The sequence below is a fragment of the Rhodococcus sp. 06-462-5 genome, from assembly GCF_002258315.1.
Classification (GTDB): domain Bacteria; phylum Actinomycetota; class Actinomycetes; order Mycobacteriales; family Mycobacteriaceae; genus Rhodococcoides.
Genome location: NZ_NOYD01000001.1, coordinates 338,724 through 395,457, shown reverse-complemented (window position 1 = coordinate 395,457; position 56,734 = coordinate 338,724). Strand labels below are relative to the sequence as shown.

At 64.8% G+C, this 56,734-nt stretch carries 57 protein-coding genes (2 of these 57 only partly in view); 29 read left to right on the top strand and 28 right to left on the bottom strand.

What is annotated here, in order from left to right:
- The 3 genes in view from CH251_RS01960 to CH251_RS01950 are tightly spaced (at most 9 nt apart) and all read right to left on the bottom strand, a layout consistent with a single transcriptional unit that may run on beyond the window.
- A protein-coding gene (locus tag CH251_RS01960; RefSeq protein WP_094611556.1) for an alpha-amylase family glycosyl hydrolase crosses the window boundary here: on the bottom strand, positions 1-815 show its 5' portion. 481 nt of this gene lie to the left of the window's left edge; 815 of the gene's 1,296 nt are visible here — the first part of the coding sequence; its start codon is at positions 813-815; its stop codon lies off the left edge, out of view.
- Positions 815-1,993, bottom strand: a complete 1,179-nt coding sequence (locus tag CH251_RS01955) for an alpha-hydroxy-acid oxidizing protein (RefSeq protein ID WP_094611555.1) — start codon at positions 1,991-1,993, stop codon at positions 815-817. The genes CH251_RS01960 and CH251_RS01955 overlap by 1 nt, the downstream gene beginning before the upstream one ends.
- Positions 1,994-2,002: 9 nt before the next feature.
- Positions 2,003-2,716 carry a type 1 glutamine amidotransferase gene (locus CH251_RS01950; protein WP_094611674.1) on the bottom strand — a complete coding sequence of 238 codons (714 nt, stop codon included), beginning with the start codon at positions 2,714-2,716 and terminating at the stop codon, positions 2,003-2,005.
- Between the two features lie 48 nt (positions 2,717-2,764).
- On the opposite strand from CH251_RS01950, the gene CH251_RS01945 reads away from it, so the two are divergent.
- Together CH251_RS01945 and CH251_RS27340 are read left to right on the top strand one after the other, a co-directional pair.
- On the top strand, positions 2,765-4,714 hold the full coding sequence (locus CH251_RS01945) for a helicase-related protein (RefSeq protein ID WP_256978755.1): 1,950 nt from the start codon (positions 2,765-2,767) through the stop codon (positions 4,712-4,714).
- Positions 4,715-4,807: 93 nt separating this feature from the next.
- Entirely contained in the window at positions 4,808-4,963 is a 156-nt protein-coding gene (locus tag CH251_RS27340; protein ID WP_094611554.1) for a DUF6131 family protein, read from the top strand.
- Between the two features lie 253 nt (positions 4,964-5,216).
- On the opposite strand, the gene CH251_RS27335 is transcribed toward CH251_RS27340, so the two are convergent.
- Positions 5,217-5,390, bottom strand: a complete 174-nt coding sequence (locus CH251_RS27335; RefSeq protein ID WP_179273688.1) for a hypothetical protein — start codon at positions 5,388-5,390, stop codon at positions 5,217-5,219.
- On the opposite strand from CH251_RS27335, the gene CH251_RS01935 reads away from it, so the two are divergent.
- Positions 5,377-6,135, top strand: coding sequence for a GTP pyrophosphokinase family protein (locus tag CH251_RS01935; protein WP_094611553.1), 759 nt, complete (start codon positions 5,377-5,379; stop codon positions 6,133-6,135). The two genes, CH251_RS27335 and CH251_RS01935, sit on opposite strands and share 14 nt — an antisense overlap.
- A 65-nt stretch (positions 6,136-6,200) precedes the next feature.
- Here CH251_RS01935 and CH251_RS01930 read toward each other — a convergent pair whose 3' ends face one another.
- Positions 6,201-7,784: an MFS transporter gene (locus CH251_RS01930; protein ID WP_094611552.1), complete on the bottom strand. Its 1,584-nt coding sequence runs from the start codon at positions 7,782-7,784 to the stop codon at positions 6,201-6,203.
- A gap of 118 nt (positions 7,785-7,902) precedes the next feature.
- Here CH251_RS01930 and CH251_RS01925 point away from each other — a divergent pair, with 118 nt between their 5' ends.
- The gene (locus tag CH251_RS01925; RefSeq protein ID WP_143537939.1) at positions 7,903-8,469 is read left to right on the top strand and encodes a TetR family transcriptional regulator; all 567 of its coding nucleotides are present in this window, start codon (positions 7,903-7,905) and stop codon (positions 8,467-8,469) included.
- Positions 8,470-8,633: 164 nt separating this feature from the next.
- Here CH251_RS01925 and CH251_RS01920 read toward each other — a convergent pair whose 3' ends face one another.
- The 5 genes from CH251_RS01920 to CH251_RS01900 all read right to left on the bottom strand — a co-directional run bounded on the left by CH251_RS01920 (position 8,634) and on the right by CH251_RS01900 (position 13,727).
- A complete protein-coding gene (locus tag CH251_RS01920) occupies positions 8,634-9,638 on the bottom strand; it encodes an NAD-dependent epimerase/dehydratase family protein (RefSeq protein WP_094611550.1) in 1,005 nt (334 codons plus the stop codon).
- Between the two features lie 81 nt (positions 9,639-9,719).
- Positions 9,720-11,039, bottom strand: a complete 1,320-nt coding sequence (locus tag CH251_RS01915) for an MFS transporter (RefSeq protein ID WP_094611549.1) — start codon at positions 11,037-11,039, stop codon at positions 9,720-9,722.
- Positions 11,036-11,584: a 3-isopropylmalate dehydratase gene (locus CH251_RS01910; RefSeq protein ID WP_094611548.1), complete on the bottom strand. Its 549-nt coding sequence runs from the start codon at positions 11,582-11,584 to the stop codon at positions 11,036-11,038. The genes CH251_RS01915 and CH251_RS01910 overlap by 4 nt, the downstream gene beginning before the upstream one ends.
- Positions 11,581-12,846, bottom strand: a complete 1,266-nt coding sequence (locus CH251_RS01905; protein WP_373454898.1) for an aconitase family protein — start codon at positions 12,844-12,846, stop codon at positions 11,581-11,583. Before CH251_RS01905 ends, CH251_RS01910 begins: the two co-directional genes overlap by 4 nt.
- A 5-nt stretch (positions 12,847-12,851) precedes the next feature.
- The gene (locus CH251_RS01900) at positions 12,852-13,727 is read right to left on the bottom strand and encodes an oxaloacetate decarboxylase (protein WP_094611547.1); all 876 of its coding nucleotides are present in this window, start codon (positions 13,725-13,727) and stop codon (positions 12,852-12,854) included.
- Between the two features lie 134 nt (positions 13,728-13,861).
- Here CH251_RS01900 and CH251_RS01895 point away from each other — a divergent pair, with 134 nt between their 5' ends.
- Positions 13,862-14,668, top strand: a complete 807-nt coding sequence (locus CH251_RS01895) for an IclR family transcriptional regulator (RefSeq protein ID WP_094611546.1) — start codon at positions 13,862-13,864, stop codon at positions 14,666-14,668.
- 41 nt (positions 14,669-14,709) lie between these two features.
- Here CH251_RS01895 and CH251_RS01890 read toward each other — a convergent pair whose 3' ends face one another.
- Positions 14,710-15,543, bottom strand: a complete 834-nt coding sequence (locus CH251_RS01890; protein ID WP_094611545.1) for a DUF72 domain-containing protein — start codon at positions 15,541-15,543, stop codon at positions 14,710-14,712.
- A gap of 34 nt (positions 15,544-15,577) precedes the next feature.
- On the opposite strand from CH251_RS01890, the gene CH251_RS01885 reads away from it, so the two are divergent.
- Complete coding sequence (locus CH251_RS01885; protein ID WP_143537938.1) at positions 15,578-15,964, top strand: hypothetical protein; 387 nt, start codon at positions 15,578-15,580, stop codon at positions 15,962-15,964.
- A 54-nt stretch (positions 15,965-16,018) separates the two neighbouring features.
- Positions 16,019-17,128: a S1C family serine protease gene (locus tag CH251_RS01880; RefSeq protein WP_094611543.1), complete on the top strand. Its 1,110-nt coding sequence runs from the start codon at positions 16,019-16,021 to the stop codon at positions 17,126-17,128.
- Between the two features lie 3 nt (positions 17,129-17,131).
- Here the strand turns inward: CH251_RS01880 and CH251_RS01875 are convergent, their stop codons facing one another.
- Positions 17,132-17,512, bottom strand: a complete 381-nt coding sequence (locus CH251_RS01875; RefSeq protein ID WP_094611542.1) for a VOC family protein — start codon at positions 17,510-17,512, stop codon at positions 17,132-17,134.
- A 59-nt stretch (positions 17,513-17,571) separates the two neighbouring features.
- Between CH251_RS01875 and CH251_RS01870 the strand changes: the two genes are divergently transcribed.
- The 4 genes from CH251_RS01870 (at position 17,572) to CH251_RS01855 (ending at position 20,667) form a co-directional block, all read left to right on the top strand.
- On the top strand, positions 17,572-18,549 hold the full coding sequence (locus CH251_RS01870) for an LLM class F420-dependent oxidoreductase (RefSeq protein ID WP_179273686.1): 978 nt from the start codon (positions 17,572-17,574) through the stop codon (positions 18,547-18,549).
- A 66-nt stretch (positions 18,550-18,615) separates the two neighbouring features.
- Positions 18,616-19,224, top strand: a complete 609-nt coding sequence (locus CH251_RS01865) for an AIM24 family protein (RefSeq protein ID WP_094611541.1) — start codon at positions 18,616-18,618, stop codon at positions 19,222-19,224.
- A gap of 1 nt (position 19,225) precedes the next feature.
- Positions 19,226-19,903 (top strand): AIM24 family protein, encoded by a 678-nt coding sequence (locus CH251_RS01860; RefSeq protein WP_094611540.1) that lies wholly within the window; start codon positions 19,226-19,228, stop codon positions 19,901-19,903.
- Positions 19,904-19,914: 11 nt separating this feature from the next.
- Positions 19,915-20,667, top strand: a complete 753-nt coding sequence (locus CH251_RS01855) for an AIM24 family protein (protein WP_094611539.1) — start codon at positions 19,915-19,917, stop codon at positions 20,665-20,667.
- Here CH251_RS01855 and CH251_RS01850 read toward each other — a convergent pair.
- Positions 20,647-21,396, bottom strand: coding sequence for an alpha/beta fold hydrolase (locus CH251_RS01850; RefSeq protein ID WP_094611538.1), 750 nt, complete (start codon positions 21,394-21,396; stop codon positions 20,647-20,649). The two genes, CH251_RS01855 and CH251_RS01850, sit on opposite strands and share 21 nt — an antisense overlap.
- A 30-nt stretch (positions 21,397-21,426) precedes the next feature.
- Between CH251_RS01850 and CH251_RS01845 the strand changes: the two genes are divergently transcribed.
- Complete coding sequence (locus tag CH251_RS01845; protein WP_094611537.1) at positions 21,427-21,753, top strand: hypothetical protein; 327 nt, start codon at positions 21,427-21,429, stop codon at positions 21,751-21,753.
- Here CH251_RS01845 and CH251_RS01840 read toward each other — a convergent pair.
- The gene (locus CH251_RS01840; RefSeq protein ID WP_256978753.1) at positions 21,734-22,630 is read right to left on the bottom strand and encodes an EamA family transporter; all 897 of its coding nucleotides are present in this window, start codon (positions 22,628-22,630) and stop codon (positions 21,734-21,736) included. The two genes, CH251_RS01845 and CH251_RS01840, sit on opposite strands and share 20 nt — an antisense overlap.
- Positions 22,631-22,840: 210 nt before the next feature.
- Here CH251_RS01840 and CH251_RS01835 point away from each other — a divergent pair, with 210 nt between their 5' ends.
- Positions 22,841-23,341, top strand: coding sequence for a MarR family winged helix-turn-helix transcriptional regulator (locus CH251_RS01835; RefSeq protein ID WP_094611670.1), 501 nt, complete (start codon positions 22,841-22,843; stop codon positions 23,339-23,341).
- A 151-nt stretch (positions 23,342-23,492) separates the two neighbouring features.
- Here CH251_RS01835 and CH251_RS01830 read toward each other — a convergent pair whose 3' ends face one another.
- The 3 genes from CH251_RS01830 to CH251_RS01820 form a co-directional block, all read right to left on the bottom strand.
- On the bottom strand, positions 23,493-23,990 hold the full coding sequence (locus CH251_RS01830; RefSeq protein WP_094611535.1) for an ATPase: 498 nt from the start codon (positions 23,988-23,990) through the stop codon (positions 23,493-23,495).
- A gap of 192 nt (positions 23,991-24,182) precedes the next feature.
- Positions 24,183-25,331 (bottom strand): macrolide family glycosyltransferase, encoded by a 1,149-nt coding sequence (locus CH251_RS01825; RefSeq protein WP_094611669.1) that lies wholly within the window; start codon positions 25,329-25,331, stop codon positions 24,183-24,185.
- A gap of 34 nt (positions 25,332-25,365) precedes the next feature.
- Entirely contained in the window at positions 25,366-25,677 is a 312-nt protein-coding gene (locus tag CH251_RS01820) for a helix-turn-helix transcriptional regulator (RefSeq protein ID WP_094611534.1), read from the bottom strand.
- 92 nt (positions 25,678-25,769) lie between these two features.
- Between CH251_RS01820 and CH251_RS01815 the strand changes: the two genes are divergently transcribed.
- The 4 genes from CH251_RS01815 to CH251_RS01800 all read left to right on the top strand — a co-directional run bounded on the left by CH251_RS01815 (position 25,770) and on the right by CH251_RS01800 (position 31,836).
- Entirely contained in the window at positions 25,770-27,053 is a 1,284-nt protein-coding gene (locus CH251_RS01815; RefSeq protein WP_094611533.1) for an MFS transporter, read from the top strand.
- Complete coding sequence (locus CH251_RS01810) at positions 27,022-27,609, top strand: GNAT family N-acetyltransferase (RefSeq protein WP_032397303.1); 588 nt, start codon at positions 27,022-27,024, stop codon at positions 27,607-27,609. The genes CH251_RS01815 and CH251_RS01810 overlap by 32 nt, the downstream gene beginning before the upstream one ends.
- Before the next feature lie 9 nt (positions 27,610-27,618).
- Complete coding sequence (locus CH251_RS01805; protein ID WP_094611532.1) at positions 27,619-29,988, top strand: lysylphosphatidylglycerol synthase transmembrane domain-containing protein; 2,370 nt, start codon at positions 27,619-27,621, stop codon at positions 29,986-29,988.
- 147 nt (positions 29,989-30,135) lie between these two features.
- On the top strand, positions 30,136-31,836 hold the full coding sequence (locus CH251_RS01800; protein ID WP_094611531.1) for an EAL domain-containing protein: 1,701 nt from the start codon (positions 30,136-30,138) through the stop codon (positions 31,834-31,836).
- Positions 31,837-31,851: 15 nt separating this feature from the next.
- On the opposite strand, the gene CH251_RS01795 is transcribed toward CH251_RS01800, so the two are convergent.
- Both CH251_RS01795 and CH251_RS01790 read right to left on the bottom strand, forming a co-directional pair.
- The gene (locus CH251_RS01795; protein WP_094611530.1) at positions 31,852-32,148 is read right to left on the bottom strand and encodes a putative quinol monooxygenase; all 297 of its coding nucleotides are present in this window, start codon (positions 32,146-32,148) and stop codon (positions 31,852-31,854) included.
- A gap of 49 nt (positions 32,149-32,197) precedes the next feature.
- A complete protein-coding gene (locus CH251_RS01790; protein WP_256978752.1) occupies positions 32,198-33,703 on the bottom strand; it encodes a PucR family transcriptional regulator in 1,506 nt (501 codons plus the stop codon).
- A gap of 147 nt (positions 33,704-33,850) precedes the next feature.
- On the opposite strand from CH251_RS01790, the gene CH251_RS01785 reads away from it, so the two are divergent.
- From CH251_RS01785 to CH251_RS01755, 7 genes are all read left to right on the top strand, one after another.
- A complete protein-coding gene (locus tag CH251_RS01785) occupies positions 33,851-34,717 on the top strand; it encodes a xanthine dehydrogenase family protein subunit M (RefSeq protein ID WP_094611529.1) in 867 nt (288 codons plus the stop codon).
- A gap of 3 nt (positions 34,718-34,720) precedes the next feature.
- Positions 34,721-35,194: a (2Fe-2S)-binding protein gene (locus tag CH251_RS01780; RefSeq protein WP_094611528.1), complete on the top strand. Its 474-nt coding sequence runs from the start codon at positions 34,721-34,723 to the stop codon at positions 35,192-35,194.
- On the top strand, positions 35,191-36,543 hold the full coding sequence (locus CH251_RS01775; protein WP_179273684.1) for an 8-oxoguanine deaminase: 1,353 nt from the start codon (positions 35,191-35,193) through the stop codon (positions 36,541-36,543). Before CH251_RS01780 ends, CH251_RS01775 begins: the two co-directional genes overlap by 4 nt.
- The gene (locus CH251_RS01770; protein ID WP_256978750.1) at positions 36,540-38,864 is read left to right on the top strand and encodes a xanthine dehydrogenase family protein molybdopterin-binding subunit; all 2,325 of its coding nucleotides are present in this window, start codon (positions 36,540-36,542) and stop codon (positions 38,862-38,864) included. Before CH251_RS01775 ends, CH251_RS01770 begins: the two co-directional genes overlap by 4 nt.
- Before the next feature lie 122 nt (positions 38,865-38,986).
- Positions 38,987-40,429 (top strand): NCS2 family permease, encoded by a 1,443-nt coding sequence (locus tag CH251_RS01765; RefSeq protein WP_094611527.1) that lies wholly within the window; start codon positions 38,987-38,989, stop codon positions 40,427-40,429.
- Between the two features lies 1 nt (position 40,430).
- On the top strand, positions 40,431-41,507 hold the full coding sequence (locus tag CH251_RS01760) for an XdhC family protein (RefSeq protein WP_218828257.1): 1,077 nt from the start codon (positions 40,431-40,433) through the stop codon (positions 41,505-41,507).
- 178 nt (positions 41,508-41,685) lie between these two features.
- Positions 41,686-44,022, top strand: a complete 2,337-nt coding sequence (locus tag CH251_RS01755; RefSeq protein ID WP_094611526.1) for an HNH endonuclease — start codon at positions 41,686-41,688, stop codon at positions 44,020-44,022.
- Here CH251_RS01755 and allB read toward each other — a convergent pair.
- Genes allB through CH251_RS01720 form a run of 7 tightly spaced genes read right to left on the bottom strand, consistent with a single transcriptional unit; the run spans position 44,019 to position 51,436 of the window.
- The gene (allB, locus tag CH251_RS01750) at positions 44,019-45,383 is read right to left on the bottom strand and encodes an allantoinase AllB (RefSeq protein WP_094611525.1); all 1,365 of its coding nucleotides are present in this window, start codon (positions 45,381-45,383) and stop codon (positions 44,019-44,021) included. The genes CH251_RS01755 and allB overlap by 4 nt on opposite strands.
- Complete coding sequence (gene alc / locus CH251_RS01745; RefSeq protein ID WP_094611524.1) at positions 45,325-46,368, bottom strand: allantoicase; 1,044 nt, start codon at positions 46,366-46,368, stop codon at positions 45,325-45,327. Before alc ends, allB begins: the two co-directional genes overlap by 59 nt.
- On the bottom strand, positions 46,365-47,498 hold the full coding sequence (locus tag CH251_RS01740) for a glycerate kinase (protein WP_094611523.1): 1,134 nt from the start codon (positions 47,496-47,498) through the stop codon (positions 46,365-46,367). Before CH251_RS01740 ends, alc begins: the two co-directional genes overlap by 4 nt.
- Before the next feature lie 2 nt (positions 47,499-47,500).
- A complete protein-coding gene (gcl, locus tag CH251_RS01735) occupies positions 47,501-49,300 on the bottom strand; it encodes a glyoxylate carboligase (protein ID WP_094611522.1) in 1,800 nt (599 codons plus the stop codon).
- Position 49,301: 1 nt separating this feature from the next.
- Positions 49,302-50,183, bottom strand: a complete 882-nt coding sequence (locus tag CH251_RS01730) for a 2-hydroxy-3-oxopropionate reductase (RefSeq protein ID WP_094611521.1) — start codon at positions 50,181-50,183, stop codon at positions 49,302-49,304.
- Positions 50,184-50,191: 8 nt separating this feature from the next.
- The gene (locus tag CH251_RS01725; RefSeq protein WP_094611520.1) at positions 50,192-51,028 is read right to left on the bottom strand and encodes a hydroxypyruvate isomerase family protein; all 837 of its coding nucleotides are present in this window, start codon (positions 51,026-51,028) and stop codon (positions 50,192-50,194) included.
- Between the two features lie 12 nt (positions 51,029-51,040).
- Positions 51,041-51,436 (bottom strand): gamma-glutamylcyclotransferase, encoded by a 396-nt coding sequence (locus CH251_RS01720; protein WP_032385160.1) that lies wholly within the window; start codon positions 51,434-51,436, stop codon positions 51,041-51,043.
- Positions 51,437-51,669: 233 nt separating this feature from the next.
- On the opposite strand from CH251_RS01720, the gene uraD reads away from it, so the two are divergent.
- From uraD to CH251_RS01695, 5 genes are read left to right on the top strand one after another with little or no spacing between them, the layout of a single operon-like run.
- Positions 51,670-52,209 carry a 2-oxo-4-hydroxy-4-carboxy-5-ureidoimidazoline decarboxylase gene (uraD, locus tag CH251_RS01715; protein ID WP_094611519.1) on the top strand — a complete coding sequence of 180 codons (540 nt, stop codon included), beginning with the start codon at positions 51,670-51,672 and terminating at the stop codon, positions 52,207-52,209.
- Complete coding sequence (gene uraH / locus CH251_RS01710; RefSeq protein ID WP_094611518.1) at positions 52,202-52,540, top strand: hydroxyisourate hydrolase; 339 nt, start codon at positions 52,202-52,204, stop codon at positions 52,538-52,540. Before uraD ends, uraH begins: the two co-directional genes overlap by 8 nt.
- A 5-nt stretch (positions 52,541-52,545) precedes the next feature.
- The gene (gene pucL, locus CH251_RS01705; protein WP_094611517.1) at positions 52,546-53,436 is read left to right on the top strand and encodes a factor-independent urate hydroxylase; all 891 of its coding nucleotides are present in this window, start codon (positions 52,546-52,548) and stop codon (positions 53,434-53,436) included.
- A 12-nt stretch (positions 53,437-53,448) separates the two neighbouring features.
- Positions 53,449-54,849, top strand: a complete 1,401-nt coding sequence (locus tag CH251_RS01700) for a nucleobase:cation symporter-2 family protein (protein WP_094611516.1) — start codon at positions 53,449-53,451, stop codon at positions 54,847-54,849.
- Between the two features lie 31 nt (positions 54,850-54,880).
- Positions 54,881-55,657: an IclR family transcriptional regulator gene (locus CH251_RS01695; RefSeq protein ID WP_045197588.1), complete on the top strand. Its 777-nt coding sequence runs from the start codon at positions 54,881-54,883 to the stop codon at positions 55,655-55,657.
- Here CH251_RS01695 and CH251_RS01690 read toward each other — a convergent pair.
- Both CH251_RS01690 and CH251_RS01685 read right to left on the bottom strand, forming a co-directional pair.
- Positions 55,654-56,478 (bottom strand): spermidine synthase, encoded by an 825-nt coding sequence (locus CH251_RS01690; RefSeq protein WP_094611515.1) that lies wholly within the window; start codon positions 56,476-56,478, stop codon positions 55,654-55,656. The two genes, CH251_RS01695 and CH251_RS01690, sit on opposite strands and share 4 nt — an antisense overlap.
- Positions 56,471-56,734 carry the 3' portion of a cupin domain-containing protein gene (locus CH251_RS01685; RefSeq protein ID WP_094611514.1) on the bottom strand. 180 nt of this gene lie beyond the right edge of the window, so the window shows 264 of its 444 coding nt (coding positions 181-444); the start codon falls outside the window, past its right edge; its stop codon occupies positions 56,471-56,473. Before CH251_RS01685 ends, CH251_RS01690 begins: the two co-directional genes overlap by 8 nt.

Here is a 56,734-nt window from a genome sequence, read left to right as displayed (position 1 = left end):
CCGACGAACGTGGCGGGGACGAAGGCGTCGAGCCACCCGTTGTGCCGCTCCAGCGCATGGGAGAGCTCGAAGAAATTCTTCTCGCTCAGACCGCTCCAGATTGCCTTCCACAGCTCGTACTGGGTGACCGAATCCAGCGTGGAGGCCGAGACGATTCGGTCGTAGTCGCCGTGAATGACTTCGCCGAGAAAGTATGTGTCCGGGTGCTTTTCCCGGACCTTCGGCAGTACCGCGGCCCAGAAGCGTGGCGACACCGCATATGCCGCGTCGAGCCGCCAGCCGTCGACGCCGCGCCCCAGCCAGTGCGAGAGCACGTCCACGACGTACTGCTGCACGTGCGGGCTCTCGTGGTTGAGCGCAACCAGTTCGTCGTGGCCCTCGAAGTTGCGATGCGTCGGCTCGTCGCCGGACCAGTCGAGGTGGAACCACTGCGCGGCCTCGGAGTCCGGGCCCTCGTCGAGTGCCTCTCGGAACTTCGGAAAGCTCTGCGCCACATGGTTGAAGACGCCGTCGAACATGATCTTCAGGCCGCGGGAGTGCGCTGCGGCAATCAGCGAGTCGATGTCCTCGTCGGTGCCCAGTCTGCCGTCGACGTGGTAGTAATCGACCGTGTCGTAGCCGTGCTTCTCGGACTCGAAGATCGGACCGAGGGCGATGCCCGACGCGCCGAGCTCGAGTGCGTAGTCGAGCCACTTCTCGATTCTGTTCAGCCGGTGCAGATCCGCTTGGGATTCACCGTCCCAGCCGTGCACCGGTGCGCCGGTGAATCCGAGCGGGTACAGGTGCCACCAGATGGCGTGCTTCGTCCACTCCATCAGGACTCCATGATCGAGTCGCGGCCGAGCTCGCCCGCACCGGTATGGCCGGACAGGCTGGTCACCAGATCGAATTCGGCCAGAAGACAACGCAATACGTGCGCCACGCCCTCCTGCCCACCGAGTGCGAGTCCGTAGAGGAACGGGCGGCCGAGCAGTACCGCATCGGCACCGAGCGCCAGGGCCTTGGCCATGTCGGCCCCGGTGCGCACTCCCGAGTCGAACAGGACCGTCAGCTGGTCGCCCACGGCGTCGACGATGGACGGCAACGCGTCGAGTGATGCTCTGGCCCCGTCGATCTGACGACCGCCGTGGTTGGAGACGACGATGCCGTCGACTCCGTGCGCAGCGGCCTCTCGCGCGTCGTCGACCGTGCAGATTCCCTTCAGCACGATCGGGCCGTCCCAGTGCTCCCGCAGGAACGCGAGGTTCTTCCACGACAAACCCGGGTTGGGGAACATCTGCGCCCAATGCATCGCGGCAGCAACGGGATTCTCCTCGACGGGCTGTGCCAGCCCGGCCTGGAACGCCGGATCGCTGAGGTAGTTCTCGATACCCAGGTTGGCCAAGAACGGGAGGTAACCACGGTCCAGATCGGCGGGCCGCCAGCCCAGCAAGGTGGTGTCGAGCGTCAGCACCAGCGCGCTGAAACCGGAATCCTTCGCGCGCTGCAGGAAGCTCAGCAGCACCGACTCGTCCGTCGGCCAGTAGAGCTGATACCAGCGGGGAGCGTCGCCGCCCGCCTCGGCAATCTGCTCGAACGAATGCGAGGCCTGCGTCGAATGTATGTACGGCACACCGAGTTCCGCAGCTGCGCGGACGGTGGCGAGCTCACCGTCGGGGTGGGCGAGGGTCTGAATGCCCACGGGAGCGATCAGCAGCGGTGCAGGCATGTCGGTGCCGAGCACGGTGCACGCGTGGTTGCGGGCAGCCGAGCTGCGCAGCATCCGCGGTGCGATGGCCCACCTGTCGAAAGCAGCCCGGTTCGCACGAGCCGTCGAGCCACTGCCCGCGCTGGCGACGATGTAGCCGAGAGCCTCGGGCGAGAGCTTCTCGGCAGCCTGGTCCTCGAGCCGCGCCAGGTTGGTGGTGATCGACGGTGTCTGCTGGGCGAACATCCCGGCGGCGTAGATGCCGAGTTGGTGATCGCTGAAGTTGCTGGGCCTGGCCTCGGTCATCGTTCGACCCTACCGGGGCACCGCCGAGGATCGGGCGAGAAATGCGTCCACCAGAGCCGAGCAACGCGCCCGAGCTGCAGGTTCGGCGTCCGCGATGGCGCGGCGAATGCCGTGCACGTCCACCGCATGTTCGACGCCGTCGCGGTCCCACGCAGCGGCCCACGCGTCGTAGGTGTCGAGGTCGATTTCGGGGTGGAATTGCAGTCCGAGGTGCGGTCCGAGGACGAACGCCTGTTGCGCGGCCTCGTTGTGGGCGATCACCGTCGCCTCCGGGGGAGCGACGAAGGTGTCTCCGTGAAACTCCATCCACGGGCCCGGGGCGATGAGCTCGGGATCGGACGTCTCGACGTCGACGAAACCGTACTCGGGATGCTCGGACCTGCGAACGCTGCCGCCGATCACCCGAGCGAGCAACTGACCACCGAAACAGACGCCCAGGATCGGGACCTGCGCGTCGATGGCCTGCCGTACGTATGCGATTTCCGGCGCGAGCCAGGTCAGTGTGTCGTCGTACGCAGCGTCCGGCGAGCCCATGACCACCAGCAACTGCGCGTCGGACAGCGACGGCGGTGCGGTGCCGGGGCTGTGGTCGAAGGAATGCACGTCCAACTGGAAACCCCTGCTGCGCAATTCGGCGTCGAGGGTGCCGATGTCGCGGCGCGCGAGAGCCGGATCCTGATCGTGGACGAGTACTACGGCGCGCGGGTCGTTCGTGTATGTCACAGGGCTCCTTTACGGTGTTCGTGCACACCGTACGACAGACTGGATCCGATGCCACCTCGTAGACGCACAGCCCGATCCACCACTGCCCGCACCGTCAAGGCCGGGCAGAGCAGCGCTGCGCGAAAGTTCGCGGCCGCCAAGAACGGTGAGCCTGCGGACAAGAAACCAGCGGCGAAGAAGGCCGCACCTCGCAAGCGGGCAGCCCCGCGCAAGACCTCACCGCGCAAGACCTCTGCCCCCGATCTTCGGGTGCCCGATCCCGGTGAGCGCGTCTGGGTGCTGGACGTCCCGTTCGAGGATCGGTCGGCGGCAGGCGCGGCCGGGGCGCGCTGGTATCCCGGTCCTCGGGTGTTCGCGTACTACGGCACCGAATTGCCCGAGTATCTGCAGCCGTACGAGTCGATGCCGTACAGCCTGCAGCGGTGGTTAGAGGACGACGCCAACGAGAATTGGCGTGACGAGGTGGTGCGGGAGCGGGCGATGCAGCCGCGTGACACCCAACTCGAATCCGTACGACGCCATCTCGCCGCCCTCGAGGCCGGGTTCCCGTACTTCGCGCAGATGGATTCGACGGGTCTGGGCAAGACCCTCGCGGTGTGCGAGGCCGTCCGGCAGATGTCGGCCGCCGAGATCGGCACGGTGCTGGTGGTGGCCCCCAAGGGCGCGTTGCCGGGGTGGCGTCGAACCATTGCAGACAGCGAGGCGGACATCGAGCCGTCCGAGCGAAAGCGTTGGCTGCTCATCACCTACCAGTCGACGAAGAAGCTTCTGTCCGTTCCGCCGGAGACCGACCTGGGCAAACGCAAACGGACACAGAACAAACGGACCATCTCACTCGGTGAATTGCGGTTCGACATCGATGTGGTGATCGCCGACGAGTCGCATGCGTTGATGAACATCGAATCGCAGCAGTCTCAGATTCTCTGGCGGTATCAGGAGGCTGCTCGCTCGGTGGTGTGGATGTCTGCCACGCCCGGCTATCAGCCGCTGCACTTCGCGTACATGGCTCGGGCGGTGGAGCGCAGTCGCGGAGTCGAGATCCTGGGCGACGAGGAGTACCTCGGGTACGCGGTGACGATGAAGTGGGCCGAGTTCCTCATCGAATCCGGGTTCGCCGTGAAGGCGGGCAAGGCGACGACGGGGTTGACGACGTGGCGCTGGGAGCCCGAGGACGCGGCCCGCCGCGCACGTGACATCGCGTCCGTGCACGGCTGGCTGTCGGGAGGCACTGTGCCGTGGTCGATTTCGCGTCCCTCGCCGCCGACTCCCCGCGAACCGCTCGGGCAGGAACTCACTGCCGCCCAGAAGCGGCTGTACAACTCTGCGTGGGTGGACTACCGCAAGGAAGTCGGGCTACCGATCTGGAAGGCCGTCGGCGGCAAGCGGGTGCTGCAGAAGAACCCGAGCACTCGCGCCGCGACGCTGCGGTTTCGCCAGAAGTGTTCGTACTTGCGCATTCCCGCGTCGGCCGATCAGGTACGGACGTGGGTCAAGGCCGGCAATCAAGTGTTCGTCTCGATGTTCTATCGGGAGTCGGTCGCTGCGCTCGCGCAGACACTGCGGGACGAGGGTCTCGATGTCGCAGTCGTCGACGGCTCCATGAGCAGCCCCGAGCAGGAGGCGTCGATCAGACGCTTTCAGACCGGCGACGCGTCGGTCATCGTGTCGACCACCACCAGTGCGATCAATCTGCACACCAACGAGTTACTGCTTCCGGAGGGGACGGTGTCGACCCTCGCCCCACGCGTGACGCTGATTCACGACCCGAGGTGGACACCCATCGACATCAGGCAGATCGAGGGCCGGGCGAACCGCATCGACAAGGACCACAACCACACGACGTCGACCTGCTACTACGGCTACGCCGAGGGCACGGTGGAAGAGGAGATGGTGCTTACCGGTATCGAACGTATCGCTGACCTGGGATCGATCGTCGGGCAGGCGGATCTGATCGATCCGGAAGCATTCCTCGCAGCGAGAGTGGATGCCGGAGAATAGGATAATTGTGACCATTCCTCCATCTCGGTGGCGTAGCTTCGGTCCCATCGGCAATTCGTCGGTAGCGGGCTCACTTTGGCACCAGGAGTAGTCATGATCGTTCTCGGAATCATCCTCGCCCTCATCGGCTATTTCGCCGGCATTTCAATTCTGACGACTATCGGCATCATTTTGGTGGTCGTCGGCGCGGTTCTGACGTTGCTCGGTTCGATGGGCCGCGCAGTCGGTGGCCGCAAGACCTGGTTTTGACCCACGAGTTAGAACACACGTTCGATTTCTGTTAGTCTGAGCGTGCCCCCGGAGTTGGCGATGCGGCCAGCGGAGCCACTTCGGGCGGTCCAGATCGAACGACGTGGATTCTCGAAGGCGGTCGCGCGCGATGGCACTCGAACCAGAGCCTGCGGCCGGCTCTCTGTACCGCGTCGGAGACAGGTGGGCCGAGAGAGCACCGACGCGGTGTGGCAACGGTCATCGGCTCGTCGCCGGTTCGGTTCTCGTCGGTTCACGGGCATGTTCGTGTGAGCTCGGGCATCACCGGACGCATCAGTGCCAATCCTGCGGCCTCGTGAGATTCACTCCCGAACTCGGCCCGTCGTGCAGTGATGCGAGCTTCGATTCGCGCGCCGCGCGCGCCCGACCTGCCGTCGTGGACAATCGTGTCCATGAACGAGGTCATGAAGAACAGTGAAACCGCGGTCGACCTGGGTCAACTGAGACACGATTTCACGCGGTTCATGATGAGCTACAAGTTCGGGATCGACGAGCTGATCACCAAGATCAACATCCTCAAGCAGGAATTCACCCACATTCACCGCTACAGCCCCATCGAACACGTCTCGTCGAGGTTGAAGACACCCGAGAGCATTCTCGACAAGGCCAAGCGAAAGAACTGTTCCCTCAACCTCGATGCGATCCGGGCGAACATCTTCGATGTCGCAGGAGTGCGCATCACCTGCAGCTTCATCTCCGACACGTACCGCATTGCCGACATGCTCAGTAGCCAGAGCGATGTGCGCGTCGTCGAGATCAAGGACTACATCGCGAACCCGAAACCCAACGGCTACAAGAGTTTGCACCTGATCGTCGAGATTCCGGTGTTCATGTCCGACCGCGTCCAACCGGTGCTCGTCGAACTGCAGATCCGCACCATCGCGATGGACTTCTGGGCAAGCTTGGAACACAAGATCTTCTACAAGTACCGCGGAGAAATTCCGCCCACTCTGCTGGCCGAACTGACCGAGGCCGCCGAGAGCGCGAACAAGCTCGACGAGAAGATGGAAAGACTGCACGACGAGGTGACGGAGCTCAACGGCGATGCCGAGAACTCCATCACCCTCGGTTCGATGCCGCCGTTGGCCCTACCGCCGGAGTTGTTGCACATGCTGCTCACCGCGCAGGCCGACGCGATCGACCCGGAGTAGCGACCCACACGACGACGAGCCCCGCTGCTCGACGGCTGAGCAGCGGGGCGTGTGTCCTGCGAGAGCTATCCGATGTGCACCGGGGTGTCGCCGACGGGCAGGTCGTCCTTCTTGGCCCTGACGAGCACCAGCACGACCGGGCACACCAACGCGACCAGGATTGCGGCGGTGCCGAAGGCCCAGGCGTAGCCCGATACCTCGGCTGCGAAGGCGTGATCGATGGTGGCCAGCACGAAGTTGCGGATCGGCTCCGGCAGCGAGGCCAATACCTCGTCGCTCGGGATCTCCTGGCTTGCGAGAGCCTCGGCGGGAACCCCGGCAGGCGGAGTCGGTGCCGGGTTGTCGGCCAGGTACGACGTCTTGGACGAGGTGTACACCGTGGTGAACACCGCTGCGCCGAGTGCGCCGCCGACCTGCAGGGTGGCGTTGATCAACGCGGATGCGGCACCCGCGTCGTGATCGGGGACGCCGATGAGCGCAACGTTCTGCATCGGAACCATCAGCAGACCCAGGCCGAGTCCGAGCAGCACGACGCCGGGGAGCACGTGCGTCCAGTACGAGGTGTCGACACCGATCTGCGTCAGTAGCAGCAGGCCGATCGCCGAGACGACGGGACCGACGGTCATCAGCGGCTTGGGCCCGATCTTCGGCACGAGCGCCGAGGCAATCGCGGCGGTGATCAGGATGCCGCCGGTCATGGGCAGCGACGCGACGCCGGCGATCACCGGGCTCATCTCGAGCACGATCTGGAAGTAGAACGTGAGGTACAACGTGCCGCCGAGCAGTGCGGCACCGATGACGGCGGATCCGATGTACGCGGCACCGCGGTCCCGGTCGAGCAGCACACTCATCGGAAGCAACGGGTTGTCGGACTTCGACTCGACCACGACGAAGGCAGCGAGAAGAGCGAGGCCGAGTGCGATGAAGGAGATGGTGGGTACCGTCGCCCAGCCGTCTTCGGCTTCGGTGAAGCCGTAGACCAGCGATGCCAGTCCGAGTGCGACGAGGATCGCGCCCGGCAGGTCGTAGCGGGTGTCTCCGTGAGCCTTGCTCTCCTTGACCAACGGCACTGCGGCGGCGATGGCGATCACGGCGACCGGGATGTTGACGAGCAGGCACCAGCGCCAGTTCGCGTACTCGGTGAGCACTCCGCCGAGGAGCAGGCCGACGGCTGCGCCGCCACCGGCGATCGCGCCGAACACGCCGAATGCCTTGGCGCGTTCCTTGGTGTCGGTGAACGTGACCGTCAGGATGGCCAGTGCTGCCGGTGCGAGCAGTGCGGCGAAGACACCCTGGCCGGCGCGGGCGATGAACAGCTGCCAGCCCTCTTGGGCAAGTCCGCCGACTGCGGAGGCTACGGCGAAGCCGGCCATGCCGACGATGAACGACCGCTTGCGTCCCCAGTAGTCCGCGATGCGGCCACCGAGCAGCAGCAGCGCACCGAACGCCAGCGCATAGGCGGTGATCACCCAGGTGCGGCTGGTGTCGCTGATGCCGAGGTCGATCTGCGCCTGCGGTAGGGCGATGTTGACGATGGTGCCGTCCAGCACGATCGTGAGCTGTGTGATGGCGACGATGCAGAGCACCAGCCATCGGCGCTCGTAATTCGGATTCTCTTCGAGCGACTCGCGCCCGGAGACCTGCGACATGTTGCTACCCCACTCGTACTCGTTGATTCTCTGGGCACGACGATGTCCCGATCGAAAAGGTAAGCCACTCGGCATCGTGTGTCAAACGAACTAGTTGGTTGGCGGTAGGGTGGCCGCCATGAAGCCTGACGCCAGCGCGACCCGCGCCCGCATCGTCGTCGCCGCACGCACAGAGTTCTCCGAGCACGGGCTGGCCGGGGCACGGGTGGATCGCATCGCAGTCTCGGCGAAGGCAAGCAAGGAACGCCTGTACGCGTACTTCGGAGACAAGGAAGCTCTGTTCCGGGCCGTGGTGGAAGACGGATTCGCGCGCTTCCTGGAGTCGGTTCCGTTCACCGTCGACGATCTCGGGGGATACGCCGCGCGCGAATATCTGCACCTCGCCGCGAATCCGCAGGAACACCGACTGCTGCTGTGGACGCAACTTCAGGGCGGCATGGCGGTCGCGGGTGCGGACGACATCCACGCAGTGATCGCCGAGCGACGACGCGCCATGACGGCCGCACAGGAACAGGGGCTGATCTCCGACGCCTTCACCGTCGACGACCTGTTCACCATGATTTTCGGAATCACCTCGTCGTGGATGACCGCTCCGGGTAGCGACTGCGGACCCGTCGACGACACCGAACACCAGCGCCGGGCGTCGATCATCGAGGGCGCGGTGCGACGACTCTGCGCCCCGTAGCGTTGTCTATCGTTCTCTAGCTTCGAGTCGAGAGTGGCGAATAGTGGAGTAGCGGGGCCGGTTTTCCCGCAAACGCGCGCGCATTCGTCATACGCGCGCGATTTCGACACCGATCCTGTGGCAATTCCGAACGCGTCCGACGATTCCGCGCGCGTCTGCCGAGTTCACCGCCCCGCCAGAATTGCCGCCTCACGCTCGGCCGAGAGTCCGACGGGCGGCCGATCGTCCCTCATCGGCGTCCGCCCGTTCAGCGATTGCAACCACATCCACGTGTCGGCGACGGTCTCCTGAATCGGACGAGTCCGGAGCCCTGCAGCGAATGCCTTCGAGACATCGGATGCGTGCAGCGAATCATGGTCGGCCCCCGGCGGAATCCAGATCGGGAGCTCCGTCCACGGCTGCACGCCTGCAGCGCTGAGTACGTCCGGCTCCACCCAGCACAGCCGAGCGTCGGAGCGGGTGGCTTGGATGCAGGCCTGCAGAACGTCGTCGATCGTGGCATGACCTGGCCGGCTCACCACGTCGTACGCGCCGCCGAGACCCCGGGTGGCTGCATCCAGACTCCAGGCAACGAGATCGCGAGCATCGACATGTTGCAGTGTCAGGTCGACGGGACCGGGCGCGAGCACATCGCCAGCGCGTCTGTTCGGGTCACTCCGCAGGCTCCGCTCCTGCCCGATTCTGTTCAGCCACCAGGGAAGTCGGCCGATATTTTCGTAGGGTCCCAGGATCAGACCCGCTCGGACCAGCAGCGCCCGAGCACCGAACGCTGCAGCAGCGGCCTGCTCACCGCCGAGTTTGCAGCGCGCATAGTCCTCGCCAGGCCCGTGGACCGTCGGCCAGGTCTCGTTCGCTCCTGCTTCCGGCGCGTCGTACACGGATCGGCTCGAGACGTAGATGTAGCTATCGACTCGACCGGCGAGCATCGCCGACGACCGCTCGACGGCGCTCGGCTCCCACGACCAGGTGTCGAACACCATGTCCCAGTTACCTTCTCGAATCGCATTCAGCCCACCGGTCGCGCGTCTGTCTCCACGGAGTTGCGTGACCCGGGGATCCGACGGGGTCGTGCCGCGATTGAGTACCGTGACGTCCCACTGCAGATCGAGAGCATGTTCGACGGCAGTTCGCCCCACGAACTCACTGCCGCCGAGGACCAATAGCTTCATGTACCCAGTGTGCCGGTCATCCGGTCCGCACTGCCGTCGACCAGCCTGATGGGATCGCTGCTGACAGCAGAGCAGCTCCAGCTACACAGGAAGCTTGCTGTGTCCCGTCTCCTTGATGGTCAGCACCGTCGCAACACCGATGGCACACACGCCCATCACCCAGTACGCCGGTGACATGGCGTTGCCGGTCGATTCGACCAACTGTGCCGCAACGTACGGTGCAGTTCCGCCTGCGGCGATCGTTCCGATGTTGAAGCCCAACGACACTCCGGTGTAGCGAACGGATCGCGGGAACAGTTCGGTGAACAGCGGGAAGGCCGGGACCTGCACCACACCGTTGAGCACCATGTAGACGAAGTAGACGACGCCGACGATCACAATGCTCGACGTGGCACCGAGAATCATGAACACCGGCAGCGCGATGATCACGTACGCCACATAGCCGAACAGCAGCACCGGTTTGCGGCCGAACCTGTCGGTCAGCATTCCACTCAGCGGGAAAGTGGCGCAGGCCAACGCAATTGCTACCGCCGACGTCCAGTACACCGAGTCCTTCGAGAACCCGAGGTCGTTGATCAGATACACGCTGAAGTAGGTCAGCCCGATGTACCCGGATCCGTTCATCGCGATCGCGATACCGACGACGCGTAGCACCGACCACGGTTGCTTCTTCACCACGTCACTCAACGGGCTCTTGGCGACCTCGTTCTTGGCTGCCATCTCCTCGAACTCCGGGCTGTCCTCGAGCTTGAGCCGCACACGGAGACACACGAACGCCAGGGGCAGAGCGAGCAGGAACGGGATGCGCCATCCCCACGACGACATCTGTTCGTCGGTCGTGATCAGAGCAACGAGCCCGACGACGGCTGCGGCGACGGCGAAGCCGAGTGTCGATCCCACCGGCGTGAACGAACCGAAGAATCCACGACGGTTCGGCGGTGCCGATTCCGCGATGTAGGTTGCGGCACCACCGATCTCACCGCCCGCCGAAAATCCCTGAGCGAGCCGGATGATCACCAGCAGAACGGGGGCCAGCACGCCGACGCTCGAGTGCGTGGGAAGCAGTCCGAGAATGCCGCAGGCGACACCCATGCACACCACGGTGATGACGAGGGCGTGCCGACGACCCTTGCGGTCTCCGAGTCGGCCGAAGAAGATTCCGCCGAGCGGACGGGCGACATAGGCGACGCCGAACACGGCCAAGGTGGCGAGAATCGAGACGCCGGGGCTGGTGGACGGGAAGAACAGCGGCGCGATGATGACGGCGAGGAAGCCGTAGACCGCGAAGTCGTAGTACTCGATGAGCGTGCCGACACCTCCGGCCAGCGCAGCTCGGCGCGCGGTCGTGGTGTCCGCCTTGGGCGGTGCGACTCCTGCGCGGGAGTGGTCGGTGTTCGTCATCGCGCTGATCCTTCTGTGAGTGGTTGCTTGCTTCGGTGTTCGGAGAGCAGAAGTTCGTACGAACCGCCTGCTTCGATGACGGCGACGGTTCGGGCATTCGGTGGATGGCCGGTGATCGTGGTGCCGTCCGGCTTCGACACCTCGGCCCGACGCCAGTCGAGTCTGACATCGTCACCGACGGCCACCGCGTCGGATATGCCGGGAACGGTGATCAGGGGCATACCGTTGAAGGTCTCGCCACGCCAGAATCCGGGCGAGAACGATTCCGCCACAACGGCACTGATGCCCAGGTTGCGGAGCGCCACCATCGGCGGATAGTGCGGATGTCCGTAGCCGAAATTCCGCCCACCGACGATGATGTCGCCGGGTCGAACTCGATCGACGAAGCTCGGGTCGTACGCCGCCATGCAGACCGACCTGAGGTGATCGGGGTCGTAGGACTTGATGTTCGCGACACCCACCACCAGATCGATGTCGAAGTCGTCGCCGAATATCCACGCGACCGCACCGTCGATGACGTCGGGCGGGGGCGGGTACGCGCTCATGACCCGACCTGCGCGATCGTCCCGGCAAGGGCGCTGGCGGCGACGGTGAAGGGCGAGCCCATGTAGATGTTGGCGTCGGAGCTGCCCATTCGCCCGGAGATGTTGAGCACCCCGGTGGAAATGCAGTTCTCGCCGGCCGCGAGGGGCTTCTGATATCCGAAGCAGAAGTCGCAGCTCGACACCGCGATGTGCGCACCGGCCGACCGCAGGATGTCCAGCAGCCCTTCGCTTTCGGCTTGATCGTGCACCTTCTGGGAGGTCGGAACGACGTTCAACTCGACGCCGGGCGCGACGGTCCGCCCGTCGAGCACCAGAGCCGCCGCGCGCAGGTCCTCGATGCGGCCGCTGGCACAGGAGCCGATGAACGCCTTGGTGATCGGGATTCCGGCCAGATCGGCAGCGGTATGCGTGTTGGCTGCACGGGCCGAACCGGGCTGCACCACCTGCGGAACGACGGTCGACAGGTCGATGGTGTGGCGGGCCGCGTAGGTGGCATCCTCGTCGGGGAGCACGGGGGTGAACGCCCGCCGGGCAACGTCATGGGCATACGCGAGCGACAGTTCGTCGGGTTCGAAGATCGCCGAGACCGCTCCGGTGAACATCGCCATCCCGCACAGACCTTGGCGGTGGTCGATCTTCATCGACCGCGCTCCGGGACCACCGAACTCCATGACCTGGTGGGCGCACCCGTCCGCACCGACCAGGTCGATGATCGTATGGACGAGATCGCGACTGTCGACGCCGGGGCCGAACTCACCCACCAGGTCGAACCGGGTGGTGGCCGGGATGTCGACGTAGAGCTGTCCCGTCACCCAGGCCTCGATCAGATCGCGCCGGATGCCCCATCCGAGTGCGCCGAAGGCACCGATTCCGCTGATGTGCCCGTCGAAGTGGACGAGGAAGTCTCCGGGCGTCGCGAGTCCGAGTTCGGCGGTGAGCTGATGGCCGATGCCACGTCCCTCGTGCAGTTCGATGCCGTAGAACTCGCACCAATCTCGCGTGACCTGATGCACCTCTTGTTCTTTGGCGTTGTTCTTGGTGAGCATGTGGTCGATGAAGACGACGTATCGGGACGGGTCGTCGAGTTCGGTGATGCCGAAGTCCTCGCGCATCTGCCGGAACATCACGTCGGTGTAACCGGGGAAGTCGTAGGCGATCATCCGAGCAGGCCGAACGGCGTGATTCTCACCGGCGTGCACCACGTCGGCATCACAGGTTCGGCCGAGGATCTTCTCGACCATCGTCAGCGCTTCGGAACTCATACCGATCACACCTTCGAGTCGGCGGGAAGGTATTTGCGTTGCGCTGCTTCGACTTCCGGAAAGCCGATGAGATCGACGAACTCGTGGTGCTGCAACGCGTCGGCACTGACGTCGGCCGGGGCTTCGCCGCCTGCGAGTCGGCGCAGAGCCTCACGAGCGGCTCCGGTGGCGGCCATCAGCACCTGAGTAGGCAGGAGAGCGAGTCGAACGCCGATCTGCTGCAACACCTCCGGGGTGAACTCGCGCTCGGTCCACGTCGACGCGGTCAATGTCGCCATCAGCGGGACGCCCACGGCGTCGTGACAGCGAGCCCACTCGTCGGCGGTCTCGAAGGTCTTCGTGACCGGCATGATCATGTCGGCACCGGCGTCGACATATGCAGTTGCGCGTCGGATCGCGTCGTCGCCACGCGCATCGGTGCGCGCGATCATCAGGACCTGCTCCGGCAGCGAATCCCGCACCGCCCGTATCTTGCCCGACGCTTCCTCGATGCTGATGAGGTCCACCGGCTCGCCCACGCAGATGGGGCACTTCTTGGGCGAGAGCTGATCTTCCATGAAGACGCCCTGAACGCCCGCGGCGGCAAATCGGCCTGCGGTCCGGGCCGCGTTGACGGCGTTGCCGTAGCCGGTATCGATGTCCGCCACCAGCGGGAGCGAGGACGCCTCTCCGATGGTGCGCACCGCCTGGAGGTTCTCGGTCATCGTGTACAGCTCGGCGTCGGGGAGTCCGAGGGCTGCCGACACAGCGAAGCCAGAGGCGCACAGGGCCGAGAACCCGGCCTGTTCGGCGAGCTTCGCCGTCAGTCCATCCCATACGCCCGGGGCGTACACCAGGCCCTGCTCGGTCAGATCTCTGAGTGTCGCGGTCATGAGCACCATCCATTTCGTAATGCGGAACGTATTCCGAATTTAGAGTGGCTCGGATCACAAGTCAATACCGGTAGGTGGACTCACCGGTGCCGATCGGTTCGTAGGATGGCGTCGACGCTTCACCCGACCGGAAGGAACAACACGTGGAAGTTCCCACCGAGTCCGATACCCACGCCGGCCGCGACATCGTCGGTGCCGTCGTCAAAGCCTGCACACTGCTCGATCACTTCGATACGACGCACCCGGTGTGGACACTCAACGACCTGACGACGGCAAGTCGAATGAACAAGACGACCGTGCACAGACTGATGACCACTCTCATCCATGCCGGATGGGTGGATCGAACGACCGAAGGCTCGTATCGGATCGCCATGCCCGTGTTCGAGATCGGCTCGTCGGCATTGACCCAACTCGACATCCGTGGTGCCGCGCAACCGTACCTGTCGGAGATTGCCGAGAAGTTCGGAGACACTGCGTATCTCATGGTTCCTGCGGACGAGGGAGCCGTTTGCATCGATCGCCACGAAGGGAGCAATCCCCTTGTGGTCGCCGGTATTTCGATCGGTTCGGTACTGCCGTATCACGCCACCGCGGGCCCGATGGCCATGCTCGCGTTCTCCGCTCGGATTCGCGACCGCTGGCTCACCGAAGACCTCCCTGCGTTCACGGATCGAACACCGACCGCACCCGACGAGTTGCTGACGCGTCTGGAACAGATCCGATCGCAGGGATACGCACTGAGCAACTCGGACTACCTCACCGGCGTCGCGGCCGTCGGAGCACCGATCCTCGGACGAGACGGCGCGGTCGTTGCATCGATCAGCGTGGGCGGCCGAGCGGAGACCTTCGAGGGCGATTCCCTGAGAGAGAAGGTGGCGACGATCCTGGCCTCCGCGAAGGGCTTGTCCCGTGTGGCGGAGGCGCTACCTGCGCCAGGACGAGAACATTGAACTATCTGTAGATCTACTGAACCAGCTAGAGAGCCGAATACTCACCTGCCGATTCGCTCGATCAGTTTCATGGCATCGAAGGGTGCGTATCCCTTGATGTCGTTGTCGAAGTACACGTGGACGTCGAGGCCCGTGGCCGTCCAGTCCGAGATCTTCGCGGCCCATCGATCGAGCGCCTCATCCGTGTAACCGCTGGCATACAGCTCCTCGTCGCCGTGCAGGCGGGCGTACATGAAATCGGCTGTCGGAGTGTCGACGTACGGATACTTGCCGGCAGTATCGGCGACAACGAACGCAATATCGTTCTCTCGCAACAACTCCACGGCCTCGTCGGTGGCGAAGCTCTGATGCCGAGCCTCCACGCAGTGCCGAAGCCGCCGGGACGACGCAGGCGGCAACAACACTCGATCCTCGGCCAGCTTGTCGTCGCGTGACTGAGCCAGCGTGACTGCAGCAGAAATTGTCCGAGGCAACATGGCAAAGAAGTCCGACAACTTCTGCGCGTCGAACTCGAGGTTCGGTGGCAACTGCCACAGAAACGGCCCGAGCTTGTCGCCCAGCGTCAACACTCCGGTGGCGAAGAAGTTCGCGAGCGCTGCCTCGACCCCGACGAGCCGTTTGATGTGGGTGACGTAGCGACCACCCTTGATGGAGAAGACGAAGTCGTCCGGCGTCTCGTCGTGCCATTTGGTGAAGCTCGACGGCTTCTGCATCGCATAGAAGGTGCCGTTGATCTCGATCGACGTCAGATGTTCCGATGCGTACCCGAGCTCCTTGCGATGAGCCAGGCCCGCCGGATAGAAATCGCCTCGCCACGGCGCGTACGTCCAACCGGAGATGCCGATCAGGACTCGGGGGCGATGCGACGCGGACATGTGCAGACTGTAGACGGGCGGTACCGTCGTTTCCGTGCGATCCGCCCCACGGCACGTCGATGTGCTGACGTATCTGTTCACGGCCGTATTCGCTTACGGCACGGCAGTTCATCTGGTGCAGCTCGTCGGCGGTGGATCCGATCCTTATCCGGGGGTACCGGTAGTTGTCGCGTGGTTCTTCGTCGCGCTCGTCGTCCTCGATCCGCTCGCGGCAGTTCTCATTGCTCGACGCAGACGTATCGGATTGGTCTTGGGCGCAGCGATCTTGCTTGTCGATGCGGCGGCCAACGCCGTCGTGAACTACCCGCCTCACGATCCGACGGACGGAATGACGGCAGGTCGCGTCGGACAGGCCGTGGTCACTGTCTTGGCGGTGCTGCTGGTCTGCACAGCTCCGCGACTCTGGCGCTGGTACCGGTAGCCATGATCGTCGAGTAGCTGGCACCACCATCGATGTCGGACCATAATCGGTTCTATGCGGTCGGGTGGACGAGCGGTGGTGCTGACGCTGGTCGCTGCCGGTGTGTGGCTCTTCGCGACGCCGCAACTCGATCCCGGAACCGCGGATTTCGTGGCCGCGCCGGCACCCGTCGCACCGGCTGCCCCCGTCGTCGAACCGCCACCGCTATCGCTCGAGGAGCTCTCGGCTCGCGTCGCTCCCACCGTCGTCACGCTCTCGGCGTCCGCAGGATTTTCTGGGGTCGCGGGCACCGGCTTCGTCGTCGCACCCGACGGAATCGTGCTCACCAACTTCCACGTCGTCGAGAACGCCACCGAGATCAGCGCAGTGCACATGGGCAACGGACTGATTTACGACGCCACCGTGTTGGGTTACGACAAGTCCCGTGACGTGGCGGTCGTGCAGTTGATCACCGCGGCCGACCTGCCGGTGGTCGAGCTTGCCCCGGACCCACTTCCGGAGGTGGGTGATGCGGTGACTGCCATCGGAAATGCCTCGGGTGCAGGGGTATTGGTGCCTGCACCGGGAGCGGTGACCGCTCTCGATCAGCAGGTGCGTACGCGCAGTTCGGTGGACGGTTCGCGGAATACGTTGGAGCGAATGATTCGCGTCGATGCCGATGTGCGAGCAGGGGATTCGGGTGGGCCACTCTTCGACGCCTGGGGCCGTGTGGTGGGCGTGAACACCGCGGGGTTGTCCGACGAGGCCCGCAACGGTACGGAAAACACGCCGCCGCAGGCCCCCGAGGCCTATGCCGTCCCGATCTCCGAGGCGGTCGCGGTGCTCGATCAGGTGGTCGCGGGCCGGTCCGGCGGCACGGTACACGTTGGCCCCACACCGTATTTCGGAGTCTCGGTGCGCGATGTGTCCGTCTTCGAGAACAGGCCGGCGGTCGGGGCGGCCGTCGTATCGGTGACATTCGATTCCCCAGCGGAGGCGTTGGGGTTGTCTGCGGGAGACGTGATCGTGACGTTCGACGGCACCGACATCGGATCCTCCTCGGACCTGTCGGAGGCGCTACTCGGACGTCGCCCGGGCGATTCCGCCGTCGTCGAATGGGTCGATGATGCGGGCGTAACCAGCTCCGGCACAGTCACTCTCGCCCCGGGAATGCCGACCGCGTAAAGGTCAATCCTGCAATACCGACAACACATTGCCCGCCGGGTCGGTGAACCAGGCAATCAGCGGTCCGCCGTGTCGAAAGATTCCCTTCTCATCGGTGCCCATATCCGGGTACTGCTCGAACACAATCCCTTTCGCGATCAGGGTGTCGACCGCACTGTCGATGTCGGCAACCGGGAAGTTCAAGATCGTGTACTGGGCAGGCACGTGCGCGGGACGTGGATAGATCAGCACCATCGCTCCGGTGCCGAGGTGCAGCTCGAGCATGCCCATCTCGTTCTCGGTCACCGTCAGTCCGAGGGTCTCGGCGTAGAACGTGCGCGCCGCCTGCAGGTCGTCGACGGCGAATCCGGAGAACGGTTGCCTGGTCAGCTCCAAGGATGTCATCGTCGAATTATCGCGCTCTCGCACGTGCCGCGGGCGGATATCCGAGTAGCGTGGATCTCGTGACTATTCGCCTCGGTTACCAGATGCCCAACTTCAGCTACGACGGTTCGGTCGCAGAACTCTTTCCCCAGGTCATCGCGCAGGCGCGCGAGGCCGAAGCGGCCGGGTTCGACACCGCATTCGTGATGGATCACTTTTACCAACTCCCCGGAATCGGCAAGCCAGACGAGCCGATGCTCGAGGCCTACTCCGCGCTGTCCGCCCTCGCGACGGCCACCGACACCATCCAGCTCTCCGCGCTGGTCACCGGCAACACCTACCGCAATCCGGCGATTTTGGCCAAGACCGTCACCACGCTCGACGTCGTCAGCGGCGGGCGCGCGATCCTCGGTATCGGTGCCGGCTGGTACGAGCTCGAGCACCAGAGCTTCGGACTCGAATTCGGCACCTTCACCGACCGTTTCGAGCGTCTCGACGAGGCACTGCAGATCATCGAACCGATGCTGCGCGGACAGCGCCCCACATTCGACGGCCTCTGGTACCAGGTCGAGAACGCGATGAACGAGCCCCGCATTCGCGACGATTTGCCGATCATGCTCGGCGGCGGTGGCGAGAAGAAGACGTTCGGATTGGCCGCACAGTTCGCCGATCACCTCAACATCATCTGCGACGCAAACGAATTGCCGCGCAAGATGGCTGCCGTGCAGGCCCGTTGCGAGGAAGTCGATCGCGATCCCAAGGACCTCGAGACTAGCTTCCTCGCGTTCGTCATCGTCGATGAGGACGGCGACAAGGCCAAGGAACTGCAGCGCGAGTTCGTGCTCAAGCAGGGCCTCGATCTGACGAACCTGTCGGAGGAGGACGCGGCGAAGGCCACCGATCGCCACTTCTGCGGGACTCCCGACGACGTGGCCGAACAGGTGCAGAAGCGCGTGCTCGATCAGGGTATCGACGGCATCATCATCAACCTGATCACCAACGGACACCAGCCGGGAGCCGTCGAACTGGCAGGTAAGGCCCTGAAGCCGCTCGTCTAGATTTTTCTCCAGCAGTAGCCGCGGGGGCGCGTGCAGTGGCATAGTTCCCCCGTGGCTCAGCTGAGGATGAACGGGCACCGTGTCTTGGTCGCAGACCTGACCGGCGACTCCCTGCGCGCGATGTCGGGTTCGATGGTGGCGTACGAGGGCGACGTCACCTTCAAGAACGCGGGAATGGGTGGCGGCGGAGGATTCCGCGCGGCCCTGAAACAGAAGGTGACCGGCGAGTCGCTGAAGTTGATGGACGTGTCCGGCAAGGGCACCGTCTACTTCGCCGTCGACGCTCAGGACATCACTCTCGTCGAGGTACAGGGCGACAATCTCCACGTCGAATCCTCCCAATTGCTCGCTCTCACAGGGCAATTGAAGACCGATGTCAAGTTCTCCGGTCTTCGTGGCGCAACATCGGGGCAGGGTTTGTTCACCACCGTCGTCAGTGGGTCGGGCACCGTGGCGTTGCTTTCGAAGGGTGGACCGATCATCGCCCTCGCCGTCGATCCGCAGTACCCACTCGTCGTCGATCCCGACGCGTTCGTTGCCCACCGTGGCCAGCTGAATCAGAGCTTCGTCACCGACGTCACGTGGCGCTCCGCCATCGGCGGCGGTAGCGGCGAGGCGTTCTCCCTCCGCTTCGACGGCCAGGGCGTCGTCTACATCCAACCCGAGGAGCGCTGACGTGCCGCTCGAACTCGTCAACAGCAAAGTCGTGAAATCCGTTCTGGCACCTAATCAGAACGTGCTCGCGCGTCGTGGATCGATGCTCTACTACACCGGCGACGTACGGTTCGTTCCGCACTCGATGGGCGGTTCGGCCGGAGCCATGCCGGGCATGGGCGGCATGGCGGGGATGGCAGGCCGGATGATGGCAGGTGAGCACGTGGCGATGATGGCCGCCGAGGGTCAGGGTGAGGTCTTCTACGGCCACGCCGGGCTGTACATCGAGGTGATCCATCTCGACGGGTCCTCGATGCTCACCGTCGAAGCCGATCGACTTCTGGTACACGACGGCTACCTCCAGAGTTCCATCGTCGCGTTGACCTCGCAGGGCGGTGTTCGCGGTGCAGTGCGCGGTGCGATGACCGGGCAGGGTCTGTTCACGACACAGCTCACCGGCCAGGGCAGCGTTGCGGTTCTCTCGCACGGCGGCGCAACTCCACTGCAGGTCGGACCGAACAACCCCATGGTCGTGGTCGATCCGCAGGCGTACGTGTGCCACATCGGCAACATCAACGTCGACATCTCCGCGAACGTCGGGTGGCGGGACGCCGTCGGCAAGGGCAGCGGTGAGGCCATCCAGCTGAAGATGACCGGTATGGGCACCGTGTGGGTGCAGGCGTCCGAGCAGAAGTTCTGAGGAGCAATCTCATGGGTCTCGAAATCCACACCCCCTACACGCTGCCGGTCAACGACAACGTCCCGGGCAACGACTACGCGTTCTGCGTCGAACTCGCAGGCCAGCCGTGGTTCACGTCGAAGGGCGCGATGATCGCGTACTACGGCAACGTTCGCTTCGAACCACTCGGGCAGACGTCGATGCCCGCCATCGTGGCGGCGCGGTTCTCGTCTCCGCTCTACTCGAACGACTGGGTTCTCGCGCAGGGTCAGGGCAAGCTGATTCTCGGCGACCGCGGATTCAACATCAACAGCTACGACCTCGACGACGGCAACCTGACGATCCGAGCCGCGAATCTGCTTGCGTTCGAGCCGACTCTGGATCTCAAGCAGTCCATCGTCCCCGGATTTCTCACCCTGCTCGGTACCGGTAAGTTCCTGGCCTCGTCCAACGGCACCGTCATGTTCGCCGAGCCGCCGCTGCGCATCGACCCGGAAGCGCTTGTGGGATGGGCGGATTGCCCGTCACCCTCGCATCACTTCGACGCCGACTGGATGCAGAACTTCCTCGGGGCAGCCCGCGGATTTCTCGGTGCCAACAGCGGCGAGGAGCGACAGTTCGACTTCACCGGTGCAGGCACAGTGCTGATCCAATCGAGCGAGAAGGTTCTCAACGATTCACATCTGTTGCGGTACGTCGAATCGCAGACGGTCTCGCTGGGCCAGAACTCCTTGAGATCTCTGCACAACTCCATCGGAGCCCGACTACAGCAGGGCGGCGCGTAGTACCTCGACCACACCGGCAGGGTTGTCGGCCATCATGACGTGCCCGGCATCGGCGACTCGTACGACCTCGACTCCAGCGCTGATCAGTTCGGCCTCCTGACTCGGCGGGCCCGTGCGATCTCCGTACCCGAACACCCTCGGCACCGTCAGCGACTCGAACATTGACCGAATCGTCGGCTCCGGTCCCACACACAGCCCGACCGCAGTGCGGTGAAGGGCGACCGGATCGGCAACGCGCAGGGTGGACGCCCACTCCGGATCGGCGGCGGTAATGAGCTCCGAGATGCCGGACTCGACGAATTCGCCTTCGGTTTTCCGAGCGATCTCGATGCTGGCGGTACCGTCCCACGGCAGCAGGTTGGGTTCGAGCACGATCAGTCGGCCCACCAGATCCGGCCTGCGGTACGCGAGCACGGTGGCGATCGATCCACCCAGGCTGTGACCCACCAGGTCCACCGACGAGAGATTCCGTCGATCGAGCATGTCCGCGATGGCCGCAGCATGGTCGTCGAGCGAGTATCCGATGTCGTGCGGACGGTCGCTGAATCCGAATCCGAGCAGATCCGGCAGTAGGCGCTCTCGGCCCTCGAAGGCAGAGTCCGTGGCGATCGCGCCGAACGCCGGGACGCCGGCCGAACCGAGCCCGTGCAGGAACACCATGGCCGGTTCGGAGTCGCCCGGCAGGGTGAACGTTCGTACGCACGGCGGCTGTTCGGAGAAAACGCGCATACTGGAGTATCACCTTCAGGAGGTACTGCCATGGCCAACCAAGGACCCTTCGGATTCGGATCCGATGACTTCGACAAGTTCGCCCGTGAGGCAACCGAGGGCCTGCGTGAGGTGGTCGGCTCCCTGTTCGCCTCGGGCTCCGGCGCACCCAAAGCTCCGCCGGAGCCTGAAACCACAGGTCAGAAGGGTGACGGAGTCTGGGCGATCTACAGCGTCGACGACGCCGGATCACCGCAGATCGACCAGCTCTACGCCACCGAACTCGATGCCCTCCGTGCACACAAGGACAACACCGACCCGCGTCGACGCGTCCGCTTCCTGCCGTACGGCGTGAGCGTCAGCGTCCTCGAAGACTGAAGCGGGAGCACTGGACCGCGCTCGGGAATGGCCAGGGGGTGCGGATCGGTTGCGCGATGATCACTGCTGCGACGACGGTCGCAGCACCGACCAGTTGCAGAGTCGAGAGTGACTGGCCGAGAACGAGGTACCCGAGCACAGTTGCCGCGAGTGGGCTCGCGAACGACAGAAACGACACAGCAAGCGCGGGAAGTGTGCCGATACCGCGGAACCACACCGCGTAGGCGAGAAGCGCGCCGATCACACTGAGGTAGAGGAACCCGGAGACGTTCTCTGCCGTGATGGAGTCAGGAAGACCTTCTCCGAACAGCATGAACGGGCACAGAACCGAGCCTCCCACCGTCAGCTGCCATCCGGTGAACGTCAGCACTCCGACGCCCTCGGGTCTGCCCCATCTCTTCGTCAGCACCAGCCCGGAGGCCATGCTCGCCGCCCCCGCGAGTCCTGCGAGGACCCCGATCGGATCCAGTCCGGCGTTCGGCTGGAGGACGAGAAGTCCCACCCCCACCGCACCCATGGCACAGGCAACGATGTGCGTGCTCTTGATCCTTGCCCCGAGCAGTCCCACACCGAGAACGAGCACGATCATCGGCTGAACACTCATGACGAGTGCCGCGACACCGCCGGGCAGGTGATACGCCGCAACGAACAGAAAGTAGAAGAACGCGCCGATATTGAGCACACCGAGCACGATCGCGCGCCACCACCAGATTCCGTGCGGTAAAACGCGTCCCAACGCGACAAGGATCAGACCGGCGGGCAGTGCACGCACGACCGACGCCAGAAGAGGACGGTCGGGCGGAAGGAGTTCGGTCGTCACGAGGTACGTGCTTCCCCAGACCGCGGGCGCAAGGACGGTCAGCAACGAATCGCGCACCGTGCTCCCGGATTTCATCGAACCGGCACGGCGTGCACGACACCTGATCGCGTCCGCTACGGAAGTTCCTTCTGAAGGCCTCATGTCTCGTTCCCGAATAGTTCGATGTCGAATTGTTCCCCGTCGAAAGAATAGGGCAGGTGCTACCGTTCGTCAAACGGTTCGATGTCGAAATATCGATTGCCATCCGCAGTGCGCAAGGAGAGTTCGTTGACCGACGCAGTCGATTCGTTCTTGGAGCAATGGAAACGAGAGCGGCCCGAGATGGAGGCATCACCCATGGGCTTGGTCGGGCGACTGTCGCGGACCTCGCGATTGGTCGAACACGAGATCCGTGGCTACTTCGCCGGGGAGAACATGGAGCCCTGGGAATTCGACGTGCTGGCGACGTTGCGCAGGTCGGGGCCGCCCTACACTCTGACGCCGAAAGACCTGGTCGCCCGCACGATGGTCGGCTCGGCCGCGATGACCAACCGGGTGGACCGCCTGGTGACGAAGGGTCTTCTGACCCGCGAAACCGACCCTGCGAACCGGCGCAGCATTCTGATCACGCTGACGGCCGAGGGACACGACGTGGTCGAACGCGTCGTGGACGGCCATGTGGCCAATGCAGCCCGCCTGGTATCGGATCTCGAACCCGACGAACGAAGCGAGCTGGAGCGGCTTCTGCGAAAGTTGTCGATCTCTCTCGGAGACACCGGCGGCGTCTGACCGCGGGTGATCACCCCAGCTCGACGCCACCGAGCTCGATGCCATCCGTGCATACGGAGACGACTCCGCCCCGCGTCGACGCGTTCGTCCGCTGCCGTACTGCGTGAGCGTCAGCGTTCTGCAAGGACCGAATCGGGTGCATTGGACCGCGCTAGGCGCGGCTGGCTGCACCCGATTCACGCAGGCTCGACTCCAGCGAAGCCAACGACGCTTCGAGGAACTCCGCTGGTACCGCCGGCAGTCCACCGACGTGGGCGCGGACAGCCTCTGGGGTATCGGTCCAGTCGTAGGTGAGGGTCACTGTCGTGCCTTCGTCCGCCGCCGCCAGGTCGTAGCGCCACCACCAACCGCCGTGGTTCACGGATCCATCGTCGGTCAGCGCTCCCGGCAACCATGCGATGGTTCGATCCTGCTCGTATGCGGTCACCAGGTTGTGCACCACATAGTGTCCGCCCGCGAGCTCGTGAAACATGTTGACCGCGAACACCTGCCCCATTGCCGTGATGCGATTCGAGTCCACCGCCGAGCGCACCCAGTCGCCCGGTTCGGTGTCCTGATGTCGGTTGGGGTCGGTCAGAACGGCGAAGATCTCGGCGGGGCTCGCGGCCATCGTTCGGCTCACGGCAAGAAACTCTCGGACGGCCTTCATGCGCCGCGGACAGCGTAGGCAATGGTTGCACCGGCAGAATTCATGATGAATGTGCTCATGCAGGGACAGACTCCTCGCGACACCGAATCTCACCGGCAACGAGTTCACGGTCGGTTCGGAAAGCCACTCAGCCAGGAAACCCTGGTAGACCGCCTCGCCGTTCCCCGACAGCGGCAGCGCGTTCGACTGAGGTCACGCGAGAAACGCCTCTACCGCATCCCCGGCCTGGTCGACGCCTCCCTGCGATCGCACCTCCGCACTGATCTCGGCTGCGCGGGAGGTCAATTCGCGCGCGGCCGCGACGGCACCCGCGAGGCTCCCGGCGGTCACTTTCTCGAATTCGAGGTGCACGCCGACGCCGAGTTCGGAGAGCATTGCCGCGTTGCCGAATTGATCCACTGCCTGGGGGATGGCCACGGTCGGGACGCCGAACCACAGGGCCTCGGTGCAGCTACCCATCCCGGCGTGGGTGATGAACACCGTGGCGGCGTCGAGCACGGCGAGCTGCGGAAGATGTTCGTGCAGTTCCACATTGGCAGGAATTTCACCGAGCGTGGCCGGATCGACACGTCGGCCGATCGAGATCACCACATGCCAGTCGGTGTCAGCGAAGGTGTCGATGCACAGTCGGTAGAACTCGGGTCGCTCGTTGTATCCGGTACCGAAGGAGATGTACAGGATCGGGCCTTCGGGTACGGTCCAACTGCGATCGTTCAGGCGTACCGGGTCGAGGCACGGTCCGACGAACTGCACCGTGTCGGCCACCCGGTCGGCGTGCGGCTGCATCACCCGAGGAATCAGAGACAGGCAGTGCGCCGGATACGTGATCCATTCCCATGGATCGGCGTCGATGTCGTTGTCTCGCAACCACGATGCGTAGGCATCGCGATACGCAACGCCCGTTGTCGACTCGCGGATAGAGGTCATCCCGTCACCGAGATCCGCGACGTATCCGTCCCACGCCACGTACGTCGGCGAGAGTTGCACGGCCGTCACCCCGTAGCGCACACCGAGGACGGGTGCCGTCATTCCGCCGATGTCGTACAGGAACAGATCCGGCTGATCGTCGTCGTAGAACGCGGTGAGCACGGGATACGACGCAATGGCCTCGTCGAGGAAGACCTGCATCGCCGCCGCCGGATCGTCCGGCCATGAAGCCTCTCCGTCGGGAAGTATCGAGGAGAACGGCACCACCTCGACGCCCGCGGGTTCGACAACGTGACGCAGAGAGTCACCGACGGCATAGGTGACGCGATGCCCTCGCCTGACCAGCTCGGCGATCACGGCCAGCGATGGATAGATGTGACTGGGGGCCGTCGTGCCGATCATGGCGATGTGCATGATTGCCACCGTAGAGCCCACACGGGGTAGCGAGCTAGTGGATTTCGTTGGCGATCAGATCCAGCAGGCCGGGAAATCGATCGTTGAGTTCCTGGCGTCGCAGCGTCACTTTGCGACTGTTGCCGCGGTCGACCTGGAATACCAGACCCGCTTCACGCAGGACGCGAAAGTGATGCGTCAGAGTCGATTTCGTGACGCCGAGCTCGAACGACATACAGGTGCGCTCGGCACCGTCGTCGTCGCCGACTAGTTCGGTGACCACCTTGCGGCGCAGTGGATCCGCCAGTGCAGACATCACGGCACCGAGTTGCATCTCGTCGGGTTCGGGGTGCCCGTTCTCGTCCACCAACGACGCCGCCTTTCGCTAGGTACGACTTGCGTCGTACCTTCAAACCTGTTCTAGTACGAAAAGTATCGTACCTAGACGCAGGGGGATCCATGAGAGCAGTTCTGCCGGTCGTACTCGCAGCACAGTTCGTCGTACCGATGTCCATCTCGGGCACCGCCATCGCGATCCCGGTGATCGCGGCCGATCTCGGCTCCGATCCGATTCCACTGCAATGGGTCGTCAACGGCTTCAACGTCGCGTTCGCGCTGTTCACCGTCGTCTGGGGTGCGGTCTCGGATCGCATCGGACACCGCACGTCGTTTCGCATCGGCGTCGTACTCACGGCCGTCGCCAGCCTGGTCAGCGCCTCGGCGTCCTCGCTGCTCCTGCTCGACGCCGCGCGGGTGTTCGCCGGCATCGGTGCCGCGGCGGTCCTGGTGGGCTCGACGTCCATTCTCTCGCTGCATTTTCAGGGGACCGAACGTGCGACGGCGTTCGCCCTGTTCGGCACCGTGAACGGACTCGGGTTGGCACTCGGGCCGACCATTTCCGGACTGCTGATCGCCGTGCTCGATTGGCGTGGAGTGTTCGCCGCTCAGGCCCTCGTTCTGCTCGTCGCGGCCGTCGGGACTCTGGCTCTTCCTGCTCTGCGAAGCGCATCCACACCATCGAAAATGCTGGATGTCGGACTGCTGCGCAACCGTCGCTTCCTCGCTCTGTGCCTGGTCCCGGTCGCCGGAGCCATCGGATTCGTCACCCTGCTCACCTACTTGCCCACCGCGCTCGGTGCCGTCGCGTCCCTGACTCCCGGACGAGCCGGACTGTTCATGCTGGCGATGACGATTCCGGTGCTGATTGCCCCGCTGGCGGTCGCCAGGTCCATCGTCGTCTTCGAGGCCGTCACCCCCGACCGGGTGATTCTGACGAGTCTGGGCTTCCTGGTTCTCGGGAATCTCGGCATGCTCGCCCTGCAACCCGGCGTCTCGATCGCCGCCGTCGTGGTCCCGATGATTCTGTTGGGGCTCGGCTTCGGGCTCCCGATCGGTCTGGTCGACGGCGAAGCACTCGCGGCAGTTCCACCGCACAGCAGCGGTACCGCGGCAGGAGTACTCAATCTCTTCCGCATCGGTAGCGAGGCCGTGATGGTCGCCGGCTACGCCTGGCTGCTGACGATCCTCGTCCGGGACCGGGTGCCCGACGAATCCGACGCCGAGGCAGCGGCGGCCGGACAACCGGGATTCGCCGACGCCTACGCCCACGCCTTCACCGAAGTGATCGCCCTCGTCGTGGTGGCCGTTGCCGCCACGGCAGCGCTGATCATCGCACTTTCCCGGACGGGCAGATCCGACGTATCGTCGGCGAATGTCTTTTCTGCAACCGGTGACCCTCACTGACGATCTGGTGACCCTCGAGCCGCTGAGCCACGATCACCTCGAAGGTCTGTGCGACGCCGCGCGCGACGGCGAGCTGTGGAATCTCTGGTACACCAGCGTGCCGAAGCCCGAGGAGATGGCGGCCGAGATCGACCGTCGACTCGGACTGCTGGACGCAGGCACGATGCTTCCGTTCACGCTGCGCCGCAACGACACCGGGCAGATCATCGGAGCGACGACCTTCTGCAACGCCGACGCCACCAACCGTCGCGTCGAAATCGGATACACCTGGAATGCCCGCTCCGCGCACGGAACCGGCACCAATCCCGCGAGCAAACTGCTGCTGTTGACGCATGCATTCGAGGAATTGGGATGCATCGCCGTCGAATTTCGTACCCACTGGATGAACCTGCAGTCGCGTACGGCGATCGCGAAACTGGGCGCGAAGCAGGACGGGATTCTGCGCAATCATCAACGCATGTCCGACGGTTCGTTGCGCGACACCGTCGTGTTCTCGATCATCGAATCCGAATGGCCTACCGTCCGCAACGAACTGCGCAGGCGTACCGCACGGTAGGTTGACCCCATGCGCGTGGATGGGCGGGACGTTCCCGTAGCGGGAAACCTGCTTCAGCCGCTGGTGCGGAGAACCAGTGACATCATTCGTGTCGTATCGGCCGCGGCACTGCTGGGCGTGGTGATCGCCGGTTCGCTGATCACCAGAAATCAGTGGGATGCGCTCGAGCAATCGGTATCGAACATCGTCGGCGTGCTCAGCCCCGACCAATCCAATGCGGTCTACATCGTCTACGGCGTCGCCATTCTCGCGCTCCCGTTCGGCGTCCTGATCGGACTGATCGCGGGCCGCAAATGGAAACTGCTCGCCGGATACGCGGCCGCGGCTCTGCTGGCTGCGCTGGCGCTGTCGATCACCGGAACCGGGATCTCCACTCCCACCTGGGACCTCGATGTTCCCGAGCGACTCGACACGTTCCTCGCGCAGTTCCTCGACGATTCGCGCTGGATCGCGATGCTGGCTGCGGCGCTGACGGTTTCCGGCCCAGGTCTCCCCGCGAAGTGGCGTCGGGCATGGTGGACGCTGTTGCTCGCGTTCGTACCGATCCACCTGGTCGTCTCCACCGTGGTCCCGGCTCGCTCGATGCTCGGACTCGCGGTCGGCTGGCTCGTCGGAGCCGTCATCGTGTTGCTCGTCGGCACACCGGCGCTGGAGGTTCCGCTCGACGCGGCGGTTCGCCTGTTCCACAGTCGCGGCGTCACCGTCCGCAGCTTCACCGTCGTCCGTCCGGCCGGCCCCGGCCCGTTGGTGTTGAACGCGCACACTCCCGACGCCGATGTGGTGGTCGAGTTGTACGGGCAGAATCAGCGCAGCGGCGGTGCCCTGCGTCAGTCCTGGCGGTGGATCACGCTGCGGGGCAGCGAAACTGCGCCGTTACACGCGTCGATGCGTCGAGCGGTCGAGCATCGCGCCCTGATGGGTCTGGCCATCAAGGGGTTGGGAGCGGCAGGCAGTCACCCGTTGGCGGTGGCAGCGCTCGACAGAGGATGGACCCTGTACGCGCACAGTCTGCCCATCGGTGATCCGGTCGAGGCAGAGCACGACGACGCAACCCTCGGCGCACTGTGGTCGGCCCTGAACACCCTGCACGAGAATCAGATCTCCCACGGCGACCTGCACCGCGGCGAACTGAGGATCCACGACGGCAAGGCCCTCTTCTGCGGTTTCGGCCACGCCGAACTGGGTGCGTCGGATTCCCAGATGCAGTCCGACGTCGCCCAGTTGTTGCTCACCACGGCAGACCTGTTCGGCTCTCAGCGCGCCGTCGCCACCGCCATCGACGTACTCGGCTTCGACACCGTGATCGCGGCCTCGGGTCGATTGACCAAGTCCGCCATCCCGCCTCGCATTCGCCAATCGGTGCTCGACGCCGACAAGACGATGAAGGCGGTTCGGCTCGAGGTTCTGGAGCAGACCGGCACCGCCAAGATCGAGGCCGAACAGGTCACCCGATTCAGCCGCAACCAGATCATCTCGCTCGTGTTGTTGATCGGATTGGTCTACGTCGCATATCCGTTCATCAGTGCGGTTCCCGCGTTCGTCACCGAACTCGGTTCGGCCAACTGGTGGTGGGCTCTGCTCGGTCTGTCGGTGTCGGCACTGACGTACGTCGGTGCCGGAGCCGCGTTGTGGGCGTGCGCACTGGGCAAGGTCAGCTTCTGGAATCTGACGGTGATGCAGGTCGCCAACACCTTCGCGGCAACCACTACTCCCGCGGGTGTCGGCGGACTGGCCCTGAGCGTTCGGTTCCTGCAGAAGGGCGGGCTGGGAACGGTTCGCGCGACGGCTGCCGTGGCGTTGCAACAGTCCGTCCAGGTGATCACGCACGTGAGCCTGTTGATCTTCTTCAGCGTCGTCGCAGGCACCTCGTCCGGGCTGTCGAACATGGTGCCGGGCAACACCGTGCTGTATCTCCTCGCAGGTGCGGCGTTCGGCGTCGTCGGAACGTTCATGTTCGTACCCAAGCTGCGCCGCTGGCTGCGGGTCGCCGTCCGGCCGCAGATCAAAGAAGTCCTCGGCGAACTGGGCGAACTCGCTCGCGATCCCAAACGATTCTCGATCATCATCCTCGGCTGCGCGGCGACGACGTTGGGTGCCGCGCTTGCCTTGTGGGCGAGCATCGAGGCCTTCGGCGGCGGCACCACGTTCGTCACCGTCACGGTCGTCACCATGATCGGCGGGACCCTGGCCTCCGCCGCGCCGACGCCGGGCGGTGTGGGTGCCGTGGAGGCCGCGCTCATCGGCGGTCTGGCGGCCTTCGGCGTGCCCGCATCCATCGCCGTCCCGTCGGTCTTGCTCTATCGCGTCCTGACCTGCTGGTTGCCGGTGTTTCTCGGGTGGCCGACATTGCGGTGGCTCACCAAGCGAGACATGGTCTGATTCGTCCGATTCAGGGTGCGCGTATACCGTGAGTGCTAGCGTTCGTGCAGGTGGGGGCCTTACTCGACGGAGGGCGTTGCGATTTCCGATCTGGGAGAGTTCATCCCCACCACCGAGGAGCGTTGGGTTCGTCTTTTCATCAGCGGAATGACGCTGACGTTCGGACTGGCCGGTGTGCTGATGATCCCTGCGGGGCAGTTCTCCGGTCCGGCCTCGATCGCGGTTCTCCTCGCGTCGGCCACCACGGTGCCCGTGGCCATCGCCTGGTACCTCCGTCCCTGGACATCCCCACGCCTGGCCACGGCCTACATCCTGTACGCCGATGTCGGGATCGTCTCGGTCCTGTTCGCCTTTCGGACTCACTTCGACGCGATGCCGGGTTGCGCGATGTTCGCGATCGTCGCCGCCTTCATCGTCGTCGGAAGTTCCTATCGGATGATGGTCGTACACCTCGCCGTCGCAAGCGTCACACTGCTGACGCTCGGTGTCCTGGCCGTCATCGACGGTGCCGACCCGTGGTCGGCTGCGTCCCGCATCGTCACCATCGGTTCCCTGTACGCGGCCCCCTTCATGATCAAGGCCTACATCGGGCAGCTCCGACTCAAGGCCGCACGGGCGCTGCGCGACCCGTTGACCGGCCTGTGGAATCGCCGCGGTCTGCTCGACACCGTGGACACCCTCGGCGGCTCGCCTTCCGAGGCCGGCGATGCCGTGGGGGTGACGGTCCTCGACATCGACCGTTTCAAGCAGATCAACGACAGATTCGGCCACCCCTCGGGCGACGCCGTCCTGATCGAGGTCGCCCGGCGCCTGTCCGAGGCAGTGGGTGATCGGTCGGCGGTCGCACGACTGGGCGGTGATGAGTTCGTGGTTGTCCGAACCGGCACTCGCGAGGAAATCACTCAGTCGGACAACAGGATTCGAGCCGCCCTGGAGGAGACGTTCGACGGGCCTCGGTTCACCACCAGCCTCGGATCCGCGGTCGAAGCACTCGATTCCGAGACCAGCATTCATGTCCTGGTTCGACGGTTGATCGCACTGGCCGACATAGAGATGTACCGATTCAAGTCACGAACCTCCGGGAACGCGGTGTCCGAGCGACTTCCCGAAACGAACTCCCACGAACAGACGCGGATACGGATCGACGAACTCATCGCATCCGGCGGCCCCGATATCTTCTTTCAGCCCATCTGCGACACCGTCACCGGATCCGTCGTCGGCTTCGAGGCGCTCTCACGCTTTCCCTTCGGTGCCGGATCTCCGCTGTCGTGGTACCGCGACGCCACCGAGGCCGGCATCGGCCCCCGCCTCGAACGAGCCGCACTCGACCGGGCGCTCGACGCGATGCACGATCTGCCGCCGGGATCGTTCGTCTCGCTCAACGCATCGGCCGACACCATCCGGACGACGAACCTGCTCGATCGACTACGTCCGCACCTGGCGTCGCGGACGTTCTACCTCGAGATCACCGAGCACGAGCGTGTCGACGACTACCTCGCGGTCACCCGAGCCATCGACAGTCTCCGCGCTGCGGGAGTACAGATTTCCATCGACGACGTCGGTGCCGGATTCGCCGGTCTACGCCACGTGATCGAACTGCGCCCGGACATCCTCAAAGTGGACTACGCGCTGGTCCATGGGATCGACCGTGATCCCCTGCGGCGAGCGGCCGCGGCCGCGATCATCGACTTGGCCCGGCAGATCGATGCCGCCGTCATCCTGGAAGGCGTCGAGACCGAAGCGGAACTGCAGGTGGCGAACGAACTCGGGGCCGAAATGGTGCAGGGCTTCCTCACCGGCCGACCGGAACCGGCGTCCGCGCACTCCCATCGACGAGTGGCGACGTAACCGAACCTTCCAGGATCAGAACGACGAATCGACGGTGAACTTGGTCAACGACGGCGCTGCGGCGAGCAGCGGCGGCAATTCGACGATCTTGCCTGGACCGGCGCGGAACTCGCGGTACTTCGCATCGGCCTCGGCCGACTCCCACGTCTCGTAGGCAATCACGTGCGCCTCGTTCTCCTCGTCGACCCACACCTCGACGCCGAGGCAACCCTCGAATGCGCGAGTATCGGCGAGTACCGTCCGCAACAACGCGCGGGCCTCGGCGACGGACTCGGGCTTGAACGTCAGATCCAACAATGCAATGAGAGCCATGACCCCAGTCTATGGGTCGTTCCGCAGGCTCCACTCCCGCCCACACTGGTCATCTGAGCCGAAGTGCCAAGTAGAACTCGATTCTGTCCTCCAGTCGCGACAGATCACGACCGGTGAGTTCCTCGATGCGCTGGATGCGATATCGGACGGAATTGACGTGCATGTGCAGTTGTTCGGCACAACGCGTCCAGGCACCGTTGGTGTCGAGGTACACCGACAGTGTCTCGACGAGATCACTGTTGTGCAGGTCGTCGTAGTCCACGAGGGGAGTCAACAGCCTAGAGGTGAACATGCGTCGCACGTCGTCGGGTACGTTGGCGAGAAGTATTGTCAGCGTGGCCAATTCATCGTGCCCGACGACGCTGCAGTCCGAGCCGCGGCGCTCGGCGAGCCGGCGGGCGTAGCGCGCTTCCTCGATCGCGCTTCGGATGTCGGCGGGCGCGGTCGGAGCGCTGACACCGATCGAGGTACCGCTACCGATCAGCCCCGGTGCCAGTGTGTCGACGGCTCGCCGAACGGAATCGGTTCGGTCGGTTCGCGCCTCCACCAACGCGATGGCCTCGTCGTCGACGATCCCGACCGTGATCTCCAACGGTGCCAGCACTTCTCGCAACAGTGGACGTAGCTCACCGAGCCGCAGCGGTTCGCCCGATGTGGCCACAGCCACTGCAGCGTAACGTGTTTCGATATCGAGTCCGATGACGTGCATCTGGGCGAGGATGTCGGCGGACGTCGCGCCCCCGACGATCGCGCGCACGAATTCCTGGGCCAGAATTCCCGACCCCGAGAGACGGTCGTCGACGCGACCGCGCTCCACGGCCACGATCGACGCCAGCTGCCCGGCCAGAGACAGCCTCGGTGCATCCCATGTCTGCCAATCGCTTTCGAATGCCACGAACCAATCCACGACCCGCGGTGCGGACTCTCCATCGACGGCGAACACCGACACGCGCTGCTCTCGGCAGTACCGCGGCAGCCGCACCGACGTCATGAATTCCTGCGCCACGGCCTCGGTGTCCGGCGGGTTGTCGGATCCGGCGAGTACCCGTCCCGACGCAGTGACCACCCAGCAGTTCATGCCCAGATCGGAACTCACCATCTCCAGCAGCGGCCCCAATCCGCCGCCAGGGCCTGCGCTCGCCACGAGGCGCCGATGCCGGTCGAGCACGAGACTCAGGTCCGAGGCTCTCGCCGTCGACAATTGCCGGACGACGCTCTCGGTGACCGTGGCGAAAGCAATGTCGGCGGGTACACGAAAGAGCGGTAGCCCGTGCTCGAGGCAGGCGTCCACCAGATCGTCGGGCACCACGCCGTCGTCGGACGCCGCCAGCGCTGCGATGCCGGCCTTGGACACCGCCCGTACGAAGGTCATCGAGTCCTCAGGGCCCGTCCGCCACATCAGACCGGTCAGGACCAGTTCTCCGCCACTGAGGTAGCGGCTCGGATCGAGCATGTCGGTGGTCACGACCCATCTGATGGTCGGATCGAAGTGCTCGGGCGCGACGATCGGCTGCAGCTTCAGATCGGGGAGATCGGCGAGATCACGCAGCCTCACGGTGAATCGACCTCCTCTTCGTAGGATCCTCCAAAACCTACACTGTGATCGCCGTCATACTTCGTCGTTCCTGTCTCTCGTTCGTATCGCGCCCGGCGGCTGTACTGGGTGAACTTGATATGCAGACAGCGAGCGGAGAGCAAAGATATGCAATTCCTGCGACCACAGACCTGGAGCGACGCGTTGGCCGCAAAGGCCGACGATGTCGACGTGGTGCCCATCCAGGGCGGCACCGACGTCATGGTCGAGATGAACTTCGATCTGCATCGTCCGGGGGGATTGCTGGACCTGAACCCGATCACCGAGCTGACCGAGTGGGAACAGCTTCCCGACGGCACCCTGCGGGTGGGAGCCGGTGTGCCGTACGTACGCATCATCGCCGAGCTGGGAGACAAGCTTCCCGGCATCGCCCAGGCGTCCCGCACGGTCGGTTCACCGCAGATCCGCAATCGCGGCACCGTCGGCGGCAACCTCGGCGGCGCGTCACCCGCAGGCGATCTGCACGCACCCCTGCTCGCTGCAGGTGCCACCGTGGAAGTGGAATCGGCGGCACGCGGCGTACGGATGATCCCCGCGACCGAGTTCTACCTCGGCGTCAAACGGAACTCGTGCAAGCCCGACGAACTCATCCGCGCCTTCCACGTGGCACCGGCAGCAGGGCCGCAGTACTTCTCGAAGATCGGCACCCGCAACGCCATGGTCATCGCCGTCTGCTCGTTCTCGATCGCACTGTTTCCGCAGGAGGGTCGCGTCGGTACCGGTCTCGGCTCCGCTGCGCCGACGCCGCGCCGGGCTTACGATGCCGAGAACTACCTCGCGGCCGAACTCGAGTGGGACGGTGCCCTCGATCCTCGGGTGTCGGAGGAGTTCGGCCGATTGGTCAGTGCAGCAGCAAGTCCCATCGACGACGTACGTGGCACTGCCGATTACCGCAAGCACGCCCTGTCCGTGATGGCCCGGCGAACACTGGGCTGGGCATGGCGGGACCTCACAGCCGCACGGAAGGTGGCCTGAAACATGCGAGTCAACTGCACCATCAACGGTAAAGACATGGAAGCCGACGACGTCTGGGAGGGCGAGAGTCTGCTGTACCTGATGCGCGAACGCATGGGACTGCCCGGATCCAAGAACGCGTGCGAACAAGGCGAATGCGGCTCGTGCACCGTCTATCTCGACGGCATTCCGGCCTGCGCCTGCCTGGTGGCGGCCGGTCAGGTCGAGGGCCGCGAGATCCGTACCGTCGAGGGCCTCGCCGACGGCGAGAAGCTCGACCCGATGCAAGAAGCGTTCGTCGAGTGCGGGGCCGTCCAATGCGGATTCTGTACGCCGGGACTCGTGGTCCAGGCCCACGATCTGATCGAGCGCGTTCCCAACCCGTCGGACGTCGAAATTCGCGAATCTCTCGCCGGAAACCTCTGCCGCTGCACCGGATACGAAAAGATCCTCGATGCCGTACGGCTCGCAGCAACTCGAAAGGCCGAAGCCAAATGACCACGGTGATCTCGGGTGCGTACATCGCTCCCATCGTCGGGGACGAAATCCCCTCCGGATACCTCGTTGTCGAGGGCAACACGATCAGCGCCATCGGTTCGGGCCCGGCACCGGTGATCGCCGGGGCCGAGACGATCGACGCGTCCGGCTGCCTCGTCACCCCTGGACTCGTCAATACCCACCACCACCTCTACCAGTGGGCGTCTCAGGGCCTCGCCAAGGACAACACGCTCTTCGAATGGCTTGTCGCACTCTACAAGCCGTGGTCCAAAATGGATGCCGAGGTCGTCGGAGGTGCTGCCGCGGCCGGCCTCGGTTGGCTCGCGAAGTCGGGGTGCACCACGAGCACCGATCACCATTACATCTTTCCCAAGGGCCGAGGCGATCTGTTCGCGGCCGAGATCGATGCAGCACGACGCATCGGCGTGCGCTTCCAGCCGTGCCGAGGGTCGATGGACCGGGGTGTGTCCGACGGCGGTCTGCCACCGGACGAGGTGGTCGAATCGCTCGACGACATCCTCACCGCCACCGCCGAGGCCATCGACACCTACCACGACGCCTCCTTCGGTTCGATGCTCCGCATCGCGGTCGCACCGTGCTCACCGTTCTCCATCAGTAAAGAGTTGCTCGTGGAGTCCGCAGGGCTCGCCCGCGCCAAAGGTGTTCGGCTGCACACGCATCTGGCCGAGACCCTGGACGAGGAAGAGCACTGCCTCGCTCAGATGAACTGCACCCCGGTCGAATACATGGAGCAGGTCGGCTGGCTGGGCGACGATGTATGGTTCGCCCACGCGGTACACCTGCACGATTCCGATATCGCGAAGATCGCGGCCACCGGCACCGGTACCGCCCACTGCCCGAGTTCCAACGCACGACTCGGCGCGGGTATCGCCCGGATCTCGGACCTGCTCGCCGCCGGTGCGCCCGTCGGCCTCGGAGTCGACGGTTCCGCCTCGGCCGAAATGGTGCCGCTGGCCGGCGAAGTGCGACAGGCGATGTACATGCAGCGGGCCAAGTACGGACCCACTGCGCTGACGGCGCGTCAGGCACTCGAGATCGGAACACTGGGCGGAGCAACGGTACTGGGACGTCAGAGCGAGATCGGATCGCTCGAGGTCGGCAAGCTGGCCGACATCGCGATCTGGCGCACCGACGGCTTCTACTCGGCCGTGGACGACCCCGTCGTTGCGTTCGCGTACGGGCAGACACCACCGCTGGCACGGTTGATGGTGGGCGGTCGAACGATCGTCGAGAACGACGTGTTGACCAGCGCACCGCAGGACGAAATAGGCCGCGCCGGAGCCGATGCGCACCGTCGCCTGATGAAACTCGCGGAGGACGTGCTGTGAGCGCCCCGACCACCACACCCCGGCAAGCTCCCGCCGACATCCCCGCACCGGGACGCGGCCGCGTCGGCGACAGCCCTCTGCGACCCGACGGCACCCTGAAGGTCAAGGGCGAGTTCGCATATTCGTCGGACCTGTTCATCGACGGCATGCTCTGGGGCGCAACGCTTCGCAGCCCGCATCCTCGGGCGAAGATCGTCTCCGTCGACATCTCGAAGGCGCTGGCAACACCCGGCGTCGAGGCAGTACTCACCCACGAGGACGTGCCGGGACGCAAATGCTTCGGCCTCGACCACACGTGGGATCAGCCGGTGTTGGCCTTCGAAGAGGTGCGGCACGAGGGCGAGCCGATCGCCCTGATCGCTGCCGATCATCCCGAAACTGCCCGGCGCGCAATGGAGAAGATCGTCGTGGTCTACGACGTGCTCGAGCCTCTGACCGATGCCCGACGCGCCGCGCTGGACCCGGACTACCCGAAGGTGCAGGAACGCGGCGGGGTGGCGCGGCATCAGCCGGTGCGCGTCGGCAACGTCGCCGCCGCTCGGGCGACCGCAGACGTGATCGTCAGCAGCGACTTCGCCGTCGGGATTCAGGATCAGGCATTCCTGGGACCCGAATCGGGACTGGCCGTGCCTGCCGAGGACGGCGGAATCGACCTCTACGTCGCGACACAGTGGATGCACAACGACCTCGCCCAGATCGGGCCGTGCCTCGGACTGCCCGAGGAGAAGATCCGGATGACGCTGGCCGGCGTCGGTGGGGCGTTCGGTGGCCGCGAGGACCTCTCGATGCAGATCCATGCGGCGATGCTCGCCATGCACACCGGCAAGCCGGTCAAGATCGTCTACAACCGCTACGAATCGTTCTTCGGACACGTGCACCGCCACCCCGCGCAGATGCACTACGAGTACGGCGCGACCCGCGACGGCAAACTCGTGTTCGCCGATGTCGAGATCATCCTCGATGGCGGCGCGTACACCTCTGCCACCCTCAACGTGGTCGGCAACGCCGCCTCTCTCGGCGTCGGACCGTACGTCATCCCCAACATCGAGATCGATGCGTACGGGGTGTACACCAACAACCCGCCGTGCGGCGCAATGCGTGGATTCGGCGCAGTGCAAGCATGTTTCGCATACGAGTCCATGATGGACAAGCTCGGCGAGGCCTGCGGCATCGGTCCGGTGGCGATCCGCCAGATCAACGCCGTCAGCCAGGGATCGATCCTGGCAACCGGCCAGGTCATCGAAGCGCCCGCCCCACTCGCCGAGATGCTCGCCCGAGCCGAGGCGATGGAACTGCCTGCCCCCGTGGACGCGTCGGACATCCGTAATCTGCCGGGTGGGGCATCGCAGACCACCCACGGCGAAGGCGTCGTACGCGGGATCGGTTACGGCGTCGGCATCAAGAACATCTGCTTCTCCGAGAACTACGACGACTACTCCACCGCGCGCGTTCGACTGGAGGTGATCGGTGGCGAGGCAACAGCATTGGTTCACACCGCCGCGGCCGAGGTCGGACAGGGCCTGGTGACATTGGAGGCGCAGATCGCGCGCACCGAGCTCGGCGTCACCAAGGTCGTTATCCATCCCGCCGATACCAAGGTCGGCAATGCCGGCTCCTCGTCCGCGTCGCGGCAGTCGTACATGACCGGCGGCGCAGTCAAGACCGCCTGCGAGGCCGTCCGTGAGGCGGTGTTCGTCCTGGCCGGCCTGTACCTGGGCCGCGCGGTGGCAGACCTGAGCCTCGACGGCGGCAAGATCGTCTCGGCCACCGACGGTGTGCTGGCGACGATCGAGGACGTACTCGGCGACCGGGTCATCGAGCAGACGCGTGAATTCCACCATCGCCCCACCAGCGGAATGGATCCGGTCACCGGGCAAGGAGCGAGCCACACCCAGCTCGCCCTGTGTGTCCATCGCGCCGTGGTGGACGTCGACGTCGAACTCGGTCTGGTCAAGGTCGTCGAGATGGCGGCCGTGCAGGACGTCGGCAAGATCCTCAACCGGCTCTCGCTCGAAGGCCAGATCCACGGCGGCACAGCGCAGGGACTCGGTCTCGCGGTGATGGAAGAAATCGTCGTCGTGGACGGTCTGGTGAAGAACCCGTCGTTCACCGACTACCTGATTCCGACCATTCTGGACATGCCGCCCATGAAGCTGGACATCCTCGAGAACCCGGATCCCCTGGCACCGTACGGTCTTCGCGGAGCGGGCGAGCCACCCACCCTCTCGTCGACGCCCGCCGTGGTCGCAGCCATCCGCAATGCAACCGGGCTCGCGTTGACCCGCGTGCCCGTTCGACCCGAACACATCATCAACAGCTGATCCGAGTTCCATCACCATTCGACGAAACCTTCTCCGGCACAACCGCACCGACGCCAACTCCCCCGGCACGTCGGCCCGGCCCCACGCTCGACGAGGTTGATCACGCCCTGGGAGGGCCGATCATGACCGACGTACGCACATCCAGCACTCGCCAAAGTGGACGAGGTCGATCCCAGATCGACAAGTTCTTCGACATCACCGGCCGCGGTTCGACGCTCTCACGCGAAATTCGCGGTGGCGTCACCACATTCGTGGCCATGGCCTACCTGATCGTTCTCATCCCTCTGATCATCGGCGATGCCCGCGACGTCACCGGTGCCACGCTCGATCCCGCTCAGCTGTCGACCATGGTGGCATTGTCCGCCGGTCTGACGACCATCCTGATGGGGGTCGTCGGAAACGCGCCCCTCGCCATGGCGGCCGGCCTCGGGGTGACGCCCATCGTGGTGTTCCAGGCCGCGCCGTACATGACCTGGCCGCAGGCGATGGGCCTGGTGGTTCTCGAGGGCGTCGTCATCGTAGTCTTCGCTCTCACCGGCATTCGGCAACTCATCATGGATGCCATACCTCTGGTACTCAAGCAGGCGATCGGCGTCGGGATCGGTGCATTCATCGCGCTCATCGGCCTGGTCGACGCAGGGTTCGTCGGACACCACGAGGCAGCATCCACCGCGGTCACCCTCGGCACGTTCGGCAAGCTCGCCGGCTGGCCCGTGTTCGTCTTCTGCGTCGGCCTGATCCTGATGATCATGCTGTTCGTTCGCAGGGTGCCGGGCGCAATGCTGATCGGCATCTTCGTGGCCACCAATCTTGCGATCATCTTGAACTCGGTGTTCGACATCGAACCCGAGGCGTGGGGTCCCGTGGTACCGAAGGTGCCCGATTCCATCGTCGCCACACCGCAATTCGATCTACTGTTCAACGTCGACCTGTTCGGCGGATTCGCTCGGGCAGGAATCGTCACCGCGTCGGTCGTCCTGTTCACTCTCGTTCTCTCGGGCTTCTTCGATGCCATGGGCACCATCCTCGGAGTCGGTGAGGAAGCCGGACTGGTCGACAAGCAAGGCAGGATGCCGGGATTGAGCCGCATCCTGACCGTCGACGGCATCGGTGCCATCGTCGGTGGTGCGATCAACGGTTCCGCCAATACGGCTGTCGTCGAGTCCGCAGCGGGCGTCACCGAAGGTGCCCGAACCGGTCTGGCCAGCGTCGTCACCGGCGGATTGCTGACGAGCCTGATCTTCTTCACTCCGTTGGCCGGCGTGGTTCCGGTGGGTGCTGCGGCCCCGGCCCTGGTTCTGGTGGGCGCGCTGATGATGACGCACGTACGCAAGATCGACTGGGAGAACACCGAAATCGCCATCCCGGCCTTCCTGACCATCGTGCTGATGCCCTTCACGTACTCGATCACCGTCGGAGTCGCCGCCGGTGTCATCTCGTACACCCTCGTTCGCCTCGCCAAAGGCAAGGCACGCCAGACGCATTGGCTGCTGTACCTGATGTCGGGCATCTTCCTGGTCTACTTCGCCCTGCACCCGATCGAAGAAGCGTTGGGAATCTCGTAACGTGAAAGAGATCGTCGATCGTCTGACCGCCTGGGACCATGCAGGTGTTCCCTACGCAGTGGCGACAGTCATCGCGGTGTCCGGAAGTGCTCCACGGCTTCCGGGTGCCGCGATGGCGGTCTGCTCCGACGGTGAGGCCGTCGGTAGCGTCTCGGGCGGGTGCGTCGAAGGCGCGGTGTACGAGCTGTGCCTGCAGGTGCTCGAGACCGGCGAGTCCAAGCGAGAGTCGTTCGGCTACAGCGATATCGATGCTTTTGCGGTCGGTCTGACCTGCGGGGGTGTGATCGAAGTCTTCGTCCGCCTCGGCCCTTCGCGGGCGGTGCTCGCGGCCATCGCATCGGATACTGCAGTGGCCACGGTGACGGTGCTCTCCGAGTCCGGGCAGTCGCTCGCGGTGTCCGCCACGGCCACGATCGGTAGCACCGGGTTCTCCGACGTCGACTCGGTGGTCGTCGGTGAGGCGCTGGCAATGTTGGACTCCGGCGGTACCGGCATCCGGTCGGTGCGGTGCAGGCCGGACCTCGACGTGTTCGTACAGTCCTACGCCACTGCGCCACGGCTACTGATCTTCGGAGCCATCGACTACGCCGGAGCACTCGCCCGCGTGGGCAAGTTTCTCGGCTACCAAGTCACGGTCTGCGATGCCCGGCCCGTATTTGCCACTGCTGCCAGGTTTCCCGACGCCGACGAGGTGGTGACCGAATGGCCGCACAGCTACTTGGCGCGGACTACGGTCGACTCGCGGACGGTGATCTGCGTGCTGACGCATGACGCCAAGTTCGATGTGCCGCTGCTCGAAGTAGCTTTGCGACTGCCCGTGGCGTTCGTGGGGGCTATGGGATCGCGCAGGACTCATGACGATCGCGCGGCCCGGTTACGCGAGGTGGGGCTGACGGAGCACGAGCTGGCGCGTTTGAAGTCTCCCATCGGCCTCGACCTGGGTGCGAGAACACCCGAGGAAACTGCGCTTGCCATCGCTGCCGAATTCGTGGCCGTGCGACGCGGGGGTAGTGCGCTGCCACTGACTCGTACCGCCGGCCCGATTCATCACGACGGAGTGAACGCAAAATACGCGTAGACCTTCAGTGGCGCGGCTTCGTCATCACTCTCCTGCCCCCCGAAAGACACACTCCAGAACGGATATTGCCTGCTCACAGGGCCCGAATTGAGCGTTTTCAGTTCTTGTCGGTGGCACGGGTTAGTCTTCTTTCAGTTCGAACGGACGTTCTGAAATGTTGCTCACCGGGGGGTGAAAGATGGGTGCACTGCCAGCTGTGTCGCTGGAGGCGTTGACCGCGGCCGCGTGTGAGGAGAATCGGCAGGCGGCCCGCAAGATCACCGCCTGCTACCGCGTGCACTGCGACTGGATCACCCTCGACACCAAACACAAGCATTACAGCCGATACGGGCGCACCGAGATGGCGGTCGCGTTGGGATGTTCGGCGACGGTCGCCGAATCGTGGGTTTCCGTCGGTGTCGCTTTGCACACCCGACTGCCACTGCTCAAGGTCGCGTTCGAGTCCGGTGAAATCGACCTTGCGCGGGTGCGGACGGTGTGCCGGATCCTCGACAACCTGAGCGACGAGATCGTCAAGAAGGTCGAGGACGAGATCGTCGAAGCGGCCCGCCGGTCGTCACCGGGTCCGCTGGAGAAGGAGATCTGGGACATCCTGGTGCGCGTCGCACCCGACGAGGCAGCGGCGTTGCGGGAGTTCGCGAAGAAGTTCCGCACCGTCACCTACACCCCCGCCGGGGAACTCACCCGCATTCGGGCCGAGCTCACCGCACCGGAAGCTGCCGCTGCGTGGCAGCTGCTCGAGGAGATGGCGGACACCCTGTGCCCGAAAGATCCGCGCGGGAAGAAAGAACGCTTGTGTGATGCGTTCATGGCCCGCATGCACGGCGAACCCCGCCTGGAATGCCTGTGCCAACGGGAGGATTGTCCCAAGGCGGATGCGGTGTTGCCGGATCGGCGGGTGCCGTTGACGATGATCACCGTCGACATCGCCACCCTCATCGGCCTCCTCGCCAACCCGGCGTATCTGGCCGGTCATGGGTCCATCGACCCCGACCTCGCCCGGGAGTTGGCACGCAACAGTCAGTGGCAGGTCCTGCTCACCGAAGCAGTCACCCTCGCCGAGAAACTCGGACTGGCCGTGCAGAACCCGGAAACCGGGGAATGGGAACGAATCCCCGACAGTGAAAAGACCGAGCCTGCAACAGAAACCGACACGGCAACGGCAGCAGGCACCGATCCGGATTCGGATGCGAATGCCTCTGCGGGCACCGACACGACTGCCGAGACACCCACGGACGCGAACGCAGGTGCAGGTGCAGGTGCAGGTGCACAGAATGCATCGACGGCTCATTCGAGTGTGGAGACAGCTTCGGCGTCGGAACCAACCGGGCCCGGTTCTCCTGCACCCGAACACAGCTCGCCGGCAGGAGATGGGGTCGATCAGGTCGACGATCCCGCGCCGATCACCGAGCCCGCAACCGACCCGGCAGCAGCTACCACCCTAGGCTCAGGCCCAGCCCGCAAGCACGCAGCAACAACCGCTTCGGCGGCCATCACCAAGCCGTTACCGGAGCCGCCGCAGGCGACCGGCCCAGAGCCAGTTGCGTCACCAGCACCCGCACCGACTTCGTCGACACCTGTCCAACAGAGGCCGACCGCTGATCCAGTGCCAGATTCGAGCGAAAACCGATCTCCCACTGCACCATCCGATACCACCAGGAACCACGAAACCGGCAGTGACGAGGAAACTATCAGTGGATCCGAGCCGACATCGATCAGTAGTCCTGCATCGAGTACACGCCCAGGTGCGGGTACCGACACCGAGGATCGACCTCCGCGCCGCCTGCAATCGTTGAACTCAGCCGCAGCCCTGTTCTGCACTCACACCCCTGTCGGCAGGGGCACACGGCACAGCTCTGCCCTCGACCTGGACGCCATCAGACATCCCGCCCACAACATGAGGGCACCCGACCTACGCTCGGCACTCCGGTCAGGCAACCGCACCGGCTGCACAGCAGGCCAGACACCCTCCGGCATCTACCTCGGCACCACATCCCTTGCTGCCGCACTCGAAGCCGCCATCGTCGCCGACCCCACCCTCGGAAAGTCGGTCTCCCGCGACCCCCTCACCGACCGGGCCCTGATCTACCGACCCGACACTCTCACCACCGCAGCCGTCCGACTCCGCGACAAACACTGCCGATTTCCCGGTTGCCACCGACCCGCCGCCCGCTGCCAACTCGACCACATCAACCCGTTCGACCACACCAACCCTCTCGGCGGCGGCTGGACCACCGTCAACAATCTGCGGTGCCTGTGCGAGTACCACCACTGCGTCAAAACCGCCGGCTACTGGAAAGCCGTCATGCTCCCCGGCGGCGCGATCCTGTGGACATCGACGTCGAAGACCACCCGAATCACCCTGCCCACCAACGGCACAGCCGTACCCATCCTCGGCAACGACCTCAGACCACACATCCCCACCAAACCGAAACGATCCGGCATCATCGCCTACCCCAACCCACCCGACAACCAGGAGCAGGAGACAGACGACACGGCAGCACCGCCGTTCTAGGCGCGCGCCAACAAGCGCCCGGTCGAAGATTCCGAGCCCGCGATCCATGACCGCCGCACCACACCCGACAATCCGAGTCGGTCGTACGCCGTCACCGGATTACGGTGGTACAGCTGCGCGACGTCGACGGTGAATCGTTCGTCGGGTGTGAACACGACAAGATCTGCAGCGCAACCGATATCGATGCGCCCGCGATCGGCCATACCGACTTGGTCGGCAGTATTGGTGGCCATCCACCGCACGATGTCGGTCACTGCGAACCCACGGGCACGCGCCTCGGTCCACACCGCAGCCAGCGACACCTGCAACGACGCGATTCCGCCCCACGCATCACCGAAGTCTCCGGTGTCGAACCTCTTCAGATCCGGCGTACAGGGGGAGTGGTCGGTGACGATAGTGTCGATGGTGCCGTCGGACAAACCCTGCCACAACAACTCTCGGTTGCCGGCCTCGCGGATCGGCGGGCAACATTTGAACTGGGTCGCGCCCGCCGGCACTGCTTCCGCATCGAAACACAGGTAATGCGGACAGGTCTCGACGGTCACCCGTACGCCGTCGCGCTTCGCCGCCGCAATCATCGGCAAGGCATCGGCACTCGACAGATGCAGAATGTGCACCCGGCACCCCGTCTGTCGAGACAACTCGATCACCTGCTCGATGGCCCGGTTCTCGGCGGCACGCGGACGCGACTCCAAGAATCCCGAGTACTCACGACCCACCGCCGACGGTGCCTCGGCGATCACCTCGGCGTTCTCGGCATGCACGATCATCAACCCGTCGAACGAGGCGATCTCGATCAGGGCCTTCTCCAGTTCCGGCAGCGTCAAGGGCGGAAATTCGTCCACGCCCGACGCGAGCAGGAAGCACTTGAAGCCGAAGACGCCCGCCTCGTGCAGTGGCCTCAGCTGATCGACGTTTCCCGGCACTGCACCGCCCCAGAAACCTACGTTGACGACCGACTGATCCACCGCCACGCGCCGCTTGATCTCCAACGCCGTGACGTCCACTGTCGGGGGGATGCTGTTGAGCGGCATATCGACGATGGTCGTGATACCTCCCGCGGCTGCGGCTCGGGTCGCGCTGGCGAACCCTTCCCACTCGGTGCGCCCCGGCTCATTGACGTGCACATGGGTGTCCACCAAACCCGGCAGCAGCACCTCGTCCGGGCCGAGCTCGACGACCACCTCCGCAGACACGCGGGCATCCACAGTGTCGATGGCCACGATCCGGCCGTCGAGGACGGAGATCGAGGCCGCAACCTCCCGTCCGTCGATCACCGCCCGCGAAGCGCGAACAACCAGATCAGACTGCACTGGAGACACTCTGAAGCTCCGAGGACTTCCACGCGATGTCGGCCGCATCGAGGGCTTCGGCGTCGAGTTCACCGAACAATCGCAATCGGGACAGTCCGCCGTCGGGGTACACGTCCAGTCGCAGGTGTGTGTACGCGTCGGCCTCGTTCAGCAGGAACCGGTGGCGCGTATCCGGTTGAACGGCGGTGCGGGGCAGAATCTCGCTCCATGCCGTCGGGTCCGTGATGTGTCGGCGACGAGAATCGACAGCGCTGAGTCGAATCCACCCCGGTGCGTTACCGACGTAGTAGCTGGTATCGACCTCCACGTGTCGCGGAGCACCGGGCGATGCGAGAGCGAATACTGCGAAGTCGTTGCCGCCGTTGCGTCGTCGAGAATTCTCCCAGCCTTCGCCCATGTTGCGGGCCCGACCGGGCAGGATGATGTTGGCCGGCGAGGAGTAGAACGCGTCGGAGCAATCGGTGAGCCGAGCGCCGTTCTCGGCGGCGAGCAGGTCCACGGTGCCGGCGAGGAACCGCGGATCCTGCACCACCTGACCGTGCACACGGAACCGGGCGACGCCGCCGTCGGGGTAGATCGACAGACGCACATGCGTCCACCGGTGCCGATCGGCCACCTGGTACTTGTTCGCGGTGTCACCGGCCGCCGGGGACTTGTCGACGATGGTGTGCCAATCTGCCTTCAGCACATCCTCGATGGACGGGTAGCCCTCGATCGACGCCGCCTCGACGGACACGAACGGCGGGTAGTTGCCGGTGAAGTGAGCGGTGTCCACGACGACGCCGTGCACGATGCCCGGTGCCCCCAGTCGCACGATCGCCCAGTCGTGACCGCCTTCGTCACGGCGACGACGAGTCTCCCACCCGTCGTACACCTTTCCCTTGTGGCCGAAGTCCGCGGGATCGAACAGCGGAGCATCGGGCTTGATCAGGTTCTCGCGCTGGGCGAACAACTCGTCGTTCGCTGCGGAGACGCTACCGCCGAGCGCCCGAGAAGCCAGATCGGTCAGCGTGGTGAAATCGATTCCGGTCATGAGGTTCCTTCCAAAATGTGTGTGGTGGCCAAGGTTCGGCCCACCTCGTGCAACAACCTGCCCGCATCACGCATCGAGATCCGAGGATCCGGCTCCAGGTCGGTCAGTGCATAGGAGGCGGTGATTCCGTAGGGGCGCAATCGGTCCAGGCCGACGACGCTCCGCCCGGCCACGGTGATCACCGGGACACCGCCTGCACGTGCAGCGTGCGCGACACCGATCGGTGCCTTGCCGTGCAAGCTCTGCTCGTCCAGCGAGCCCTCACCGGTGACGACCAGATCGGCCGACGCCAGAGCGCTACCGAAGTCGATCAGTTCGAGCACGGTCTCGATACCCGGCTTCGCGGCAGCTCCGAGTACGGCGATGGCTCCGAACGCAGTGCCACCTGCCGCTCCGGTTCCGGCCAGCCCGCTCACATCACGTCCGATTGCGTTGCGCACCAGATGCGCCCACTGCCGCATCCCGTGTTCCAGATACAGCAGCTCCTGCGGTCCGGCACCCTTCTGCGGTCCGTACACCGCCGCGGCTCCGGTCCGGCCGAGCAACGGATTGTCGACGTCGCACGCCAGCTCGAACACCGCGTTCCGAGCCGACGGCAACAGCCCGGACAGATCCAGGTGCACCGCGCCGCGCAACGCACCGCCACCTAGCGCGACGTCGTTGCCGTCGGCATCGAGGATGCGCGCACCGAGCGCGACGAGCATTCCGGCACCGCCGTCGGTGGAGGCACTACCCCCGAGTCCGACGACGATACGTTCGGCACCCGCCTCCAGAGCGTCCGCGATGACGGTGCCGAGACCGAATGTGCTGGCCCCCGAAGCATCCAGACGACCACCCGGCAGGAGCTCGAGCCCGACGGCCGATGCCAGTTCGACGACGGCGGTATCGCCCCGGCGTGCGTAGGACGTGTTCACCTTTTCACCGGTCGGCCCCGAGCAGGTCACTGCCATTCGGTCCCACCCGGCGGCGACGGCAGCATCGACGGTGCCGTCACCGCCGTCGGCGACGGGCAGGCACACCGTCTCGAGCGACGAGTCGACCGAGAGCATCCCCGATGCCAACGCCCGCGCGACCTCCGCCGCCGACAGCGAGCCCTTGAACTTGTCGGGAGCGAGCAGAATTCGCGTCATCTCTAGTCCAGCAGGAGCAACGCGGTGGGTGCGTCCGCCGAGGTGTTGGCCAGCTCCTCGAACTCGCCGACGTTGTCGATCTCGGTGCCCATCGAGATGTTGGTGACCCGCTCGAGGATGATCTCCACGACGACGGGAACCTTGTGCTCGTTGGCCAGAGTCCTCGCCCGCACCAGCGTCTCACCGATCAGGTCGGGATCGGTGACTCGGAGTGCTTTGCAGCCCAGTCCTTCTGCCACCTGCACATGGTCGACGCCGTAGCCCTTGGGGATACCGGGCTGAGTGTCCAACGTGTCCTGGTGGTTGATGTTGTCGAATCCCAACTGCACGCAGAAATCCATGTCGAAGGCGCGCTGCGCCTGGCGGATCAGCCCGAGGTACGAGTTGTTCACCACCACGTGCACGTACGGCAGATTGAACTGCGCACCGACGGCCAGTTCTTCGATCATGAACTGGAAGTCGTAATCTCCCGACAGTGCAACGACATTCGCCTTGGGATCGGCTGCCACCGCACCCAGTGCCGCGGGAATGGTCCAGCCGAGCGGGCCGGCCTGCCCGCAGTTGATCCAGTTGCGCGGGGAGTAGACGTGCAGGAACTGACCGCCCGCGATCTGCGAGAGCCCGATGGTACTGACGTAGCGGGTATCGCGGTCGAAGACCTTGTTCATCTCCTCGTACACGCGCTGCGGCTTGATCGGCACGTTGTCGAAGTGGGTGCGCCGATGCATCGTCCGCTTACGAGTCGCACAGTCCTCGACCCAGCCCGAGAGATCACGCAACGTGCCCGCCGCCCGACGCTCCTCGGCGACGGCCACGAACTGCTCGAGTGCGGCCTTGGCGTCGGAGATGATGCCGTAGTCCGGCGCGAAGACACGTCCGATCTGGGTCGGCTCGATGTCGACGTGGACGAACTTGCGGCCCTTGCGGTACGTGTCCAGTCCGCCGGTATGTCGGTTGGCCCAACGGTTTCCGATGCCGAGCACGAAGTCCGAGGCCAACAGGGTTGCGTTGCCGTACCGGTGCGCGGTTTGCAAACCGACCATGCCTGCCGCGAGACGGTGATCGTCGGGGATGGTGCCCCAGCCCATCAGGGTCGGGATGACCGGGACGTCGAGGATCTCGGCGAGCTGGACGAGCAGATCGGAGGCATCGGCGTTGATGATGCCGCCGCCGGCGACGATCAACGGACGCTCGGCCGCGAGGAGCATGTCGATGGCCTTCTCGGCCTGAGCACGCGAGGCGACGGGCTTGTGCACGGGCAGCGACTGGTAGGTGTCGGGATCGAAGTCGATCTCGGCCAGCTGCACGTCGATGGGCAGGTCGATCAGCACCGGACCGGGGCGACCGGACCGCATCAGGTGGAACGCCTGCGCGAAGGCACCGGGAACCTGGGCCGGCTCGAGCACCGTCATCGCCATCTTGGTCACGGGCGCAGCGATCGACGCGATGTCGACGGCCTGGAAGTCCTCCTTGTGCAACCGCGCGACCGGGGCCTGGCCGGTGATGGCGAGGATCGGAATCGAGTCGGCCATGGCCGAATACAACCCGGTGATCATGTCGGTTCCGGCCGGGCCGGACGTACCGATACAGATTCCGATGTTGCCCGGAGCTGCCCTGGTGAACCCCTCCGCCATGTGCGAGGCACCCTCGACGTGGCGGGCCAGCACGTGGCGGATCCCACCGTGATCGCGCATCGCCGCGTAGAAGGGATTGATGGCCGCACCGGGGAGACCGAATGCGGTTGTGGCACCTTCGAGTTCGAGGATCTTCACTGCGGCATCGGCCGCGCGCATCCTGGCCATATCAGTTGTCCTTACCCGAGAGCCGAGCGACGCCGCGGTACAGTGCCGAATGATCCAGTCCACCATCACCATTGGCGCGGGCGGAAGCCATCAGCTGCGCCAGCACGGCACCCATCGGGATCACGACTCCCGCCTCGCGCGCTGCCGAGGTGACGATACCGAGGTCCTTGTGGTGCAGGTCGATACGGAACCCGGGCTCGAACGACCGGTCCAGGATCTTCTGGGCCTTCTGGTTCAGCACGGCCGAGCCGGCGAGGCCGCCGCCGAGAACCTCGACCGACGCAGCCAGATCGACGCCGTACGCCTCGAGGAACGCGATCGCCTCGGCGAGCACCTGAATGTTGCCGGCCACGATCAACTGGTTGGCCGCCTTGACCGTCTGCCCGGATCCGCTCGGGCCCACATGCACGACGGTCTTGCCGACGACGTCGAGAATCGGCTTGGCCGTTGCGAAGTCGTCCGCGCTGCCACCGACCATGATCGACAGCGTCGCGTTCTCGGCACCGGCCTGGCCCCCGGAGACCGGGGCATCGAGGATCCGGAAGCCGCGCGAGGTCGCGTCGGCAGCCAAGGTGGCGGTGACGTCGGGACGGATGCTGGAGAAGTCGATGATCAGCGCGTCGCGTCGAGCATTGTCGAACACACCACCCTCACCGACCAGGACGTCCTGCACATCGGGGGAGTCGGGGACCATGATCGCGATGACGTCGGCGTCGTGGACGGCCTTGGCGATGGAGTCCGCCGCGGTACCACCGGCTTCGACGAGGGGGCCGGTGCGATCGGGGGTCAGGTTGTAGCCGACCACCTGGTGGCCGGCCTTGGCGAGATGAACGGACATGGGGCTGCCCATGATTCCGAGGCCGATGAATGCAATGGTGCTCATGAGAATCCTTACTTGGAGGTAGTGACGTCGGCCAGATCCGGCGCAAGCCAGAAGAACGTGTCCTGGCGGGTGGCTTTGTATTCGAGTCCGACGTAGCCGTCGTAACCGCGTTCGGCGAGGCCGACGAGCTGTCCGCCGAGGTCGAGCGATCCGGTGCCCGGTTCTCCGCGGCCGGGGGAGTCGGCGATCTGTACGTGCCCGATCAGGTCGTGGTGGGCCTCGAGCGCTGCGGGAACGTCGTCTCCGTTGACGGCGAGGTGGTACAGGTCGGCAAGCAGACGCAGGTTGTGCACGTCCTGCTCACGGGCCACGCGGCGGATGGTGGCGACGGCTCCGGCAGCGGACTTCAGCGGGTAGGCGGGTGCGCCGCTGACGGGTTCGACCAGTACGACCGCACCGATTTTCGCTGCGGCCTTCCCGGCTGCGGCCAGGTTCTCGATCGCGACCTCGTCCTGGTCGAGCGGGTCGACTCCGTCGATGCGATTTCCGTACAGGGCGTTGAACGCTCTGGTGCCGAGTTGTTCGCCGATTCCGACGGTGGCGTCGATGTTGTCTCGGAAGGCCTGCTTCTGCGCTGGATCGGAGAGAATCCCACGATCGCCTGCAGGCATGTCGCCGGCGGCGAAGTTCAGTCCGGTCAGCTGTACGCCCGCATCCTGGACGGACTTCACGAATGCATCGACGTCGGCATCGGACGGGACCGGGTTCGAGAACGGCCACCAGAATTCGACGGCGTCGAAGCCGGCATCTCGCGCGCGCTGCGGGCGATCGAGCAGAGGTACGTCGGTGAAGAGAATGGAACAGTTGACGGTGTAGTGGAGCCTGGAATCAGCGAAGGTGTTCATGCACAGTGCCTTTCAGTTCTGAGGTTGCGGCAGGCCGCGGTACCTGCGCCAGCTGCCTGCGTAGGTGATGTCGGTCAGCTCGTCCGGTTGTGCATCGAGCACCCCGGGGCGGAGGCCCACGCCCAGGACGGAGCGCCCGTCCTCGAGCGCGACCACGGTGAGTTCGAGCTCCGGCGGTTCGTCCGGCAGGAACGCCGTGCGGATGTCGTCGAGCGGAATGTCGTAGAGCTCGCCCTCGATGGCCGCACCTGCGGTGTGGTCGAGCAGCAGCGCCGGGAATTCGTCCCGTACCGAGAAGAAGCGGTAGTTCGGCGTGGTGCGCACTGTCCCCACGAACGGGTGGGACGAGACGTTGTGGTGCAGGCTGCCGCCGCGCATCGCACCACCGTTGCAGAAAAGCTCCGTCATGAAGTCGTTCCTCTCGGGCTCGAACGGACCGGACTCAAAGTCCGCATTGCGGAATTGCGATTCCGTTTTGTGAAGCGAGTGTGGCGTGCACCACGTGGATCTGTCAAGACCCGCACACCCGGACTGTCCGACCGAAGCGCCGAATACCGCAGTGCTGCAACACCGAAAGACTCGACGCAGACAACCCGAGATCAACCCTTGACAGTGGATGTGATCGGTGTCACGCTCGTCTGGTGGAATCAACATTTCGTATAGCGGAATCAGACACCGACGCTGCAGTCGTCGAGCTGAACTCGGCCTCCGACGCCGATGCGGCGCGCAGGCTGTCGCTCTGCCTCGACGTACCCCGCTGGGTCGGAGGGGTTCTGAGCGCCCGCCCGTTCGCCGACACACAGGCTCTGCGTCACGCCATCCGTCACGCTGCCGGACCACTGACAGCCGAGGAGGTGGGGCGAGCACTCGCCGTGCATCCGCGCATCGGCGAGAGACCCGACAATCACGATAGGAGTGCGGAGTACGCGAGCGCCGAACAATCCGGCGTCGACATCTCCGACGCGAGCATCGAACAACGGCTACGAACGGGAAACGTGGCCTACGAGAGGCGATTCGGGCAGGTGTTTCTGATCAGGGCCGCCGGCCGGGATGCCCACGCGGTTCTCGACGCTCTGCACGGCAGGCTCGGCAACGACTCCGAGACCGAGGCCGTCGTCGTCGAGCACGAACTGCGGGAGATCGCCGAGATTCGCGCGACAGGAAGTCTCGGCGATGTCTGACCAGAGGAGCCATGTGACCGCCCACGTACTCGATGCGGCAAGAGGCGTTCCTGCGCAGGGCGTCTCGATCATGCTTGCCGATCACCACGGTATCCACGTTGCCGACGCGGTCACCGACGAGCAAGGGCGGGTCGCCGCGCTCGGTCCCAGTGAACTCGAACCGGGCGTCTACCGCCTCACTTTCGCAACCGGCGCGTACTTCGCGGCCCAGCACACCGAATGCTTCCACCCCGAGGTGGTCGTCACCTTCGAGATCACCGCACCCGACCAGCACTACCACATCCCACTTCTGTTGAGCCCGTTCGCTTTCACCACCTATCGAGGGAGCTAGAACCCATGACCATCGTGCTCGGAGAAAACCAGTACGGCAAAGCCGAATGCAGACTCGTCCGCATCGACCGCGAGACTCCTCGCCACCGCATCACCGACGTCAGTGTCACCTCGCAGCTGCGCGGCGACCTCGAGGCCGTCCACACCGAGGGGGACAACGCCCACGTCGTCGCGACCGACACCCAGAAGAACACCGTGTACGCCTTCGCCCGCGACGGCATCGGGGCGATCGAGAACTTCGCTCTGCGCCTCGGCGCGCACTTCACCGACAGCTTCGACTGGATCACCGGCGGTCGCTGGGAGATCGAGCAGTACTCCTGGTCGCGAATCGCTGACGGTGAAGACGGATACGACCACTCGTTCGTCAAGGCCGGCGACGAGAAGCGGAACACGATCGTCACGATCGACGGCGAAAACATCTCCATCGTCTCCGGAATCAGCGACCTCGTGGTGCTGAACTCGACAGCATCCGAGTTCTGGGGTTATCCGAAGGACCGCTACACCACGCTGAAGGAGACCACGGACCGGATACTGGCGACGTCGGTCAGCGCCCGCTGGCGGTACCTCACCACCGAGCTCGACTTCGACAAGACCTTCGACGACGTCCGCTCGATCATGCTCGACGCCTTCGCCTCGACTCACTCTCTTGCGTTGCAGCAGAGCCTGTTCCAGATGGGCAAGCAGGTTCTCGAGGTACACCCGGAGATCGGTGAGATCAAGTTCTCGATGCCCAACATCCATCACTTCCTCGTCGACCTCGAGCCGTTCGGGCTCGACAACCCCGGTGAGGTCTTCTATGTCGCGGATCGCCCCTACGGTCTGATCGAGGCCACGGTGCAGCGCGACGACGCCCCGGACGCAGGCCGCGCCTGGGATACCGTGCCCGGATTCTGCTAGGAGCGAGCCGACATGAAGCTGACGAAACGCGCGTCGACCAAGACCCATGCGCCGCACGACCCCGCCCGTCCCGAGGACGAGCGGTTGTCGATCGGCAGGTCGTATCTCTACGGATTGCAGCACATCCTGACGATGTACGGCGGAGTCATCGCACCACCTCTGATCGTCGGTGGTGCAGCGGGGCTGACCGGCACCGAGATCGCACTGTTGGTCTCGGCCGCGTTGTTCGTCAGCGGAGCGGCCACCTTGCTGCAGACCCTGGGGGTGCCGTACTTCGGCGCAAAGCTCCCTCTGGTGCAGGGCATTTCGTTCGCCTCGGTGTCGACGATGGTGGCCATCGCAAGTGGGCCGGGCGGTTTGAACTCCGTGTTCGGAGCCATCATCGCCGCCGGTGCCATCGGCATCCTCATCACCCCGTTCTTCAGCAAGATCGTTCGCTTCTTCCCACCGGTGGTCACCGGCACGATCATCACCGTCATCGGCATCTCGCTTCTGCCCGTTGCGGTTCGGTGGGCGATGGGCGGTGATCAACAGGCCACCGACTGGGGTTCGATGTCCAACATCGGTCTCGCGGCCTTCAGCCTCGTGGTGGTTCTGCTCGTCAGCCGACTGGTGCAGGGCACACTCTCGCGGCTGTCGATCCTCATCGGCATCATCGTCGGCACGGTGTTCGCGGTCCTGATAGGCAAGGCCGACTTCTCCGGTGTCGGCGACGGTGCCATCTTCAGCCTCCCCGAGCCGTTCGCGTTCGGAGCACCGACCTTCCAGATCGCGGCGATCCTGTCGATGGTCGTCGTCATCCTGGTCATCATGACCGAGACCACCGCGGACATCCTGGCCGTCGGCGAGATAGTCGGCACCGACGTCGATGCCCGACGCGTCGGCGACGGGTTGCGCGCGGACATGGTGGCCACCACGATCGCTCCCGTGTTCGGCACCTTCCCCGCCAGTGCCTTCGCCCAGAATGTCGGCCTGGTGGCGGTCACCGGAATCAAGAGTCGCTACGTCGTCGCGGCCGGCGGCTCGGTGCTGTTGTTCCTCGGACTCTTTCCCATCCTCGGACTGGTCGTCGCATCGGTTCCGTTGCCGGTACTCGGCGGCGCGGGCATCGTGCTGTTCGGCTCGGTGGCCGCCAGCGGCATCAGGACGCTGTCCAAGGTGGAGTTCGACGGCAATCTCAACCTCGTGATCGTGGCCGTCGCCATCGGCTTCGGCGTCATCCCCATCGCGGTGCCAGGCTTCTACGCAGCGTTCCCCGATTGGGTCCACGTGGTACTCGACTCGGGCATCAGCGCCGCGAGCATCGTCGCCGTCCTGCTGAACATCGCCTTCAACGTCGTCACGATCGGCCAGAAACCCTCACCGTCGGTGGTGACCGCTGCGCCGCCGGTGGCGACGCGGCATCACCAGTAGTGTTCTATCGAGATCGGTAGAAGCTACGAGCATGCGAGGTGGGACTGTGGCGGCAGGTGGCGGGGTGCAGTCCGTGGAGCGTGCATTCGAGTTGCTCGACATCATGGCCGCCTCGGGCGGATCCATCGGGATCAGCGAACTCGCCGAGGGTACCGATCTGCCGATGCCGACCGTGCATCGACTGATCGGGACCCTCGTCTCGCTCGGCTACGTCAGGCGGCTGCCGTCCCGTCGATATGCGTTGGGCACCAAACTTATTCGCCTGGGTGACAGCGCGAGCAAACTGATCGGCGGATGGGCGAAGCCGTACCTGGCCGAGCTGGTCCGGATCACGCACGAGACGTCCAACATGGCGTTCCTCGAAGACGACATGGCGGTCTATGTCGCGCAGGTGCCGTCCGAACACGCCATGCGGATGTTCAACGAGGTCGGACAGCGGGTTCTGCCGCACTCCACCGGCGTCGGAAAAGCTCTCCTCGCTCAGTTGGACGACGACGCCGTCCGCGCGATCGTCGGCCGACTCGGCATGGCCCCACGCACCGTCAACACCATCACCACTCTGGACGCATTACTCGAAGATCTTGCGGTGATTCGCCAACGCGGCTACGCCATCGACGACGGCGAGCAGGAGGTGGGAGTGCGCTGCTTCGCCGTACCGGTGATCGGTGCACCCACGCTGACGGCGATGTCCATCGCCGGACCCACCGCGCGAGTCACGCTCGAATCGGCCGAACAGTTCGTACCCCTGCTGATCTCGGCGGCCGAGCGACTGGCCAAAGATCTCGCGGGCAACAACCCCGCACCCTAATCTTTCAGGATTCGCGCATCGCGAGCGAAGGACTCGACCTGCTCGGTGAGCCACACGTGAGCCGGTACCGCGCCGCCGAGCAGTTCGCGAGCCAACGACGGGGAATCCCCGATCGGCACATCGCTGCCCGCGATGATGATGTTGCCGTAGCGCCTGCCCTTGAGCATCGCCGGATCGGCGACGATCGCCAGGTGCGGAAAGACACTGCGAAGAGTCGCCGCCTCCTGCTTCGCGAGCGAAAGATCGCGTCGATCACCGCAATTGACGACGTACATGCCGCCGGGCGTGAGGACGCGTCGAACATGCTCGGTGAACTCGGCGGTCAGTAGCGGGGCCGGAGTGACCGCTCCGGCGAACACATCTCGCACGATCAGGTCGCGGCTGTTCTCGCTCAAGGTCTCGGTGACCGCCCGCGCCTCACCGACGCGGATACGCAGCAGCGGTGCTCGCGGGAGGTCGAACCATTCGCGTACCAACTCCGAGAGCTTTCCGTCGAGTTCCACGACCACCTGACGTGCCCCCGGATATTCCGCGGTGAACGAACGCGCGAGCGTGCACGCCCCGCCCCCGAGGTGCAGCGCCCGCAGCGGGAAGGTCGAATCCCACTGCGCGCGAACCAGTCCGGATATCCAGCGCATGTACTCGAATTCGAGAACGGTGGGGTCGTTCATGTCGATGTGCGAACTCGGGACGTCGTTGACGTTGACGACCCAGCCGTCGTCGGAGAAGGCGTCACGAACCAGTTCACATGTGCCCGAATCGATCTCGAACACTCCGGGTTGCAGAGAGCCGGCCGGTGCCGACGCGCGCTTCCTACCCATTCGCAGGCCCCTCGAGCCGAAAGTCCTCGAAATCGAATCCCGGAGTGACGGTGCAGCTGACCAAGCTCGGCTCGTCGCCCACCGGACGCGCCCGCTGCCACACCGACGGCGGCACGATCTGCTGCGGCGAGTCCGGTCCGACCAGCAGCGAGGTCACGGTTCCCGGATCGTCCCCTGCGCCGCCGAGGTCGAGCTGCACCGGACTACCGCGGTGATACAGCCACATCTCGGTGCCGCGGACGGTGTGCCACGCCGA

Coding starts and splice junctions, on each gene's coding strand:
- CH251_RS01955 (WP_094611555.1), bottom strand. CDS start 1,993: ATGACCGAGGCCAGGCCCAGCAACTTCAGCGATCACCAACTCGGCATC.
- CH251_RS01945 (WP_256978755.1), top strand. CDS start 2,765: ATGCCACCTCGTAGACGCACAGCCCGATCCACCACTGCCCGCACCGTC.
- CH251_RS27340 (WP_094611554.1), top strand. CDS start 4,808: ATGATCGTTCTCGGAATCATCCTCGCCCTCATCGGCTATTTCGCCGGC.
- CH251_RS01935 (WP_094611553.1), top strand. CDS start 5,377: ATGAACGAGGTCATGAAGAACAGTGAAACCGCGGTCGACCTGGGTCAA.
- CH251_RS27335 (WP_179273688.1), bottom strand. CDS start 5,390: ATGACCTCGTTCATGGACACGATTGTCCACGACGGCAGGTCGGGCGCG.
- CH251_RS01930 (WP_094611552.1), bottom strand. CDS start 7,784: ATGTCGCAGGTCTCCGGGCGCGAGTCGCTCGAAGAGAATCCGAATTAC.
- CH251_RS01925 (WP_143537939.1), top strand. CDS start 7,903: ATGAAGCCTGACGCCAGCGCGACCCGCGCCCGCATCGTCGTCGCCGCA.
- CH251_RS01920 (WP_094611550.1), bottom strand. CDS start 9,638: ATGAAGCTATTGGTCCTCGGCGGCAGTGAGTTCGTGGGGCGAACTGCC.
- CH251_RS01915 (WP_094611549.1), bottom strand. CDS start 11,039: ATGACGAACACCGACCACTCCCGCGCAGGAGTCGCACCGCCCAAGGCG.
- CH251_RS01910 (WP_094611548.1), bottom strand. CDS start 11,584: ATGAGCGCGTACCCGCCCCCGCCCGACGTCATCGACGGTGCGGTCGCG.
- CH251_RS01905 (WP_373454898.1), bottom strand. CDS start 12,846: ATGAGTTCCGAAGCGCTGACGATGGTCGAGAAGATCCTCGGCCGAACC.
- CH251_RS01900 (WP_094611547.1), bottom strand. CDS start 13,727: ATGGTGCTCATGACCGCGACACTCAGAGATCTGACCGAGCAGGGCCTG.
- CH251_RS01890 (WP_094611545.1), bottom strand. CDS start 15,543: ATGTCCGCGTCGCATCGCCCCCGAGTCCTGATCGGCATCTCCGGTTGG.
- CH251_RS01880 (WP_094611543.1), top strand. CDS start 16,019: ATGCGGTCGGGTGGACGAGCGGTGGTGCTGACGCTGGTCGCTGCCGGT.
- CH251_RS01875 (WP_094611542.1), bottom strand. CDS start 17,512: ATGACATCCTTGGAGCTGACCAGGCAACCGTTCTCCGGATTCGCCGTC.
- CH251_RS01865 (WP_094611541.1), top strand. CDS start 18,616: ATGAACGGGCACCGTGTCTTGGTCGCAGACCTGACCGGCGACTCCCTG.
- CH251_RS01855 (WP_094611539.1), top strand. CDS start 19,915: ATGGGTCTCGAAATCCACACCCCCTACACGCTGCCGGTCAACGACAAC.
- CH251_RS01850 (WP_094611538.1), bottom strand. CDS start 21,396: ATGCGCGTTTTCTCCGAACAGCCGCCGTGCGTACGAACGTTCACCCTG.
- CH251_RS01845 (WP_094611537.1), top strand. CDS start 21,427: ATGGCCAACCAAGGACCCTTCGGATTCGGATCCGATGACTTCGACAAG.
- CH251_RS01830 (WP_094611535.1), bottom strand. CDS start 23,990: ATGAAGGCCGTCCGAGAGTTTCTTGCCGTGAGCCGAACGATGGCCGCG.
- CH251_RS01825 (WP_094611669.1), bottom strand. CDS start 25,331: ATGCACATCGCCATGATCGGCACGACGGCCCCCAGTCACATCTATCCA.
- CH251_RS01815 (WP_094611533.1), top strand. CDS start 25,770: ATGAGAGCAGTTCTGCCGGTCGTACTCGCAGCACAGTTCGTCGTACCG.
- CH251_RS01810 (WP_032397303.1), top strand. CDS start 27,022: ATGTCTTTTCTGCAACCGGTGACCCTCACTGACGATCTGGTGACCCTC.
- CH251_RS01805 (WP_094611532.1), top strand. CDS start 27,619: ATGCGCGTGGATGGGCGGGACGTTCCCGTAGCGGGAAACCTGCTTCAG.
- CH251_RS01800 (WP_094611531.1), top strand. CDS start 30,136: ATGACGCTGACGTTCGGACTGGCCGGTGTGCTGATGATCCCTGCGGGG.
- CH251_RS01795 (WP_094611530.1), bottom strand. CDS start 32,148: ATGGCTCTCATTGCATTGTTGGATCTGACGTTCAAGCCCGAGTCCGTC.
- CH251_RS01785 (WP_094611529.1), top strand. CDS start 33,851: ATGCAATTCCTGCGACCACAGACCTGGAGCGACGCGTTGGCCGCAAAG.
- CH251_RS01780 (WP_094611528.1), top strand. CDS start 34,721: ATGCGAGTCAACTGCACCATCAACGGTAAAGACATGGAAGCCGACGAC.
- CH251_RS01775 (WP_179273684.1), top strand. CDS start 35,191: ATGACCACGGTGATCTCGGGTGCGTACATCGCTCCCATCGTCGGGGAC.
- CH251_RS01765 (WP_094611527.1), top strand. CDS start 38,987: ATGACCGACGTACGCACATCCAGCACTCGCCAAAGTGGACGAGGTCGA.
- CH251_RS01755 (WP_094611526.1), top strand. CDS start 41,686: ATGGGTGCACTGCCAGCTGTGTCGCTGGAGGCGTTGACCGCGGCCGCG.
- allB (WP_094611525.1), bottom strand. CDS start 45,383: ATGCGGCCGACATCGCGTGGAAGTCCTCGGAGCTTCAGAGTGTCTCCA.
- alc (WP_094611524.1), bottom strand. CDS start 46,368: ATGACCGGAATCGATTTCACCACGCTGACCGATCTGGCTTCTCGGGCG.
- CH251_RS01740 (WP_094611523.1), bottom strand. CDS start 47,498: ATGACGCGAATTCTGCTCGCTCCCGACAAGTTCAAGGGCTCGCTGTCG.
- gcl (WP_094611522.1), bottom strand. CDS start 49,300: ATGGCCAGGATGCGCGCGGCCGATGCCGCAGTGAAGATCCTCGAACTC.
- CH251_RS01730 (WP_094611521.1), bottom strand. CDS start 50,183: ATGAGCACCATTGCATTCATCGGCCTCGGAATCATGGGCAGCCCCATG.
- CH251_RS01725 (WP_094611520.1), bottom strand. CDS start 51,028: ATGAACACCTTCGCTGATTCCAGGCTCCACTACACCGTCAACTGTTCC.
- CH251_RS01720 (WP_032385160.1), bottom strand. CDS start 51,436: ATGACGGAGCTTTTCTGCAACGGTGGTGCGATGCGCGGCGGCAGCCTG.
- uraH (WP_094611518.1), top strand. CDS start 52,202: ATGTCTGACCAGAGGAGCCATGTGACCGCCCACGTACTCGATGCGGCA.
- pucL (WP_094611517.1), top strand. CDS start 52,546: ATGACCATCGTGCTCGGAGAAAACCAGTACGGCAAAGCCGAATGCAGA.
- CH251_RS01700 (WP_094611516.1), top strand. CDS start 53,449: ATGAAGCTGACGAAACGCGCGTCGACCAAGACCCATGCGCCGCACGAC.
- CH251_RS01695 (WP_045197588.1), top strand. CDS start 54,881: ATGCGAGGTGGGACTGTGGCGGCAGGTGGCGGGGTGCAGTCCGTGGAG.
- CH251_RS01690 (WP_094611515.1), bottom strand. CDS start 56,478: ATGGGTAGGAAGCGCGCGTCGGCACCGGCCGGCTCTCTGCAACCCGGA.